The sequence below is a fragment of the Nonomuraea sp. NPDC004186 genome, from assembly GCF_053603495.1.
On the sequence record NZ_JBSGFQ010000001.1, the window covers coordinates 228,484 to 283,483 of the forward strand.

The following is a 55,000-nucleotide window of genomic DNA, read 5'->3' on the forward strand; positions in this document are numbered from 1 at the left end:
AGCAGGCCGTCGCGCAGGACGCAGACGCGGTCGCCGAGGGTCATGGCCTCGACCTGGTCGTGGGTGACGTACACGGTGGTGACGCCGAGGCGCTCGTGCATCTGGTTGAGCGAGGCGCGCATGGAGACGCGGAGCTTGGCGTCCAGGTTGGACAGCGGCTCGTCCATGAGGAAGGCCTGCGGCTCACGCACGATGGCGCGGCCCATGGCGACACGCTGGCGCTGACCACCGGAGAGGGCGGCCGGCTTGCGCTTGAGGTACGTCTCGAGGCCGAGCATCTTGGCGGCCTCGTTGACCCGCTTCTGGATCTCCGGCTTGGGCATCTTGCGGAGCTTGAGGCCGAAGGCGAGGTTCTCCTCGACCGTCATGTGGGGGTAGAGCGCGTAGTTCTGGAAGACCATCGCGATGTCGCGGTCCTTGGGCGGGAGGTGGTTGACCACCTTCTCGCCGATGGCGATCTCGCCGCCGCTGATGTCCTCGAGGCCCGCGATCATCCGGAGCGCGGTCGACTTACCGCAACCGGATGGGCCCACGAGTACCATGAACTCGCCGTCCTTGATCTCAAGGTTGAGCCCGTTCACGGCCTTCACGCCACCGGCGTAGACCTTGTCGACGTTCGTCAGAACGATGGATGCCATGACATTCCTTCGCGCTCCAGGGCGGTGGCCCGGACGTTGTTACCGTGACCCACTCACGTGGATACGTTTTCAAGCATCTCACCCGAAACGGACATCGGTGTCAAGGGTTACCGCGTGACCAGCCCTTGTGGGAACGCGTGTCTTCCCGTTTTCCGGAAACCATGATGGAATCGTTTCCATGGAGAGGCGGGCGACGATCAAGGATGTGGCCGAGGCGGCCGGTGTGGGCGTCGCCACCGTGTCCAGAGTACTGTCGGGCGGCTCGGCCAGTCCGGCGACCAGGGAGCGCGTCCTGGCCGTCGCCGCCCAGCTCGACTACCGCCCGAGCGCCCTGGGCCGCAACCTGCGCCAACGCCGTACGGGCGGCATGGGCCTGCTCGTCCCCGACCTGACCGACACCTTCTACGGCCAGCTTTCCGAGGGCGTGCTCGCCTGCGCCCGCTCGGCCGGCGAGCCCGTCGTGATCGGCTCCACGGGCGGCGACCCCGAGCAGGAGGCCGACCTGATCGGCATGCTCCTGGAGCAGAGCGTGGACCGCCTGATCGCCGTTCCGTCGGGCGACGCGGACGCCTGGTCCCCGGTGCTCCGCGCGGGCATGACGGTGGTCTTCGCCGACCGCCTCCCGCTCCAGTCGTCCCCGGAGGACGTGCGGGCGGCGGCCGTGGCCGACCTCATGGCCCTGGACGGCCTCTCCGCCGCCGCACCGGCCCGCCCGCTGGACATCCCCGCCGTGGTGGCCGACGACCGGGCCGGCATCCGCACGGCCGTGCGCTACCTGCGCGGCCTGGGCCACAAGCGCATCGCCTTCCTCGGCGGCCCCGGCCAGGAGAGCCGGGTGAACGCCTTCAGGGAGGCCGTGGGGGCGCCGGTGGACGAGGAGCTCGTCGTGTTCGGCACCGGCAGCCGCGACTCCGCCTACGCCGCCGCCTCGGGCCTCTTCCAGAGCCGCCCCGACCTGTCGGCCGTGGTCGCCGGGGGCAACGTGCTGGGTGAGGCGGCGGTGCTCGCGGCCAGGGAGCTGGACCTGCGGGTGCCCAGGGACGTGTCGCTGGTGATGTACGACGACGTGCCCTGGGCCGAGCTGTGCTCCCCGCCCCTGACGGTGATCGCCCAGCCGGGCCGCGACATGGGCTACCGGGCGGCGGAGCTGGTGCTCCGGGCGGGCGCCAGGAAGCCGCGCAGCGTGGTCCTGCCGACGGAGCTCATCATCCGGGGCAGCTGCGGCCCCCACCGCTAGCGGGCTCCACCTCCCGTGTAGCGGCGGGGCAGGATCATGATCGGGTTGTCGTCGAGGATCACGTCCGGCGGGCCGAACCGCGCCGCGACCTCCCTGATCTCCGGCTCGTCCAGCATCAGCAGGCGCCCGTTCTCGATGAAGAGCTCCCCGTCCACCAGCACGGTGGGCCGGTCGACCTGGCAGTCGCAGTGCGCGAAACCCGGGCCCGTCGTGACCGGCTCCCCGTCGGTCAGGCCGTCGATGCCGCAGTAGAAGGCCCCGGCGTGCTTCTCCCGCTCGAACTGGTTCCCCCCGGCCACCCGCACCTTCGGGTTGAGCCCGATCAGGCCGTGGCGCATGTAGAAGCCGCCGGGCGCGTAACGCCGCAGCTGCTCGGCCGCGACCCCGCCCTCGATCTTGCGTACGAGGTTGCCCTCCAGGGTGATGCGCAGGGACTCCTCCGGCACGCCGGTGACCGTGCTGTCCTCGATCATGAGGACGCCCTCGGTGTCCGTCGGCCAGAAGTTGGCGCCCCCGTACGGGAAGGGCCGCCAGTCCCCGGGCCGCATCGCGCCGGGGTCCGGGTCGAACGCCGGCCCGGAGAACGTCACGTCCGTCCCCCGCGCGGACGTCACCCGGATCGAGCGGGCGCCCGACATCTGCCCCAGCGTCCGGCGCAGCAGCGCGTAGAAGACCTCGGCGGGCAGCCGCCCGCCGGTGAGCAACGCCCCCGCGGTGGCCGTCATGTGCAGGGACAGGAAGCGGGAGGAGCGTGACTTGATCTGGTCGAAGAAGAGCGGCGCCGTGTGCACCTCGCCCCACCAGGTGCCGCTGATCACCAGGTCGGCCTCGCGGAAGGCGGCCGTCTCGATGTGCAGCGACGCCTCCCTGTCCCACCCGCCGGGGCTGAACGGCGGCACGGACAGGATGCGCACGTCGGCGTCCCGGTAGGCCGCGGCCGCCGCGATGGCCTGGACGACGACGGGGTCGACGGTGTGCTCCATGAGCAGCAGCACGCGCTCCCCCGGCTGGAGCCCGGTGTAGTCCAGCAGGTTCCGGACGCCGGGCATCAGCTCCACGATCGAGTACGGTCCCACGGCCGGCTCGGTGGCATAGCTGAAGGGCGAGCCGGCGTACGGATTGATCGTCATCGCGTGCTCCCTGCGGGACGTCAGGCCAATGCCTGGACCCCTACCCGTCACGGAGTGCAATCACACGATTACGGAACCCAGCGGCGGAATCCTCCCTCGGAGTTGATCACCTGCCCGGTGATCCAGGCGGCCTCGTCCGAGGCGAGCCAGCGCACCACCCGGGCCACCTCCTCCGGCCGCCCCCAGCGCCCGGCCGGGAGCGAGCGGCCGACGTGCCGGGCGAGCTCGGGGTCGGCCCAGCCCGTGTCGACCGGCCCCGGATTGACGGTGTTGACGGTGATGCCCCGGTCCGCGAGCGCGTCGGCCAGGCTGGCCGTCATCTGGTGGATCGCGCCCTTGCTGATCGCGTACGGCAGCTCGTCCGGCATCGGCGCCAGATGCTGGCCCGAGGTGAACATGATCACTCTGCCGCCGGAGCGCCGGTCGTCGTGCTGGGCCGCGAACGCCTGCGTCAGCAGCGCGCTGGCCCGGGCGTTCACCGCCCACGACAGGTCCAGCTCGGCGGCCGTCAGCTCCGCCAGCGACTGCCGGTTGCTGCGGGCGTGGTTGGCCACGAGCACGTCCACGTGCCCGAACCTGCCGACCGCCTGCTCCATCACCCACGCCGGCGCCGCCGGGTCCGCGAAATCGGCCTCCACGTGGTGCAGCCGATCGCCGACGCCGCCCAGCGAGTCCAGCACGCCGTCCATGCCCGCGGGATCGCTGCCCCACGGCTGCTCGGCGTCGTGCGGGGTCCACGACTGCACCAGCACCTTCGCGCCCGTCGCCAGCAGCTCGCGCGCGATGGCGTAGCCGATCCCGATCCGCCTGCTCACGCCGGTCACCACGGCGACCCTCGTCTCGGACATCATCCGATCATCCTCGCCGCCCGCTCGCGAGGCGTCGAAGGATTTTCCGCTCAGAGAAGCTTCTCGATGGCGGACGTGACCGCGGGGTCGTCCGGGGTGGTGCGGGGGCGGAAGCGGGCCACGACGGCGCCCTCCCGGTCCACCAGGAACTTCTCGAAGTTCCACTGCACGTCGCCCGCCTCGCCCTGCTCGTCGGCGGTCCGCGTCAGCTCCTCGTAGAGCGGGTGCCGGTCGGGGCCGTTGACGTCGGCCTTCTCCAGGAGCGGGAAGTCCACGCCGTACGTCGCCGAGCAGAACGCCTGGATCTCCTCGGCCGTACCCGGCTCCTGGCCGGCGAACTGGTTGCAGGGCATGCCGACCACCGTGAAGCCGCGCGGGCCGTACTGCTCCTGAAGCTTGACCAGGGCGCCGTACTGCGGGGTGAGGCCGCATCGCGAGGCCACGTTGACGACGAGGACGGCCTTGCCGGCCGCCAGCTCTCCGAAGGTGGTGGGGGCGTCGTCGAGGGTGTGGAGCTGGATGTCAGTGAGGCTCATGAACCGCACCCTACGCCTCCGGAACGTGATTCGGTCTCGCACCCTCCCCCGTCGCGGGGCTGCTAGGCTCGCGGCGGCGCGAGAGGCGCCTGATCGCTCCGGAGCGAAGGAGGTTGATGAATATGGCTGCCGGCAGTCGTCATCAGCGTGCCCTTCTCCGGCCCGCGCGAGCCTAGAGCGCGGTCCGGTCGTATCAACGACCTGGAGTCACAAGTGTCTTCTTTCTTCTCGGTGGCCGGCACCGACCTGACCACCGACCGTCTCGTCCTGCGTTCCTGGACCTCCGGCGAAGCCGACGCCGTCCTGCACGGCACCCGTTCCGCGCACTGGGCCGACGACTTCCCCGCCGAGGGTGACCACGTCATCGCCGGCCTGTTCGCCGAGCACCCCGCGTGGCTGGACGAGTACGGCCACCGCCAGATCATCGAGCGCGACGGCGGTCTCGTGGTCGGCTCCATCGGCCTGTTCTGGCCGCCCGCCGACGGCACCCTGGAGATCGGGTACGGCATCGTGGCCTCCCGCCGGGGCCGCGGCTACGCTCCCGAGGCGGCGCGCGCGCTGACGGAGTTCGCCCTCACGGCGCCGGGCGTGCACACGGTGTGCGCCGGCGTCGAACTGTCGAACCCGGCCTCGATCAGGGTCCTGGAGAAGGCGGGCTTCCAGCGGTCACACACGGACGCCGAGGCGAACACGGCCCGGTACGTGACCACGTCACCGGCCCAGCGGTAACGGCCCGACGGGGATCGGCGGCACCCCACCGCCGATCCCCCCGCCCACGTGCCGGCGCAACGCCCCAGTCCGTCGGCGCACCTGGTTTTCAGATACGCGAGGCCAGCGCCCCCAGATGCGCGCGTCGCGGTCGGAGCGAGCGGGGGTTTCGGGGGATCGAAAGGAGGCGGAGCCCCCTTGGGAGGCGCTGTCTGGAGCCCCGAGCGCGAAGCGCCCGTCGTGGAAGGCCGTGCTTACCCGCGGCTCCCGCCCGGTCAAACCCCATAGTTGGTCGCGGTTTGCGGCAAGGCCCGTTCAGCCGGACGGCGGGGCGGGCAAGGCCGGGCCTGCGAGAGGGACTTTTATCCGCAACGCTCGCGCAAACACCTCTCCAGCGCGTGTCGAGATGGACGACCCGCGGTGACCGAACGTAATAGGAATCGTGCTAGAGGACACGTCGCGGCGCCCTTCGGGCCGCCCAGCGGGATCGGGCGGTGCCAGATTCCCGGAGGGCCGCGCGGACCCTCCGCGTCCGAGCCACGGACGCGGATCGGCAGGGGCGCCCGATGCAAGTGCGCCTGTCCGCACGCGACCCGACAGCAAGGATCGATTTGGACAGCAAACGCGCGCTCGTCAGTGTCACCGCGCTCACCGCGTTCACCGCGTTCACCGCGATCGGGGCACCCGCGGCCTGGGCCGACCGCCCGCCCGTGGTGCGGATCGGGACCTGGACGACGAAGGCGCAGCCCAAGGTGGCGGTGGCGACGCCCAACAAGAACAAGAGGATCGCGCTGGACCAGGTGGTCCAGCGCTCGTGGAACCTGCAGGAGTTCCGCTGCCTGGACAGTCTCTGGACCAGGGAGAGCAACTGGAACCATCACGCACTCAACCGCTCGTCCGGCGCGTACGGCATCCCGCAGGCACTGCCCGCGGGCAAGATGCGCGGCGCCGGCCGCGACTGGAAGTCCAACCCGGAGACGCAGATCCGGTGGGGACTGTCCTACATCAAGGGGAGGTACGGCAGGCCGTGCGGCGCCTGGGGACATTGGAGATCGCACAACTGGTACTAGCCGAAGGCGGGAGAGGGCACCCGGGGCTCACCGGGTGCCCTCCCTGCGCGCCACGTGCACCTCGATCGCCTGGATGAGCAGCTCCAGCCCGAACTCGAACTCCGCCTCGTGATCGCACTGATCCAGCAGCGGCGCCAGTGAGTGGACCTCGGGGAACAGCGCGGGATCGACTCCCTCGGCCTTGACGAGCCGGTTGTGGACGGGCGCGAACGTCGGCGTCACCCCCACCTCCCGCAGCAGCGAGCCCACGATGTACGCGATGAACATCCGCAGCATCCTGACCGCGTCCGCCCCGTCGAACCCGGCGCCGCGCAGCGTGGCCAGCGCCCGTTCGACCGGCAGCAGCCCGGCCGTGGAATGGAGCTGGCGGCTGACGACCACCATGGTCGAGCGCGGATGGTCGTGGGCGATCTGGCGGAACGCCCGAGCCTGCATGCGCACCCGCTCGGTCCAGTGCGCGCCGGGGTCGTCGGTGAACTCGATCTCGCTCAGCACCGCCTCGGCCACCCCGTTGAGCAGGGCGTCCTTGTTGGGCACGTGGTTGTAGAGGGACATCACACCGACGCCGAGCTCGGCCGCGATGCGCCGCATGGAGACCGCGTCGGCGCCCTCGCGCTCGATGAGGTCGATGGCCGTGGCGACGATGCGGCCTCGCGAGAGGGGCTCCGTAGGCATACCTCATTCTATTGACGTACGTACGGTGTACGTGGAACTCTCGGAAGGCGGACATACGTACGGTGTACGTAACCCCCTTGGGAGGTTCCATGTCGACCCACGACCTCTACACCATCCCCGCCGAGCTCTCCACGTGGAACGTCGAGATGGCCGGGGCGAGCCGATTCACCTGGGAGTACGACGACGGCCGGGATCGCATGCTGGCCCTGTACCAGAAGGGCAAGGACAAGCAGTGGGACTCGACCAAGCGCATCGACTGGGACCTCGAGGTCGATCCGTACGACGTCCTGGGCGTCCCCGACCAGACCATCGCGATCCACGGCACCCCGCTCTGGGAGCGGATGAGCGAGCAGACCCGTAACGAGGTGCGGCGGCACGGCGCGGCGTGGCAGTTCTCCCAGTTCCTGCACGGCGAGCAGGGCGCGATGATCTGCTCGGCCAAGATCGTGGAGTCGGTCCCCGATCTCGACTCGAAGTTCTACGCCGCCACCCAGACGATGGACGAGGCGCGCCACGCCGAGACGTACGCGCGCTTCCTCCAGGAGAAGGTGGGCCTGGCGTACCCGATCAACGAGCACCTCAAGGCCCTGCTCGACAGCACGCTGAGCGACTCCCGCTGGGACATGCCGTATCTCGGCATGCAGGTGCTCATCGAGGGATTGGCGCTGGCGGCGTTCGGGGTGATGCGCGACATCACGACCAAGCCGCTGCCCAAGCAGATCCTCGCGTACGTGATGCAGGACGAGGCCAGGCACGTGGCCTTCGGCCGGATGGCGCTGCGCGACCACTACCGGAACCTGTCGGAGAGCGAGCTGCGCGAGCGCGAGGACTTCGTCATCGAGGGCTGCTACCTCATGCGCGACCGGCTGCGCGGCCGGGAGACCTGGGAGAACCTGGGCCTGTCGAAGGCCGAGGTGGACGAGGCCATGGAGGCCACCGACCACTCCGAATACCTGCGGCTGTTCAGGTCGCTGCTGTTCAGCCGGATCGTGCCGTGCGTCAAGGACATCGGGCTGTGGAGCCCGCGGCTGCGGCAGGCGTACGCGGAGATGGGCGTGCTGGAGATGGCGGGCCAGTCCCTGGATGCCCTGATGCGCCAGGACGAGGACATCGCCGACAGGCTCGACGCGGAGCGGTTCACCCAGGAGGAGGCCGAGCGGCACGCCGAGGTGGCCGAGACCGTCGAGCTCGGCAAGTCCTAGAGCCGCGTCGCGTCGGGGGCGGGCAGGCTCTGCGGCAGGCGCAGGATCATCCGGGCCCCGGGGCCGTCCCCGATCTCCAGGGTCCCGCCGTGGGCTTTGGCGATGTCGCGGGCGATCGGCAGCCCCAGCCCGGTGCCCCCGGTGTCCCGCGACCGGGTGTGATCGAGGCGGGTGAACCGCTCGAACACCTGGTCCCGCATCTCCGCCGGGATCCCTGGCCCGTCGTCCAGCACCTCCACCACGGCCTGGTCCGCCCACCCCCGCACGGAGATCCACACCCGGGATTCGCCGTAGCGGTCGGCGTTGGACATCAGGTTCGTCAGCAGCCGGGCGAGCCGGAGCCGGTTGCCGCGGACGAAGAGTCCGGGCTCCACGTCCATCGTCAACGGCAGCCGGCAGGGGTGTCGCGCGACCTCCTCCTCGACCAGCTTCCCCAGCTCGATCCGCTCCTGCTCGGGCTGCACCCCCGCGTCCAGCCGGGCCATCAGGAGCAGGTCGTGGACGATGTCCGACAGCCGCTCGGCGTCCTTGATCGCCGCCCGCCACTCGCCCTCGTGCGGGTCCGCGAGCCCCGCCTCCAGGCGCACCAGGAGCCCGGTGATCGGCGTCCGCAGCTCGTGGGAGGCGTCGGAGACGAAGCGCCGGTGCCGCGCCACGGCGTCCTCCAACCGCTCCAGGGTCTCGTTGACCGTGGCGGCCAGTTCGGCGACCTCGTCCTGCGTGTCGGGCACGTCGATGCGCCGGCTCAGGTCCTGGGCGCTGATGCGGGCCAGCCCGGCCCTGATCCGCTCCACGGGGGCCAGCACCCGGCCGACCCCGTACCAGGCGCCCCATCCCGTCAGCGCCACCAGCACCGCACCGAAGGCGGTCAGTATCAGGGGCAGGAACGGCGAGCTCAGCAGGAACGGCTCCCGCAGGGCGGCGAAGGCGACGACGGACCCGTACGCGCTGGCGGAGTTGCTCGTCCCCACGACGACCATGCACCTGCCGGGACACACCCGGGTCTGAACCCGCAGGTCGCCCTGCTCGGGCCAGGCCCGGGTGAGCGGCGGCTGGCCGGCGAGTCCGGTGCTGGCGGCCAGCACGTGGCCGTCGGAGTTCACGACCTGGAGGAGGTAGACGCCCTTCAGCGGCGGGATGGGGCCGCTGAACCGGTGCTCGGTGATGCTCGTGGACAGGTGCCGGCTGGCGTCGTCAGCCTGCTGGACGAGGTCCGACCGCGCCCGCACGGGGTAGGTCAGCAAAATCGCCAGGACTCCCAGAAGGACGACGGCCCCGAAGACCACCACCGTCGCGATGGTCATCCGGGCCCTGATCGAGCGGCCCAACACCATGGTCGTACTCTGTCACGGAGCGTACAAATCCCAGGTAAAACGGCATATTTGCTCAGCCGTGGAAACGGCGATGCAGTTCGTGGACCTCCTCGGCCAGCTCCGGCACCGGACCCTCGACCACCACCCCGGGCGCGACCTCGTTGACCGGGAGCGTGCGTACGGGCGGCTGCGGGACGCCGAGCTCCGACAGCCACGCGGCGAGCTGCTCCGACGAGGCCGCGTACACGATGCGGCCCAGCCCGACCCACGCGTGGGCGGCGGCGCACATCGGGCAGTGCTCGCCGGAGGTGTAGACGGTGGCGGCCGCCCGCTCCTCTGGTGTCAGGTGCGCCGCCGACCAGCGGGCCAGCGCGAACTCCGGATGCTGCGTGTTGTCGCCGGAGGCCACCCGGTTGTGGTCCTCGGCCAGCACGGCCCCGTCGCCGGAGACCAGCACCGACCCGAACGGCTGGTCGCCCACCTCCAGCGCCCGCGCGGCCAGCTCGACGCAGCGGCGCAGGTGCGGCATCTCCGATTCAGCGATCATGAGTCCCCCATCCTAGACGGCCGCCGAGCAGGGCCAAGAACATACCCCAACAGATCACAACAAAAGTAACGGTCAGCCGAATGTGCAAGATCTTTCACTGTTTCCGCACGTCACGTACAAGAACCGCACTCTTCGGGCTACTGAAAATCGGTTGAACCCTCGTATTAGCCTAGAAGGGATGCCTCCCGATACGCACATACCTCAACGTCCCCTGCTCTCCTCCAACTCCCTGTGGCGGATGAAGTCCTACCTCCGCCCCTACGTCGTCAGATTGGTGTTCATCTGGCTGGCGGCGATCGTCGGCATCGCGGCCGGCATCGCGCTCCCGCTCATCAGCGAGAAGGTCATCGACGGCCCCGTGGCCCACGGGGACTCCGGCGCGCTGCTCCCCCTCGGGCTGCTCGCGATCGGCGTCGGCGTCGTCGAGGCCCTGCTGATCCTGCTGCGGCGGTGGGCCCAGGTGAAGCCGGTGCTCGGCCTGGAGACCGCGATCCGCGACGACCTCTACGAGCACCTGCAGCGGCTGCCCATGGGCTTCCACGGCGACTGGCAGTCCGGCCAGCTGTTATCCCGGGCCACGACCGACCTGTCGACCATCCGGCGCTTCCTCGGCTTCGGCATGCTCTTCCTGGTCATGAACATCCTGCAGCTGATCACGGTGACCGTGCTGCTGCTGAACAAGTACTGGCCGCTCGGGCTGCTGGTGCTGGCCTCGGCCGTGCCGATCGTGTGGCTGTCGCTGCGGTTCGAGAAGCGCTACATCAAGACCTCCCGCCAGGTGCAGGACGAGCAGGGCGACCTCGCCACGCTCGTCGAGGAGTCCGCCCTCGGCATCCGCACGATCAAGGCCTTCGGCCGCCGCCACTACGTCTTCGACCGCTACGACGAGGGCGCGCTCAAGGTCTACGGCACCTCCATGGACAAGGCCCGGCTGCTGGCCAAGTTCTTCGCCTTCCTCGAGATCATCCCCAACATCACGCTGGCCCTGGTGCTGCTGCTGGGCGCGCTGGCCGTCGGCACGGGCTCGCTGACGCTGGGCGCGCTGGTCGCCTTCACCACGCTGATGCTCCAGCTCGTCTGGCCGATCGCGAGCCTGGGCTACATCCTCGCCATGGCGCAGGAGGCCATGACCTCCGCCGACCGCCTCATGGAGGTCATGGACACGGTGCCCGCCATCGAGGGCGGCACGCGGACCATCGACGGGCCCCGCGGCCACCTGCGCTTCGAGGGCGTCGGGTTCCGCTTCCACGACTCCGAGGAGCCGGTGCTGCGCGACGTCTGGCTGGACGTGCGCCCCGGTGAGACGGTGGCCGTCGTGGGCGCGACCGGCTCCGGCAAGACCACGCTGACCGCCCTGGTGCCGCGGCTGATCGACCCCACCGAGGGCCGCGTCACGATCGACGGCTACGACGTGCGCGACCTGGAGCTGACCAGCCTCCGCTCGGTGGTGGCCACGGCGTTCGAGGAGCCGACGCTGTTCTCGATGAGCGTGCGGGAGAACCTCACGCTCGGCCGGCTCGACGCCACCGACGAGGAGTTGGCCGAGGCCATCCAGACCGCGCAGGCCATGTTCGTGTACGACCTGCCGTGGGGCCTCGACACCCGCATCGGCGAGCAGGGCCTGTCCCTGTCCGGCGGCCAGCGGCAGCGCCTGGCCCTGGCGCGGGCCGTGCTGAGCCATCCGCGGATCCTCGTGCTCGACGACACCCTCTCCGCGCTCGACGTGGAGACCGAGGCGCTCGTGGAGGAGGCGCTGCGGCACGTGCTGCGTGACGCGACCGGCATCGTGGTCGCCCACCGCGCCTCGACCGTGCTGCTGGCCGACAAGGTGGCGCTGCTGCGGGGCGGCACGATCACGCACGTCGGGCAGCACCACGAGCTGCTGGCCCAGGTGCCCGAATACCGCGAGCTGCTGGCCCAGGACGCCGACTTCGACGACGCCGCGGAAGGAGCGCTGCGATGACCACGACCACCACGGCGTCCTGGCGGGGCGTGTCCTCCGAGGACCAGGACGAGCTGCCGGAGAAGGTGTCCGTCCTGCTCCGGGAGCGCTCCCGGCGGCTGCTCGGCGAGCTGCTCAGGCCGTACCGGAAGAAGATCGGGCTGCTCGTCGCGATCGTCGTCGTCTCCAACGCGGCCGGGCTCTCGATCCCCTTCCTGGTCTCCATCGGGATCGACGAGGGCATCCCGCCGATCACGAGCGGGGCCGGCCCCGCGGTCCTGCTGACCGTGGTCGGGGTGATCCTGGCCGCGGCGATCACGCAGGCGCTCACGCGCCGGGCGTTCCTGACGCTGTCCGGCCAGATCGGCCAGGGCACCCTCCTCGAATTGCGCAGGAGGGTGTTCGACCACTTCCAGCGCCTGTCGCTGAGCTTCCACGAGCAGTACACCTCCGGGCGGGTCATCTCGCGGCTGACCTCGGACGTCGAGGCCATCGCGGAGCTGCTCCAGTCGGGGTTCGACGCGCTGGTCAAGGCCGTGCTGACCATGGCGGGGACGGCCGTGCTGCTGCTGGTGCTGGATTTGCACCTGGGCCTGCTGGCGCTCGTCCCGCTGCCGTTCCTGCTGCTGTTCACCCGGTGGTTCCGGACGCAATCGGCGATCGTCTACCGCCGTACGCGGGAGACGGTGGCGCTGGTGATCGTGCACTTCGTGGAGTCGATGACCGGCATCCGCGCGGTGCAGGCCTTCCGCAGGGAGCCGCGCAACCAGGAGATCTTCGAGCAGCTCAACGACGACTACCGGGGCGCGAACGCGCGCAGCATGCAGCTCGGCGCGACGTTCATGACCGGGATCAAGCTGATCGGCAACCTGACGATCGGCGGGGTGCTGCTGTACGGCGGCTGGCTGGCGGTGCAGGGCGAGGTCAAGGTCGGCGTGCTGGCCGCCTTCCTGCTCTACCTGCGCCAGTTCTACGAGCCGATGCAGGAGGTCAGCCAGTTCTACAACACCCTGCAGTCGGCCGGGGCGGCGCTGGAGAAGCTGTCGGGCGTGCTGGAGGAGGAGCCCTCCGTGCCCGAGCCGCGCGAGCCGGCCAGGCTGCCGGACGGCAGGGCGCGCGGCAAGGTGCGCTTCGAGGGCGTCAGGTTCGCCTACGTCGAGGAGATGCCGATCCTGCCCCGGCTCGACCTGACGGTCCCGGCCGGGCAGACGGTGGCGCTGGTCGGGGCGACGGGCGCGGGCAAGACGACGCTGGCCAAGCTGATCTCCCGCTTCTACGACCCCACCGACGGCCGCGTGCTGCTCGACGGCGTCGATCTGCGCACGCTCGACGAGCCGGCGCTGCGCGCGGCCGTGGTCATGGTGACGCAGGAGAACTTCCTGTTCAGCGGTACGGTCGCCGACAACATCAGGTTCGGCCGGCCCGACGCCACCGACCGGGAGGTGCGCGAGGCGGCCAAGGCCATCGGGGCGCACGAGTTCGTCTCGAGCCTGCCCGACGGCTACGACACCGAGGTGGGCAAGCGCGGCGGCCGGATGTCCGCCGGGCAGCGCCAGCTCGTCGCGTTCGCCAGGGCGTTCCTCGCCGATCCCGCCGTGCTGATCCTCGACGAGGCCACCTCCAGCCTCGACGTGCCGAGCGAGCGGCTGGTGCAGCGCGCGCTGCGCACGATCCTGGCCGACCGGACGGCACTGATCATCGCGCACCGGCTCTCGACGGTGGAGATCGCCGACCGGGTGCTGGTGATGGACCGGGGCGAGATCGTCGAGGACGGTCCGCCGGACCGGCTCATCGCGGCCTCGGGCCGGTACGCCGGGCTGCACCAGGCGTGGCTGGAGAGCCTCAGCTAGCTCCCTAGTGGTGCGCCATGGCCACGGCGTTCGCGTACAGCTCGTACCCGACGAACAGCGCCAGGGGCACCCCGAGAGCGATCAGCAACCTGCCGGGCAGGTGGGTCCGCGGCGCGGACACCCTGCCCGGCTCCGGCGTCGCCGCGGCGAGGACCGGCTCGGGCTCCGGATCGGGGGCGGGCACGAGTTCGGGATGCCGCGCCAGATACCCCCTGGGGAACGAGGTCACGTGGTACGCGCCGCAGAGCGGGCAGCAGGTGCCCGACCAGGGCGGCGGCACGGTCACTCCCGCGCTGAGCCAGAGGTCCACCTCGTTGCCGTGCACGTCTGTGAGATGTCTGACGACGAAGTTCTCTTCCCAGACATGTAAGCAACGAAGGCATTCGAAAGGCCACGTCTCGCGGGTGTCGAATCCTTCGGTCACTGGGACCACCCCCCGGCTTCTGATCGCCGTCGATCCCGAGTGTCCGCTTGACTTCGCGCGCCCGCAAGACGGGCCTTATGACACTTTCCGCTATGGAATGCTCACCAAGTGTCAGGTTAGTCGTTCGTAGATGGACTTCCGAACCGGGCTGAGCAGCGGAGTCGCGTCCGGCGTGGGGGGCTCCGCGGGCGGGATCAGCTCCGGATGCCGGGACAGGTAACCGTCCGGGAAGGTCGTGGCCTGCTGACAGCCGCACCTCGGGCACATGACGCCCCCTGGTGACGGCGGCAGCACGGGGAGCCCGCCGTGCAACCAGATCTCCCGCTCGTTTCCGTGACGGTCGTCGATGTGCCTGACGAGGTACTCCTCTTCCCATACGTGCCAGCAACCGCGGCACTCGAAAGGCACGATCCTGTGTTCTTCTTCCAACGAGGTCACCCCCTCACCTCCGAGTGTGTGCCTCCTTCTCCGGATCTGGCAACCGCGCTTACCGAATCGCCAGAACAAAGACGATGGCGCCGGCCACCACGCACATGGTGCCGAGCCAGGCGAACAGCACGTCGAGCCCCGGGTTCAGCGGCTTGCCGCCGTGCAGCGCCTCCTGCACGCGGCGGAACCGCGCGCCGGTCCTGATCAGCAGCACGGCGCCGCAGAGCGCGGCCAGCGCGAACACCACCATCGAGGCCACGGGCAGGCCGTGCCTGAGGGACAGCCCGGCCGCGCCGAGCCCGCCGGTGGCCAGCGCCACGGCCGTGCGCACCCAGGCCAGCCGGGTGCGCTCGCTCTGCAGCCCCTCGTCCCAGATCTCCTTCTCCGGGGTCACCTGATCCGGCCTCGGGCTCAGGCGGCCAGGATGATCAGCACGAGGGCGATCACGGCCACGGCCGCCACGCCGTACCCGAAGACCGCCGCGAGCGCGGGGGGCGGCAGCGGCGCCTGCTGCCGCAGGGCGCGCTGGATGTTGCGCCAGCGCGGATACGCCATGCCCGCCGCGAGCGCGGAGAGCGTCACCAGCACCACGGCCAGCGCGGTACGGATCCACGGCACGAACACGTGCTCGGGCACCGCCGCCATCGCCACCCCACCCGCACTGAGCGCCAGCGCCGTGCTCAGCCAGGTGAGGAAGGTTCGTTCATTGGCCAAGGTGAAACGCGGGTCGGGTTCCATGGGAAAAACGGTAATTCGTCCCCATTTCCCCTAGAGAAGTTGGGATTCAGCCAGTACAGGCCTTGGCCACCTTCTCGGCATAGGCCGCGCTCTCGGTGAGAACCTTCTGGGTGGCGTCCACGGCGTCGTTGACGTTGGTGACGTTGATACCGCTCAGCGTCTTGGCCAGGTCGTCGGAGGCTTCCTTGATCGTGGTGTTGGCGGCCTTGTCGGCCACGTCGTTGAGCTTGGTGGCGGCGTCGTCGAGGGCCTTGTCCATGGCCTTGGGATCGTCGGCGAGCGTCTTGAGCTGGGCACCCAGGTCGGCGACGATCTTCGGGGCTTCGAGGCACGCTTGGGCCTTGTCGATGGTGCTGTTGACCTCACCGCATCCGGCGGCGAAGACACAGACGGCGAAGGCGGCCAGGGGCACGAATCGGCTCTTGAGGAGTCGCATACCTCGACCCTACCCAACGCATTCCAAAGGTTCCCTTGACATCTCCGCCGACGGGCGCCCAAGATTCCAAGCATGTCTTTGGAATCCTCGCGGCGACGGCTCAGCGACCCGGCCGCGATGCGGGCGTTCGCGCACCCGGTGCGGCTGGCGCTGCACGAGCTGCTGCTGAGGGCGGGCGCGATGACCGCCGCCGACGCCGCGCGGGAGGTGGGCATCAGCCAGGCGCTGGCCTCGTACCATCTGCGGCAGCTGGCCAAGTACGGCTTCGTGGAGCAGGCGGCGGCGCGCGACGAGCGCGAGCGGCCGTGGAAGGCGACCGAGACCCTCCAGGAGTGGGACGACGACGCGGCCGGGCCGGAGCAGGCGGCCGCCCGGAGCCTGCTGGAGCAGGTGATCGCCGAGCGCGCGCTGTCACGCCTGGCCGAGTGGCAGCAGCATCGCGGGGACGAGCCCGAACCGTGGCGGGGGGTGGGCGGTCTGGGCAACCTGTACCTCTACGCCACGGCGGAGGAGGTGACGGCGCTGGGCGTGGCGGTGGCGAAGCTGCTCGGGCCGCTGATGGCCCGCGTCGACGACCCCTCGGCCCGTCCCGCCGGCGCCCGGCCCGTGCTGGTGACGCAACTGGTCGTCCCCCTGCCACCCACGGGCTCCGGTGACTGAGCCCCGCCCCGCCGGCGGGGTCCGCGCATCGGACGGCACCCGCGACGAGGGGGGCGGGGTTCGCGCGCTGTTGGCCGGTAACCGGGACTACCGGCGCCTGCTCCTCGCCGGGCTGATCTCGCAGACCGGCGACTGGGTGATCAGCACCGGGCTGGCGTTCCACGTCTACCGCCTCACGGGCTCCACCCTGTCCACCGCGATCATGCTGCTGGTCTCGCGGTTGCCCGACGTCGTGCTCGGGTCACTGGCCGGGGTGCTGGCCGACCGGTGGGATCGCCGCCGGGTGCTGGTCGTCACCGACGTGCTGCTCGCGCTCGGCCTGCTGCCGCTGCTGGCCGTACGCGGGCCGGGCCAGGTGTGGATCGTGTACGCCGTCGCGCTGTGGACCGGCGTCCTGAGCACCGTGCTCGCTCCCGCGCAGAAGGCCCTCGTGCCGCGGATCGTGGCGGAGTCGCAGCTCGTACGGGCCAACGCCCTGCACGGCCAGACCGGCCAGGCCGCCCGCCTGCTGGGCGCGATGCTGGGCGGGCTCGCCGTCAGCGCCGGAGGGCTCGCCGCGGTCGTGCTGATCGACGTGGCCAGTTTCCTGGTCTCCGCGGCCCTGCAGGCCACCCTCCGGCCGCCCGGACGCCCGGCGAGGACGGCGACGATGGGCGGGCAGTGGGTCGCCGGGCTCCGCCTGGCCATGGGGGACGCGGGCGTCCGCCTGCTGGTGGCGTACATGATGATCACGGGGCTGGGCGAGGGGATCTTCGCCACGCTCGCCGCGCCCTTCGTGAGCGACGTGCTCGGCGGCGCGGGCGACGCCTACGGGCTGTTCCTGTCGGTGCAGGCGGTCGGCGGGATCCTGGGCGGGCTCGTCGTGGCGCTCCGTCCGGGGCGCGCCGACCCGCGGGTGCTGCTGGGCGGGGCGACGGTCGTCTTCGGGCTGGTGGACCTGGCCCTGTTCACCTACCCGCTGGCCGTGCCCGCGCTGTGGCCGGCGCTGGCGCTGATCGGGCTGGCCGGGGTGCCCGCGGCGGCCGCGACGGCGGGGTTCGCCACGCTGGCCCAGAACGTCGCCGGCGACGACCGGCGGGGAAGCGTGTTCGGCGTCCTGGGCAGCGCCCACGCGGCCACCGCGCTGGGCGGCATGGGGCTGGCGGGGGTGCTCGGCGGGGTGGCAGGGGTCGTGCCCGCGTTGTGCGTGCACGCGGCCGGGCTGATCGTCGCCGGAATCATGGTTCTGACCTGCGCTCATTTGTGAACCGATATCGAGTTCTTCGCGATATCGCTATTAGACACGTGGTGATCGCATCTGCTTTGCTCCTTGCCCATTGACGGACGACCGCAAGGACAAAGCATGCGAAACCGCCGCTTCACGGCAGCAGCCACCCTGACCATCTCCTTCCTGACGGGCGGGGCCCTCCCGGCGGGCGCGGCCTCGGCCACGAGCTCCGTGCAGGCGCTCTCGGGCGAGGCCCAGGCCCGCAAGGAGCTGCGCGCGCTGGAGGCGTCGTTCAAGGGGCGCATCGGCGCGTACGCCATCGACACCGCCACCGGCAGGACGATCGGCTACCGGTCGAACGAGCGGTTCCCGCTGCTGTCCACGTTCAAGGCGATGGCCTGCGCGGCCGTGCTGCACAAGGCGCGCACCTCCGACCCCGGGCTGATGGAGAAGGTCGTGCGCTGGACGGCCGACGACCTCAAGCCGAACTCCCCCACCACCGAGAAGCACGTGGAGGACGGCCTGACCGTCAACCAGCTGTGCGAGGCGACCATCACCCTGAGCGACAACACCGCGGGCAACATGGTGCTCAAGCAGATCGGCGGGCCGGCCGGCCTGACGCGGTACTTCCGCACGCTGAAGGACCCGATCTCCCGCCTGGACCGCTGGGAGACCGAGCTGAACGACTGGACGCCCAAGGAGAAGCGCGACACCACGACGCCCGCGTCCATCGCCCGCGACCTGCGCGCGGTCACGGCCGGGAACGCGCTCACCGCCAAGGACCGGGAGCAGCTCAACGCCTGGATGATCGCGACCGAGACCGGTGACGCCCGCATCCGCGCCGGGCTGCCGAAGACCTGGACGATCGGCGACAAGACCGGCACCAACTCGGCTTTCGGCGGAGGGAACGACATCGCGGTCATCTGGCCCAAGAAGGGCGCGTCTCCCATCATCATGGCCATTTACACGAATCGCGCGGCGGGCGAGACCGGCGACGACACGGCCATCGCCCGCACGGCCACCATCCTGGCCCGCGGCCTCGGCAAGCTCTGACGACCAGCGATTTCGATACCCCATTCGCACCCGCGCTTAACCTGAAAATAATTCTCGCCGATTCAGGAGGATAATTCCGAACTTAAGGTGCTACTTGCCCTCCGACCAGGGGAATCTTCATTCGATTCCGCTTACGATCGCCAATTGAAGGGGTATCCTCGTGGCAAAGAAAGCGGGACCGGAGATCACTACCATCCCCGGTCCCTTACCTCTAAGGTAAGGGAGATCAACATGACCTTCAAGGGGCTCTGCACCGAGTTGGACAACGAGTTCATCCGGCTCCGGGCGGACCAGGCGGAGCTCGGGCAGCAGCTCACCGAGCGGATCAACGGCGTGGCCAACCACGTCAAGATCCTCGACGCGAAGGTGACCGGACTGGACGCCAAGGTCACCGTCATCGACGAGAGGGTCACCGCCCTCGACACCAAGGTCACCGTCATCGACGAGAGGGTCACCGCCCTCGACACCAAGGTCACCGTCCTCGACGAGAGGGTCACGGCCCTCGACGCCAAGATCGACACGAAGTTCGAGGAGATCGACGCCCGGTTCGAGTCCATCGACGCCCGGTTCGAGACCATGGACGGCAAGATCAACAATCTGCAGGGCAACCAGAACGAGATGATGAACATCCTCATCGACATCCAGCGCAAGGTCAGCGCCAACTAGCGCCCGACCCGCCGTGAAAGGGCGGACTCGTGAAACACACGGGTCCGCCCTTCGCGTTCGCTAGAGCTTGTTGTAGCAAGGACCGTCGAAGGTGTACCCCTGCGCCGTCGGCCCCGTGAAGAAGTCCTTGACGATCGTCACGCCCGTCGGCGCCTGCTCGTCGACCTTGTTGATCAGCGTCTGCCTGAACACCGCGGCACTCGACGCGTCCGCGTAGTTGCCCGCCTCCGGCGGGAGCATGCCCTCGTAGTCCACCGTCCTCAGCGTCTTGACGGCCGCCAGCAGCCCCTTGCGGCTCACGTCCCCGCCGGCCACCATCGCGTCCAGGGCCGCCTTCATCGGGTACGCCCAGGCCCAGCCCGAGGTGTACCCGTCGTTGGGCGTCACGCCGGGCAGGGCGTCGCGCATCGCCTTGTGCCCCGGGGTGTCGGCGCCCCATGGCTTGCCCGGGGCCGACTGCTCGTACAGGGCCTTGAGGGCGGGGGCGGCGGGGGACTTCAGCAGGGCCGGGTTCCAGGTGGGGCCGGTGCCGATGAAGCGGCCCTTGTAGCCGGCCGCGGCCGCCTGGCCGATGATCGTGGCGGCGTCTGCCGGGCCGGTGGTGAGGATGACCAGGTCGGGCTTGTTCTTGGTGATCTCGGTGATGGCCCGGCCCTGCTCGGTGGCGCCCGAGGGGGTCTCGACGTTGGTGAACTTCAGGCCGTTGCGCTCGGCGGCGATCTTGGCGCCGGCGGCGGCGTCCGCGCCGTAGTCGCCGGCCAGGTGGACGGCCATGACCGACTTCGGCTTGTACGTGTCCATCGCGTAGTCCACGGAGTTCATGGCCTCGACGCAGTAGTTGGAGCCGCTCTCGATCATGACGTCCTCGAACTCCCAGGCCGAGGTCCACGAGGCGGGGGCGGCGACGACGCTGTTGGTTTTGAGGTCGCCGAGGATGGCGGCGGTCGTGGGCGAGCCGAGCGTCTGGGCCAGCGCGAGCACGTGGTCCTTGATCTCGTTGTAGACCTGGCGGTGCACCTCCGGGTTGTACTTGTTGTCCCGTACGTACTTGGTGACGTCGACCTCGTACTTGCCGCCGATGCCGCCGGCCTTGTTGACGCGGGCCCAGAACGCCTTCTGGGCGTCGGTGATCGGCACGGCCAGCGCGGCGAAGGGGCCGGAGGTCAGGTCGGAGATCGTACCGAGGTAGATGCAGCCCTTCTTGGCGTCCACCGCGGTGGGACAGGGTGCGGTGGTGACACCTGGAGCCTGGGCGCCGCCCTTGCTGCCCTCGTCGTCCCCCCGGAAGACGCCGCACGCGGACAGAAGGGCCACTATCGCGATAAATCCCGCTGCATAGCGACTCTTCATGAAAAATCACCTTCTAGTAGGAGAAAGGCCATGACTTCCAGTAGTTGCGGACCCGAATCCACAGGCCGAACAGGCCCCGTGGCTCGAAGATCAGGAACACCACGATGAGCAGCCCGTACAGCACGGTCTCGACCTGGAACACGTTCGGCGTCAGCGTGGTGTCCGCGCTCACGAACGGCACCAGCGCCGGCAGCGCCCTGGTCAGCGGCTGCAGCAGCGAGATGAACAGCGCCCCCGCGATCGACCCCGACACGGTGGCCACGCCGCCGATCAGCACCATCGCGATGAACTGCACCGACAGCAGCAGGCTGAACGACCCGGGCTCGACGTAGCCGGAGATCGTGTAGAGCAGGCCCCCGGCGCAGCCCGCGTAGAACGACGAGATGCCGAAGGCCAGGACCTTGTAGCGGGTGAGCGGCACCCCGATGACCTCGGCCGCGATGTCCCGGTCGCGGATGGCGGCGAAGGCGCGGCCGACGCGCGAGCGGGCCAGGTTGCGGGCCGCCAGGGCGAAGACGACGAGCACCGCCAGCATGAGCACGTACAGCGACTGCTCCCTGGTGCCGAGCGGCCCGTCCTGGTCGAGGCGCACGCCGAAGAGCTGCGGGACCGCCGCCTCGCGCCCGACCCCGGGCCCGCCGGTGAGGTCCTGCCACTCCTTGAAGACGTGCTCGCCGAGGAACACCAGCCCGAGCGTGACGACGGCCAGGTAGAGGCCGCGCAGGCGGGTGGCCAGGGGCGCGACCAGCACCCCGGCCACGGCGGCGACGAGTCCTGCCGCGGGCAGCCAGATCCAGATCTCCGCGAGGCCGAAGCCGATGCGCTCGCCGTCCACGGGCCCGGACACGGCGGCGGCGGTGTAGGCGCCGATGGCGACGAAGAACGCGTGGCCGAGCGAGACCTGCCCCGCGTAGCCGGTGACGATGTTGAGGCCGATGGCGCCGATGGCCAGCGCGTACGCGCCCGCCAGCACCTCCAGCGACCGGTCCTGCAGCAGCACCGCCAGCCCGAACGCCAGCAGCACCAGCAGCCCCGTCCACACCCGCTTCGCCGGGGTGTCGAGCAGCGCCATGTCCTGGGCGTAGGAGGTGTAGAGCAGCGGCCGCCCGCGCACCCGGCGAGACCGTCCGGTCGGTATGTCAGGAACGGCGGAGCGCGCCGCGGATCGCGTGCCGGTCATACCCGCTCGACCTCCCGGGTCCCGAACAGGCCATAGGGCCTGACCAGCAGGACGATCAACATCACCACGTACGGCGACACGACCGCGAAGTTCTGCCCCAGCCAGGGCGCGAACTCCCCCTGGTACGACTGGAACAGCGACTCCACGACCCCGACCACCAGCCCGCCCACGACCGCGCCGCCGAGCGAGTCGAGCCCGCCCACGATGATCGCCGGCAGCGCCTTCAACGCGACCACCCAGGTGAGCTGCTCGATCCCCTGCCCGGTCCCGACGAACATCCCGGCCACGGCCGCCAGGAACCCGGCCAGCGCCCACGACAGCGCGAACACGGCCCCCACCGAGACCCCCTGCGCCAGGGCGGTCTCCTGGTCGAACGCCGCCGCCCGCATCGCCAGCCCGTACCTCGTGTAACGGAAGAACGCGAACAGCAGCGCCACCAGCACCGCCGTGACCAGCAGCATGGCCAGCCAGCGCCGCTGCACGACCAGCGACCCGAGCGACACCTGCGTGAACCCCCACGGGTCCCCGACCTGCCGCACGTCCCGGCCGATGAAGCCGTTCACCACCACCCGTACCACCACGTCGATGCCGAGCGTGATGATCGCCACGACGAACACCGGCCGCCCCACCATGGGCCTGATCGCGACCCGCTCGATCCCGAGCGCCACCAGGGCGATGAGCAGTGCCGACAGCAGGACGGCGGCGTAGAAGCCGGTCACCTCGGCCAGATAGCTCACCGCGACGGCCCCGGCCAGCATCAGCGCGGGCTGCGCGAAGCTGATCACCCGCGTGGCCTTGTAGATGATCACGAACCCGAGCGCGAGCAGCGCGTACACCGAGCCGTTCCCCAGGCCCCTGATCACGGTCTCGAGCAGCCCCTTCACCGGGCGTACATCCCTTCCACCAGGTCCTCGAAGAGCTTGGCGACGGAGGCGCGCTTGACCTTCTGCGTGGCGGTCAGCTCGCCGTCCTCGTGGTCGAGCTCCTTGGGCAGGAACGTGAACCGCCGCACCTGCTCGACCCGGGCGAAGCGGGTGTTCACCTCGTCCACGATCCCCCGGACCAGCTCCCGCGTCTCCGGCTTCTCCGACAGATCCCGATAGGTCGTGTACGGCAGCCCGCGCCGCCGCGCCCACTCCCCCACCGTGTCCGGCTCGATCCCGATGAGCGCCACCAGGTACGGCCGCCGGTCCCCGATCACGATGGCTTCCTTCAGGTACGGCGACGCCTTCAGCGCGTTCTCGATCTCGCTGGGCGCGACGTTCTTGCCGCCGGCCGTGATGATGATGTCCTTCATCCTGTCGGTGAGCCGCACGTGCGTGCCCTCGACGAACTCGCCCACGTCCCCGGTGTGCAGCCAGCCGTCCTCGTCCAGCACGTCGGCCGTGGCCCGCGGGTTGCGCCAGTAGCCGGCGAAGTTCCCCGGATGCCGGGTCATGATCTCGCCGGTGGCCTCGTCGATCCTCAGCTCGACGCCGGGGTGCGGCTCGCCGACCGTGCCCAGGCGCACCCTGCCGGGCCGGTTGGCGGTGGCGATGGCGGTGTTCTCGCTCATCCCGTACACCTCGTGCATGGGGATGCCGATCCCCATGTAGAACTTGAGCACGCCGGGCGCGATCGGCGCGGCCCCCGATGCCGCGTACCTGACCCGCCGCATCCCGAGCCGCTCGCGCAGCGAGCGGTAGCAGAACACCCAGCCCACCCCGTACGCCAGCCGCGTCCCGAACGTGTGCCGGCCGCCCGTGCGCACCAGCGCGTCGCCGATCCGGTCGGCCACCCGCAGCCAGAACCGGGTCACCGCCCGCTTGACCGGCGAGGCCGACTCCAGCCGGATGTCGACCTGGGCCAGGACCTTCTCCCAGATCCGCGGCACCCCGAACAGGATCGTCGGCTGCACCTCGCGCAGGTTGGCCTGCACGGTGTCGACGGACTCGGCGAAGTTCACCTGCACGCCGGCGGCCGAGTTGAACCACACGGTGAACGCCCGCTCGGCCACGTGGCACAGCGGCAGGTAGGACAGCGCCAGGTCGCGTTCGGAGGGCGGCGGGGAGGTGAAGCCGCCGCCCAGGACGAGCGTGCTGATCGCGAACTCCACGTTCCCGACCGTGAGCATGACGCCCTTGGGCGGGCCCGTGGTGCCCGAGGTGTAGATGAGCGCCATCACGTCGCCGGGCTCGGCCTCGGCCATGCGGCGCTCCACGGCGTCAGGGTGCCCGGCGCGGTGCTCGGCCCCGAGGGCGAGCAGTTCGGGCCAGGACATCAGGACGTCGTCGTCGTAGCGGCCGCGGATGCCGCGCGGCTCCAGGTAGACGATGCGCCGCAGCTCGGGGCACTCGTCGAGGACCTTGAGCGCCTTGTCCACCTGCTCCTGGTCCTCGGCGATGAGGATCTTCGCACCGGAGTCCGCGAGGAGGTAGGCGACCTCGGCGGGCGGGTTCGTGGGGTAGAGGCCGACGGTGACGCCCCGGACGGCGACCGTGCCGAGATCGCCGTAGAGCCATTCGGGGCGGTTCTCGGAGTGGACGGCGACGCGGTCCCCGGGCTCGACGCCGAGGGCGAGCAGGGCGTGGGCGACGAGCTCCACCTGGGTCCAGTACGCGGCCCAGGTGACCTCCCGCCAGATGCCCAGGTCCTTGTGCCGCATGGCGACCGCGCCGGGGGTGCCGCGGGCACGGTCCCGCACCCTGGTGACGATGCTCATGCCGCTCCTCCCAGGTACGCCTCGATGACCTTGGGGTCCCGCTGGACCTCGGCCGGGGTGCCGAGCGCGACCGGGCGGCCGAAGTCGAGCACGAGCACCCGGTCGGCCAGGTCCATCACCAGACCCATGTCGTGGTCCACGAGGACGACCGGAATGCCCAGCTCATCCCGGATGTCCAGCACGAACCTGGCCATGTCCTCGGTCTCCTCCAGGTTCATGCCGGCCACCGGCTCGTCCAGCAGGAGCAGCCGGGGCTCCATGGCCAGCGCCCGGCCCAGCTCGACCCGCTTCTGGATCCCGTACGGCAGCAGCCGCACGGGATGGCGCCGCCAGGCCTCGAGTTCGAGGAAGTCGATGATGTCCTCGACCTGGGCGCGGGCGGCCAGCTCCGCGCGCCTGGCCCGCCCGTACCAGAGCAGCGCGGCCAGGGCGCCGTAGCGGAAGTGGTGGTGGCGGCCGAGCATGAGGTTGTCCAGGACGGTCAGGTTGTGGAACAGCTCGACGTTCTGGAACGTCCTGGCCAGGCCCATGGCGGCGATCTCGTGCGGCCGTTTCGGCAGCAGGTCCTCGCCCAGGAACGTGACCCGGCCGCGCTGGGGCCGGTAGACCCCCGAGAGCACGTTGAAGATCGAGGTCTTGCCCGCGCCGTTCGGCCCGATGATCGCCAGCAGCTCGGCCTGCCGGACCTCGAACGAGACACCGTCGACGGCCTTGACGCCGGCGAAGCTCAGGTGCACGTCCTCGAACGTCAGGAGAGCCATCGTTTCCTCCGCTTGTAGTGCTTGACCTCGCGGAAGGACCTGACGGCCCCCAGGTAGAACTCCTTGATGTCCTCGTCGGCGAGCAGTTCGCCGGACGGCTTGTCCATCACGACCTTGCCGGTCTCCATGACGTAGCCGTGGGAGGCGATGGACAGGGCCATCGTGGCGTTCTGCTCGACCAGCAGGACCGTGGTGCCCTGGCGGTTGATCTCGACGATGAGGTCGCGCACCTGGGCGACCAGCGACGGCGCCAGGCCCAGGCTGGGCTCGTCCAGCAGCAGGTACTTCGGCCCGGCCATGAGGGCGCGGCCGACGGCCAGCATCTGCTGCTCGCCGCCCGACAGGTAGCCGGACACGCTCCTGCGCCGCTCCCGCAGCAGCGGGAACAGGCCGTAGACGCGGTCCAGGTGGGACTCGGCCGCCGTGTGGCCGCCGACCTTGAGGTTCTCCTCGACGGTCAGCTCGGCGAGGATGCGGCGGCCCTCCATCACCTGGCTGACCCCGCGCCGGACGATCTGGGCGGGTCTGAGATGGTGGATGGGCTCGCCCTCCAGCGTCACGCTGCCCTTGGTGATCTCGCCGTCGTGCACGTCGAGCAGCCCGGACACGGCACGGAGCAAGGTCGTCTTGCCCGCGCCGTTCGCGCCGAGCAGCGCCACGATCGCCCCAGGCGGCACGCTGAGGCTGACGCCGCGCAGCACGAGCATCACGTCGTCGTAGACGACTTCGAGGTTGCGGACCTCCAGCACACCCGACTCCTCGGGATGGTGTGGCGTATGTCACTCCCTGATGAGCACAATGTCCACGCTTGCCCGGCGGCCGACAAGAGGGGTGGGCGAAATTTGATCGTGCTGCTGGTCCTAGGATTTCTTCTATGGCAATTTGCGAGCATCTTTCCCAGGCGGACGATCCGGCCCCGAAGACGCCGGAGGGCTGCGAGGAGTGCCTCGCCGTCGGGGGCCGCTGGGTGCACCTGCGGCGCTGTCTGGAGTGCGGTCACATCGGGTGCTGCGACTCCTCACCGGCCAAGCACGCCACCCAGCACTACCACGAGACGGCCCACCCGGTGATCCAGTCCTACGAACGCGGCGAGGACTGGCGCTGGTGCTTCGTCGACAGCGCGATGGGCTGAGCGGCGCGGCTCTTCCCGGCTAGCGCTCCAGGATCGCCTCCTCGAAGTCGAGCTGCGCCATCACGTCGCGCATCACCTCGTCGTCGAGGCGGCGTTCGTCGCGCAGCCGGACGAAGACCTGCCGCTCGGCCTGGAGCATGTCACGGCGCAGGCGGCGGTAGAGGGCGCTGGGGGTCTCAGCGCCACCCTGCCCCGTGCCGCCGCCCAGCCGCTCCCAGGCGCTCAGCGAGCGGCGCCAGGACTTCTCTCTGAGCTGGTCGATGACCTGCTTCTGGATCTCGTCGGGCTCGCCCTGCTCGGCGATGAGCCGCGTGAGCTCCTCGAGGCCGGCCTCCAGCGCGGCCTGCTGGGCCGCCGCCTCGGCCAGGCGGTCTTCGTACTGCTCCTGCTCGCTCGACACGCGCAGCCGCCTGATCAGCGCGGGGAACGTGGTGCCCTGGATGAGCAGCGTGCCGATCACGGTCGTGAACGTCAGGAACAGCAGCATCGCGCGGTCCCGCGCGGGGATGTCCGGCGGGAGGGCGAAGGCCGCCGCCAGCGACACCACGCCGCGCATGCCGGCCCAGCCGAGGATCACCGTCTGCGGGCCGGTGGGCACGTTGCTCCTGCGCAGGAGCTTCATCAGGCGCGTCACCACGAACAGCCACACGAACCTGCTGACGATCGTCACCGCCAGCACGGCGGCGGCGTAGCCCGCGACCGCCCACGGGTCGTAGCCGGAGATGCCCTGGATGACGGTCGTGAGCTGCAGCCCGATCAGGGCGAACACCACCGCCTCCAGGAAGAAGTCGGTGACCTTCCACACGGCGTCGGACACCAGGCGGGTGCCGAACCCCTGCAGGTGCATGCGGTTGCCCAGATAGAGGCCGACGATCACGACCGCGATCACGCCCGAGGCATGCACGCTCTCCGCCGCGAGGTAGGTGGCGAACGGGATCAGCAGCATCAGCGTGTTCTCGACCAGGGAGTCTCGCGTGTGCCTGAACAACCAGGCCATCGCGAACGCCACCACCAGCCCGATCGCCACGCCGCCCGCCGCGGCGAGCGCGAAGTCGCCGAGGCCGTGCCACATGTCGAAGGTGCCGCCCAGCGCGGCCCCGACGGCGACCCGGTAGAGCGTGAGCGCCGTGGCGTCGTTGAACAGGCTCTCGCCGACCAGGATCGTCAGTGCCCTGCGCGGCAGGCCCAGCCGGCGGCCGACCGCGACGGCGGCCACGGCGTCGGGCGGCGCGATGATCGCGCCCAGCGCGAACGCCAGCGCGAGCGGGAGCTGCGGCAGCAGCAGGTGGACGACCAGCCCGACGGCGGCGGTGGTGAACAGCACGAGCCCGATCGACAGCAGGGCCACGGCCCGCTTGACGTCACGCAGGCGCAGGTAGGAGCTGTCGAACGCGGCGGAGTAGAGGAGCGGCGGCAGGAACACGTACAGCACGAGCTCGGGCTGCAGCGGCACCGCCGGCACCAGCGGCGACACCAGCAGGCCGGCGGCCACCAGCAGGAGGGGGGCGGGCCAGCCCTTGCGCCGGGCGACGGCCGCGACGCCGATGGCGCCGCCCGCCACCAGCAGCAGTTGCAGGCCCATGGTCGGGTTCACGGGAGGAGCGTACCTGGCCCCCGGACCCGGCGTGTCACCACTCCCTGCGGTCGCTCCGCTCGTGGTAGTCCGGCTGCTCGCCGGGCCGCAGGCGTTCGCCGGTGGAGAACATGGGGTCCACGACGTACGGGCGGGACAGCGCGTCGGGCTGCTGGTGCTCCTGGCGGCCCATGGACATCAGCGGGTCCACCGGGTTCGGCGCGGGACTCTGCTGGTAGGCGGCGTAGTCGTCGCGGACGGGCTGCGGGGCGGGACGGCGCCGGCCCGCGCCCGGGATGCCGTGCATGGGGGTCCCCAGGCCCGCGGCGGCCGGGGCCTGAGGCGGTGGCGGCGGTTGCTGCTGCTGGTAGGCGTAAGGATCGGCCGGGTAGGGGTCGTTCTGGTACGGGTCGTTCTGATAAAGGTCGGGCCGGTGCTGGGGCTGCTGAGGAGGGGCCGGCTGGTGCTGGGGCGGCTGGTGGGGCGCGGCCGCCTGGGAGGGGAAGCCGAGCGGGTCGGTGCTCAGCGGCGCCGGGCGGCGCTGGTCGCCGGGCATCTGGTAGACGGGCTCGTTGTCGATGTACTGGGGACCCATGAAGGGGTCGGCCTGGGCGGCGGGGCCGCCGTACTGCTGCGGCTCGGCGGCGTACTGCGGGCCGCTGTAGGCGTCACCGTTGTACTGCGGACCGCTGAGCGGGTCGCCGCTGTACTGCGGGCCGCTGAGGGGATCGCCGGTGTACTGGGGCCCGCTGAAGGGGTCGCCGGCGTACTGCGGGCCGCTGAGCGGGTCGCCGGTGTAGCGCTGTTGCGGGGCCGTCGTCTCCACGTACTGGGGGCCGGTGAAGGGGGCCCGCTCGCCGTAGGCGTCCCTCGGAGCCTCGCCGTAGGCGTCCCTGGGCGCCTCCCCGTACGCGGGGGGCATGGTGTCCCTGGGGGCCGTGGTCTCGCCGTACGAGGCGACCAGCTTGTCCTGGCGGGCCGGAGGGGCGCCCCTGGCCACGAGGACGTCGTTGGGCGACAGGGCGGCCGTGGGCCGCTCTTCGGGTTGGTGCTGCGGCGGCTGCTGGACGGGTGGGGTCGGCCGCTGGTACTGACCGGTGCCGGGCATGACCTCGGTGCCCGGGTCGTGCGCGGGCACGGCGGGCTGCTCGCCCGTGGCCTCGGCGAAACCCTCGTCGAGAGTGTCGAGCAGGCGCCCGACGTCCTCCATCGGCATGCGGAAGCTCGCGGTGCACATCTCGCCGCGCCAGAGGCTCAGGACCAGCGTGCCCTCATGCCACGTGACGCGGAGACACCGCTCCTGACCTCGCGCATCGAAGAACACTTCGCCGAACGACGGCAACGGGACAACTTCCGACATGGCAGACATACTGCTTTAACCAGCCTTTTCCCGTCCACTCAACCCCGGAAAACCCTCTTGAACCGGCCTTCCCATCTACACCGGGAACCCCTTTGATCACTCTGTGTGAAGGCCTTCTCTGACCCGCCGGAGTCCCGACCGCCCAGTGTGCCACGGGCGTCGCCGCGAGGGTCCGGGAACGCCGGGATGCATCTGGCCGATCACACCGCGTTCGGCACGGCGACCCTGGAATGCGGGTAGCGTTTACTGCCGTGCCGGACTCCCATCTCCCGTCTGCGGACGAACTTCTCATGGTCGCGGTAAACGCTCTCGGAGGGAGCGAACGGCAGGGCCAGTTGACCATGGTCCAGGCCGTGCAACAGGCCATCGACGGTGAGGAACACCTGGCGGTCCAGGCCGGCACGGGCACCGGGAAGTCGCTGGCCTACCTGGTGCCGTCGATCCGCCACGCGATGGACAGCGACTCGCCCGTCGTGGTCTCCACGGCCACGATCGCGCTACAGCGCCAGCTCGTCGACCGCGACCTGCCCCGGCTGGCCGAGACGCTGGGCAAGGAGCTGCCGCACGAGCCGACGTTCGCGATCCTGAAGGGCCGCCGCAACTACCTGTGCCGCTACAAGGCGACGGCGGGCTGGCCCGAGGAGGACGAGCAGGACCAGCTCTTCGACCCTCGCGAGGTGAGCGCGACCGGCCGCATGGTGCAGCGCATCCAGGAGTGGGCCGACGAGACCGAGACCGGCGACCGCGACGAGCTCGTGCCCGGGGTGAGCGAGCAGGCGTGGCGGCAGTTCTCCGTGAGCGCGCAGGAGTGCCTCGGTGCCAGCCGTTGCCCGAGCGGGGCCGAGTGCTTCGCCGAGATGGCCAGGGCGCGGGCGGGCGAGGTGGACGTCGTGGTGACCAACCACGCGCTGCTGGCCATCGACGCCATGGGCGACCTGCCGGTGCTGCCCGAGCACGAGGTCGTGGTCGTGGACGAGGCCCACGAGCTGGTCGACCGGGTGACCTCGGTGGTGACCGGCGAGCTGTCGGAGCTGACCGTGGCGCTGGCGGTGCGCCGGGTGGGCAGGCTGATCGAGCAGGCGATCGCCGACCAGCTCATGGAGGCGGGCGAGGACCTCAAGGCGCTGCTGGCCGCCGCGCCGCCCGGGCGCATCGACGAACTGCCGCAGGTGCTCGGCCTGACGCTGGCGCTGGTGCGCGACTCGGCCGCGCGATGCGTCACGGCCATGGGGCCGCGCGGCGCCGACAAGGACGACCCCGACAAGGCGGGGCAGCGCAAGGCCGCGTTCTCGGTGCTGGACGAGGTGCACGACACGGCGGTGCGCATGCTGGAGGCGTACGGTCACGCCTCGGAGTCCGACCGCGCCGAGGTGGTCTGGCTCGACGGGGGCACCGACCGGCGCCCGCCCACGCTGCGGGTCGCGCCGCTGACGGTGAGCGGCATGCTGCGCGACAAGCTGTTCGGCGAGCGCACGGTGATCCTCACCTCCGCCACCCTGGCCCTGGGCGGCACGTTCGACGCGCTGGCCGCGCAGTGGGGGCTCGGCGACGGCAAGGGCTGGCAGGGCATCGACGTCGGCTCGCCGTTCGACCACCCCCGCGCGGGCATCCTGTACGTCGCCAAACACCTCCCCCAGCCCGGCCGCGACGGGCTGCCGCAGCAGTACCTGGACGAGATCGTCGAGCTGATCGAGGCGGCCGGGGGGCGCACGCTGGGCCTGTTCTCCTCGATGCGCGCCGCCAAGGCCGCCACGGAGGCGCTGCGCGAGCGGCTGGACGTGCCGCTGCTGTGCCAGGGGGACGACTCGACGATGCTGCTGGTCAAGCAGTTCGCCGAGGACGAGCCCACCTGCCTGTTCGGCACGCTGTCGCTGTGGCAGGGCGTGGACGTGCCGGGGCCCTCGCTGCGGCTGGTCATCATCGACCGGGTGCCGTTCCCGCGCCCGGACGACCCGCTGACGTCGGCCCGGCAGCGCCACGTGGCGGCCAGGGGCGGCAACGGCTTCATGGCGGTCGCGGCCAACCACGCCGCCCTCCTCCTCGCCCAGGGCGCCGGCCGCCTCCTGCGCGCCCAGGACGACAAGGGCGTCATCGCCGTCCTGGACCCCCGGCTCGCCACGGCCCGCTACAGCGGCTTCCTCCTGGGCTCCCTCCCCCCGTTCTGGCGCACCACCGACCCGGCCATCCCCCGCGCGGCCCTCAAGCGCCTCGCGTCCGAATCCCCCACCTGAACGCGGGCGCCGGCGCCGGCGCGGCGAGCAGCCGTGCGGTGGGGATCGGCGCAACGTGGGCGACGGGAAAGGGGGAAGCACGGAGCCGGTCCGGCTTTTCACCACCCAGCCGGTCAAGCGTGCGCACCGTAACGGCGCTCAGCCGGTGAAGGGTCAGCGGCCGTTCCCTGGAAGGCCACCAGCCGAAGTACGGCGGGTGGCCTGGCCGTGCGCAGCCGTAAAAGAACTAAAAAGCAGTAAGGTCAGGACGCTTGGGAGAAACCCCGTCGCCGGAGGAGACGCCGCGGAGGCGGCGGGACATCCAGGGGACGAGGTGCTCGCGGATCCATTGGGCGTCCTCGCGCCGCCGCGCCCGGGGATCGACCGTGCGGGACGGCCAGTCCTTGCGCCAGTCCTCGAACGGCACCCCCAGCACGTCCAGCACCCGCGCCGCCACCAGCCGGTGACCGTCCTCGTTCATGTGCAGCCGGTCCGCGCTCCACGCCCGCCAGTCGCGCAGCCCCTGCATCGACCACTGGTCCACCAGCCGGCACCCGTAGAGGTCGGCGATGGAGCGCACGTGCAGGTAGAAGACCGCGAAGCGGCCGCGCAGCCGCCGCATCAGCGGCGTGTCGCGCGGGTCCACCCCCGTGAACAGCAGCACGTCCGAGCCCCCGGCCCGCAGGTCGCGCACGGCGCGGGCGAGCTTCTTGGCCATCACGTCGGGGTCGCTGCCCGGCCTGAGCAGGTCGTTGCCCCCGGCGCAGAGGCTGACCAGGTCGGGGGCCATCTCGACGGCCACCGGCACCTGCTCGGCGACGATCTGGTCGAGCAGCTTCCCGCGCACGGCCAGGTTGGCGTAGCGGAAGCCGGGTTCGTCGGCGGCGAGCCGTTCGGCCACCCGGTCGGCCCAGCCACGGTAGTGACCGTTATGACCGGGGTCGTTCAGTCCTTCCGTGAAGCTGTCGCCGAGGGCGACGAAGGACTTGTAGTGCCTCATGAGGTGGTGTTCATCTCCGCGATAGCGTGCAGCGCAAGGACGTATGACTGTAGTCCGAAGCCCGCGATGGTGCCCGTCGCCACCCCGGCCACGACGGAGTTGTGGCGAAACTCTTCCCTGGCGGCCGGGTTGGAGATGTGAACCTCGACAAGCGGTGCCGTACGCATGGCGATCGCGTCGCGCAGGGCGTAGGAGTAGTGGGTGAAGGCGGCCGGGTTGAGCACGACCGGGATGCGGCCGTCGGCGGCCTCGTGGATCCAGCCGATCAGCTCGGCCTCGTCGTTGGTCTGGCGCACCTCGACGTGCTCGCCGAGCTTCCTGCCGGTGTCGCGGCAGAGCGTGGCGAGGTCCTCGAACGTCTCGGCGCCGTAGATGTCGGGCTCGCGGGTGCCGAGCCTGCCCAGGTTGGGCCCGTTGAGCACGAGGATCATGCGGAGATCTCCTTGTAGGCGGCTTCGAGCAGCTCTTCCGAGGGGCCTTCGAGCCGGCCCGGCTCGGCCAGGCCGTCGAGCACGACGAACCGCTGCTTGGCGCCGCGGTTCTTCTTGTCCAGCCGCATGTGGTCGCGCAGGGACTTCCAGGCGTCGGCGCGGTAGGCGGTGGGCAGGCCGACGCTCGTGAGGATGGATCTGGTGCGTTCGACCAGGTCGGCGCGGCCGGCGAGCTTCGACAGCTCGGCGGCGTAGACCATGCCGATGGCGACGGCCTCGCCGTGGCGGATGGCGTAGTGCTCCTCGCGTTCGATGGCGTGGGCGAGGGTGTGGCCGTAGTTGAGGATTTCGCGCAGGCCCGCCTCGCGCAGGTCGGCCCCCACGACGTGGGCCTTGACCTGGATCTTGCGCTCGATCAGCTCGCGGGTGTGGGGGCCGTCGGGTCGCGTGGCGGCCTCCGGGTCGGCCTCGACGAGCCTGAGGATCTCCGGGTCGGCGATGAACCCGCCCTTGATGATCTCGGCCAGGCCGGCCACGTAGTCGCGCCTCGGCATGCTCGCCAGCGTGGACAGCTCGCACAGCACCCCGGCGGGCGGCAGGAACGTGCCCACGAGGTTCTTGCCCTCGGGCGTGTCGATGCCGTTCTTGCCGCCGACGGCCGCGTCGACCATGGCGAGCAGCGTCGTGGGCACGAGCACGACCTGTACGCCGCGCAGCCACGTGCCCGCCACGAACCCCGCCAGGTCGGTCGTGGCGCCCCCGCCCACGCCCACCACGGCGTCGGAGCGGGTCACGCCGCTGCGGCCGAGCGCCGACCAGAGCCCGGCGGCCACCTCGACGGTCTTGGCCGCCTCGCCGTCGGGCACGGGCAGCTCGACGACCTCGTAGCCGGCCTCGCGCAGCACCTCGCCGACCGGGCCGGAGATCTCCGGCAGGGTCTCCGGGTGGATGACGGCGACCGTGCGCACGCCGGGCTTGAGCAGCGTGGTCAGCTCGGCCAGCACCCCGGTGCCGACCACCACGTCGTACGGGCTGTCACCGCGTACGTGGATCCTCGTGGCACTCATGCGGGCAGCCCCTTGATGATCTCGTCGGCGAGCTCCTCCGGCTCCCGCTTGTCCGTGACCACGGTCGCCACCGCCAGGCGCTCGTAGACCGGCCGCCGCTCCTCCATCAGCTTCTTCAGCTGGCTGCGCGGGTTGAGCACGAGCAGCGGCCGGGCCGAGGCGAGCCCCACCCGCTGGACCGCGTCCGCCAGCCCCACCTGCAGGTAGACGACGTGGTGGCCCGCGAGCAGCGCCTGCGTCTCCTCGTTGAGCACGGCGCCGCCGCCGAGCGACAGGATCCCGTCGTGCTCGGCCAGAGCGCGGCGCACGGCCTCGTGCTCCAGCTCGCGGAAGCGGGCCTCGCCGTCCTCGACGAAGATGTCGGAGACGGGCTTGCCGGCGACGGCCTCCACGTCGGCGTCGGTGTCGCGGAACCCGACGCCGAGCCGCTCGGCGAGCAACTGCCCGAGCGTCGTCTTACCGGACCCGGGGGGACCGATCAATACAACCCTGCTCATTTGATCACCATCGAAGACAGGTAGCCGGACAGGTTGCGGGCGACCTCCTCGACGGAGTCGCCACCGAACTTCTCGAGGGCCGCGTCGGCCAGCACCAGCGCGACCATGGCCTCGGCCACGATGCCGGCGGCCGGCACGGCGCACACGTCGGAGCGCTCGTGGTGGGCCTTGGCCGCCTCGCCGGTCTTGACGTCGATCGTGGCCAGCGCCCTGGGGACAGTGGAGATCGGCTTCATGGCGGCGCTGACGCGCAGGATCTCGCCGTTCGTCATGCCGCCCTCGACGCCGCCCGCGCGGTTGGTGATGCGGCGCACGCCGTCTTCCGCGGTGTATTCGATCTCGTCGTGGGCCTGGGAGCCGGGCCTGCGCGCGGTCTCGAAGCCGTCGCCGACCGCCACACCCTTGATCGCCTGGATGCCCATGAGCGCGCCGGCGAGCCTGGAGTCGAGCCTGCGGTCCCAGTGGGTGTAGCTGCCCAGGCCGGGCGGCAGGCCGTACGCGAGGACCTCGACGACGCCGCCGAGCGTGTCGCCGTCCTTGTGGGCCTTGTCGATCACGGCGATCATGGCCGCGCTGCCCTCGGCGTCGGAGCAGCGCACCGGGTCCTCGTCGATCCTGGCCAGCTCGCCGGGGCCGGGCAGCGTTTCCGCCGGGCTCTTCGCGCCGCCGATCTCGGTGACGTGGCTGACGATGTCGACGCCCAGCGCCTGCTTGAGGAAGCGCCTGGCGACCTCGCCGAGCGCGACGCGGGCGGCCGTCTCGCGGGCGCTGGCCCGGTCGAGCACCTGCCTGGCGTCGTCGAACCCGTACTTCTGCATGCCCGCCAGGTCGGCGTGGCCGGGGCGCGGCCGGGACCGGGGCGCGTTGCGCGCGAGGCCCGCCAGCTCGGCCGGGTCGACCGGGTCGGCCGCCATGACCTTTTCCCACTTGGGCCACTCGGTGTTTCCGATCCGGATCGCGACCGGGCTGCCCATCGTGCGGCCGTGGCGGACGCCGCCCACGATCGTCACCTGGTCCTGCTCGAACTTCATCCGGGCACCCCGGCCATAACCGAGCCTGCGGCGGCGCAGGGCCTCGTCGATGGCGGCCGTGGTCACCTCCACCCCGGCCGGCAGGCCTTCGAGGATGGCGACGAGTTCGGGGCCGTGGGACTCTCCGGCGGTCAACCAGCGCAACATGCGTACAAGTCTTCCATGTGCTGCCTAGTGAGATGTCCCGCGTTCACCAGCCGAGACAGAGTGTCGTGAACGCGCCCAGCAGCATGAACGGCCCGAACGGGAACTGGGTGTGCCTCGTCCCGCGCCTGGACAGCAGGAGCGCCAGGCCGTAGAGGGCGCCGAGGAGCTGGCCGCCGAAGGCCGCGACGATCCATGCCTGCCAGCTCAGCGCCGCGGCGGCCATCCCGATGAGCCCGGCCAGCTTGACGTCCCCCAGGCCCATCGCCTCCGGCCTGATGAACCAGAGCAGCCCGTAGACGACCGTCAGCGCCACCCCGCCGGCCAGCGCCCTGGGCAGCTCTCCCGTCGGCGCCAGGGCCAGGGCCATGATCGGGTACGCCGGGAGCGTGATCGCGTCGGGCAGCAGGCTGGTACGCCAGTCGACGACCGCCAGCGCGGTGCCGATGAGGGCGAAAGGTACGTACGGCAGCCCGAACCGCCAGGCGACCAGCGCGGCCACGGCGGCGGTCACCAGCTCGATCCCCAGGCCGGGTCGCTGGATCACCGCGCCCAGGTCGTAGTGGACCGGGCCCTCGTCGTAGGAGTCGGCCAGCCCGCGGATGTGGCGTCCGCAGATCAGCCCGGCGAGCGCCATGAGTGCGACCACGAGCCGACCCTAATGCGCCACCCCGTCCACGCGGGGCCGTATCAATCCACCTGCCGGCTTTGCCGCGCGCCCATCAACCCTCCCCGGGCGGGCGGCACGCGCCCGGCACAGCTCCGCCGATCGGCACCCGGCCCCGCGGGGCGTACGTCATCAGCCCTTTCTGGAGAACCACCGGCGGCGCCGGACAGGCTCCACCTTGGCGACGGTCACACCGTCGAGCCGATCGACGGTCCCCGACTCGACAGCCGCCAGCGCCTCCAGCACCGCTCCCTCGATCACGAACTGCACCGGCCCCGCCACATCCACCACGACCGCCGCCGCCTTCTCCTGCACCGCCGCCCGGCACACCTGCAAGGCCGTGGCCTGGATCGGCCGGGCGTCGGGCCGCCACCGGGCCAGCGCCTGGCTGCCGGTGAACGCGAGCACCGCCTCCCTGCCGTCCGCCCCGACGAGCTTGGGCAGCGCCATCTCGCTCTCCTTCTCCTGCCGCAGCCCGTGCGCGCCGACCTCGCTCTCGGTCAGCAACGCCACGACGGGCACCAGCAGCCTGGCCCCGCTGAGGGCGTTCAGCACGTCGGCGGCGTCGGCGGTGCCGGCCTGAAAGGAGGCAAGGGCGGCGGCCACGGCGGGCGCGGCGCCACCGTCGTCGTCGGGATCGAGAGGTCGCGGGATGCTCGGCACAGCCCCCGAGACTACCCGCGCCCGCCCCTGCCCCTGCCCCCGAGCCTGGCCCGCAGCGCCCGTACTCCGGTCCCCCGCACGGCGCCCACGCCCGGCCGCCGGCGGCCGCCCCGGCTGTCCCACCGCCGCAGGGTCATCGCCAGCCACGGCATCCCGCTGAGCACCTGTACGGCGAACCGTATCCTCGGCCACCTGCCCGGGAGTGCCTGCAGTTCACCCAGCCACTCCTCCAACCAGCGGGCCCGCCGTTCGCGTGGAAGCAGGATCGCGCCCGCGGCGATGACGGCGAAGGATGCCCGGATGCCTTCCCGGCCGGGGAGGTTGGCGATGGCGAGCCGTTCGAGCTCTTGTTCGAGGCGGCCCAGACCGAGCCGACCGGCGACCGGCGCGAAAATGTCCAGCGTCTGCTGTGCTGTCCGCCGGCGCCTCGCCTCGGGCAGCCGGCGCAGCGTCCGCAGGTTGTGCAGCCGATCTGCCAGCTTGAGCATCAGCACGCGCTCGCCCGTCTCACTCGCCCAGATCACGGGCACTTGCCGGGGATCCCGCAACGCGGCCATGTCGCGTACCAGGCGCACGATCGGCTCGCCGAATTCGCGCACCAGCTCCTGCTCTGGGCAGTCGGTGTCCTCCAGCACGTCGTGCAGGAGGGCCGCGCACAGCACCTCGTGGTCCATGCCCAGCTCGGCCAGTATCGTGGCGACGGCGACCGGGTGGCTGATGTAGGGCTCGCCACTGCGCCGGCGCTGACCGCGATGCCATTGGGCGGCCGTCAGGTGGGCCTGTTCGACCATCCGCAGCCGCTCGCCGTTCAGCGTGTCACCGACGGCCTCCAGCAGTGGCCGAAGCGAGCCGTTCATAGCCCGCCCCCGGCCGGGCCCGGGCGGTTCAGCCAGCCGGGCGCCTGCTGCCTTCGCGACCGGTACGCCCGCGCGACGGCGTCACGCGCCTGTTCCGCGCCGTCCGCGGTGATCCGGTAGTAGCGGCGGCGCGGACGTCCCTCCGCGACGTGCGTCTCCGGGTCCTCCCACCGGCTCTCCACCCAGCCGATCTGCTCCAGTCTGGCCAGGATCGGGTAGACCGTGCCGCTCGGCAGCTCCGCCAGCTCGCACACCTCGAGCCCGTAGCGATCGTGCGCGGGATCACCTAGCAGGGCTCGGAGGACAGCCTGGGTCGGCATGGTCATCCGCAGGCTTCTCTTCATATCTCGTACTCTACATAGCTAGAACAAGGCCCACCCTCCCCCACCGGCGACATGCTCGTACCCACCGACGATGTCGGTTCCGGCTGGTAGACAGGTGCGATGCGGATCGGACGCCTTCCCCTGGACGAGCAGCTCGCCGCCCTACGGAGGGTGCTCGGCGCCAACCCCACCCTGACCACCGTGCTCGACGGCGCTCGCGCGCTCGACCTGCCCGGATGGTGGGTCGCGGCGGGCGCGGTCGTCCAGACGATCTGGAACCACGTCACCGGCCGTGACCCCGAGCACGGGATCAAGGACTACGACCTGGTCTACTACGATCCGTCCGACCTGTCCTGGGAAGCCGAGGACAGGGCGATCAGGGCGGGGGCCGAGCTGTTCGGGGACGTGCCGGTGGAGATCCGCAACGAGGCCCGGGTGCATCTGTGGTACGAGGAGCGGTTCGGCGTGCCGTGCCCGCCCTATGAGAGCGCCGAGGACGCGATCGACTCCTTTCCCTCCACCACCAGCTCCCTCGGCGTGCGGCTCACGCCGTCGGGCCGGTGGCAGGTCTACGCGCCCTATGGCGTGGCCGACGCGTTCGGCCTGGTGCTGCGGCCCAATCCCAGGCAGGCGCCCAGGCACGTGTACGAGGCCAAGGTGGCCCGGTGGACCGAGGAATGGCCCGAGCTCACCGCCCTCCCCTGGCCCTGAGCCCGGGCTCCCCGGCCCTGCCCTGATCCCCAGGGCCCTGATCCCCAGGGCCCCGATCCCCAGGCCCTATGGCCGCCTATCCCAGGTCGGAGATGGCCGCGACCGGGCCGCCGCCCGAGGGACCCTGGTGGACGGCCGCCACCGAGACGAACACCGCCGGGTCGCCCGTGACCGAGGCCGCCACCCCGCCCACCGTCGCCTTGATCTGCCGGTGCCAGTGCACGTCCGAGTCGTCCAGCATGATGTTGCGCCGTCCGCGAACCCGTCCCGACGGGTCGGCCTCGCACTTCATGAACACGTTCACCAGCCGCCCCCCGAGGTCCGACGGGTGGGGGCGCTCCGGCAGCGGCAGCCCCGAGTCCCTGATGGCCTCCCAGATGCCGTCGGCGTCCAGGGCGTCCTTCATGACGCTGTGGCCGACGCGGTAGCGGCCGCCGATCCCGCGTACGTTCCCCACCAGCACGATCTGCGCCCGGTCCAGCTCCACCCCGGACGAGCACGAGGCCACGGACGAGTACAGCGACAGGTCCTTGTGGATCTGGTCGGCGCTCGGCATGTCGATCTCGCCGAGGGCGACGGCGATGCCGAGGGCGGTGGTCGAGTTGGACAGGTCCATGGAGGGGCCGGTCTCCTCGATCGCGGTGTCCTGGCCGCGGCTCTTGGCGTCGGTGATGGTGGCCAGGGTGAGCAGCGGCGTCTTGGTCTGTACGTAGTGGACGTCGCGCGGGTCGTCGATCCCGGCGATCTTCATGGCCTCGCGTACGCCCGCCGCGACCTTCTCCACCATGGCGGGCCTGCCGATGTCCTCGGGCAGGATCACCTCGCTCAGCGCCACGCCCACCGACAGCCGCGGCTCGTCGGACGGGAGCGCGTCGGCCGTGGTGGCGAAGATGGTGGCGTGCGGGCTGAGCACGCCGTCCGTGCCGCCCGACCACACCAGCGGCACTCTCTCCGGTGCCGGATGCCCGTGCTCCGCCAGCACCTCGCGGAAGGCCCGGTCGGCGAGGATGCGCGTGTAGTCGTTCACGCCGCCGTTGCCCTCGGTCTTGCCGACGACGGCGAGCACCCGGCGCGCCTCGATCACCCCGTCGGCGATGAGCCGGGCGAGACCGGAGGCGTCGGTGACGCTCTCGATCGGCACCTTGCGTACTTCAATCGGGTCCGGCATATGACGCCCCTTCTCCGTTACCGGTCCTCCCCGCCCTCGCGACGCTATCCGAGCCGGTCAGCGGGGTTCATGGTCAATGTCTGCCCATGAAGCCCGCCGACGATGTCAAGGTGCGCTCAGCGCCACGGGCCGGGGAGCACGCCGGACGCCGGGCGATATGGTCGCCGGTGTGATTCGCGAAGCACACGTCAACGGGATCAAGCTCGTGTACCGGGAGGAAGGCGACCCCACCGCTCCCCCGCTCCTGCTCATCCACGGCCGGACCGCCAACCACAACGACTGGAACGGCATCACCCAGCATTTCGCGGCGCGCTACCACGTCATCGCCCCCGACCTGCGCGGGCACGGGGTCAGCGGCTACCAGGGCCCGTACGAGGTGCCGGAGATGGCAGAGGACGTCGTCGCGCTGCTCGACCACCTGGGCATCGGGCGCGCCACGCTGGTCGGGCACTCGCTCGGAGGCGTGGTGGCGTACCACGCGGCCATGAACCACCCGGACCGGGTCGAGCGGCTCGTGCTCGAGGACGCGCCGCCGCCGCTCCCCTTCAAGAACCGCCCGCCGATCGTCGAGGACGATTCGACCGGGTTCGACTGGCGCATGATGCACGACACGGAACGGCAGCTGGCCGGCCCCGATCCCGCCTGGCTGGAAGGGCTCGGCAAGATCACGGCGCCGACGCTGGTGTTGAGCGGCGGGGAGCAGAGCCCCGCCAACACCGGGGAGGTGGCGGCGCGGATCCCGGGGGCGCGGCTGGTCACGATCGACGTCGGGCATCTGATCCACACCACGGCCCGCAGCCGGTTCCTGCAGGCGGTGGACACCTTTCTGGACGGCTGACGGGCCGCATCTCATCACGCCGTAACCCTGGTGTCACGTATGCACGGCAGGGTAGGGGCGTGGTTGACATGCACGTACATCAGCGTCTGGGCAGACTGAGGCTGATGGCCCCCACGATCGGCCAGTGCGCGATCGGAGCCGCGATCGCCTGGCTCGTGGCCAAGAACCTGCTGGGCCACAGCCGCCCGTTCTTCGCGCCCATCGCCGTCGTGGTCTGCATCGGCGTGGCACTGGGCCAGCGGCTGCGGCGGGTGGTGGAGCTGGTCGTCGGGGTCACCCTCGGCGTCGGCGTCGGCGACCTGCTGGTGTCGCGGATCGGTTCGGGCGCCTGGCAGATCGCGCTGGTGGTCGCGCTGGCCATGGCCGTGGCGGTGCTGCTCGACAGCGGTTCGCTGATCGTCCTCCAGGCGGGCTCGTCGGCCGTGCTCGTCGCCACGCTCCTGCCGCCGAGCGGCAGCGGCGGGTTCGACAGGATGGTCGACGCCCTGGCCGGCGGGCTCATGGGGCTCGCGGCCGTCGCCCTGCTGCCCACCAGCCCGGCGGCGCTGGCGAGAAGGCACGCGAAGGGGACGTTCGGCGCGCTGGCCGACGCGTTGCGGCAGATCGCCGAGGCCATCGAGAACCGCGACGCGCGCGTGGCCTCCGACGCGCTGGAGGAGGCGCGCGGCAGCCACAAGAACGTGGAGGAGTTCAGGCAGGCGCTGGAGACGAGCAAGGAGATCGCCACCATCTCGCCGCTCCACCGCCACCGCCGCCCCTTCCTGGACGGGTACGAGCAGGCGGCCGTGCCACTCGATCACGCGCTCAGAAACGCCAGAGTGCTGGCCAGGCGGGCCATCGTGGCACTCGACGGCCCCGGCGCCCTCCCGCCCCGGCTGCCGGACGAGCTGCGCGAACTGGCCGACGCCACGCTCATGCTGCGGGACGACCTCGCCGCCGGACGCTCGCCGGAAAGAGCGCGCCGGGCGATCCTGTCGGTGGCCTCGCGGCAGGGCGCGGAGCGGTGGGGCTTCTCGGCGGACGTGATGACCGCCCAGCTCAGGTCCATCATCGTGGACCTCCTCCAGGCGACCGGCATCGATCGGGACGAGGCGGTCGCGACCCTGCCACCGCTGGACGTCCACCCCGACGAGCCATCAACCGACTCGCCCGACCCCGGCGCGGAGAGCGATCCCCCAAGCTCCGAAAAATCCACACAACGCCCGACGAAAAGGACGTAGCTGGGGCAAACGTGACCTCAATGTCATATAGATCCGCCTTAAGGTAGAGGGGTGCGAACCAGGCTCAGCGATCATGTGAAGGAACGGCTGGGCACGTTCGGCCTCATGGCCCCCTCCATCGCGCAGTGCGCGGTGGGCGCCGCACTGGCCTGGATCATCGCCATGGAGCTGCTCGGCCACCCCCGCCCGTTCTTCGCGCCGATCTCGGTGCTGATCTGCGTGGGCGTCGGGCTGGGGCAGCGGCTGCGCAGGGTGGCCGAGCTGGTGATCGGCGTCAGCCTCGGGGTGGGCATCGGCGACCTGCTGGTGTCCTGGATCGGCTCGGGCGCCTGGCAGCTCGCGCTCGTGGTGGCGCTGGCGATGGCCGTCGCGGTGCTGCTGAACAGCGGGGCGCTGTTCGTCGCGCAGGCCGGGTCGTCGGCCGTGCTGGTGGCCACCCTGGTGCCCGGCGACGGTGCCGGCGGGCTGGACCGGATGGCCGACGCGCTCACCGGGGGCATCGTCGGGGTCATGGCGGTCGCGCTGCTGCCCGCCAGCCCGTTCACGATCGCGGCCAAGCACCTGTCCGGGGTGCTCGACGCGCTGTCCACGGTGCTGGAACGAGCGGCGGAGGCGATCGAGAAGCGGGACGTGGAGCTGGCGGCGGAGGCGCTGGAGGAGGCGCGGAACACGCAGGAGGCGGTGGAGGAGTTCGAGCACGCGCTGGAGACCGCCAAGGAGATCACGATGCTCTCGCCGCTGCACTGGCACCGGAAGGCCAGGCTGGCGCGCTACGAGACCGCCGCCGTGCCGGTGGATCTGGCGCTGCGGAACGCCCGGGTGCTGAGCAGGCGTACCCTCGCCTCGCTCGGGGAGGCCAGCCCGCCGCCCACCGCCCTGGCGGAGGCCCTGCGCGAGGTCTCGGAGGCGGCGCTGCTGCTGCAGCTGGAGCTCGGCGCCGGCCGGGAGCCAACGCTGGCGCGCCAGGCGCTGCTGGCGGTGGCGGCGCGGGAGCGGCCCGACGGGCTCGGCTTCTCGGCGCACGTGATCATCGCGCAGCTGCGTTCGGTGGTCGTGGACCTGCTGCAGGCGACCGGGATGGAGCACGAGGCGGCCACGGACACGCTCACCCCGCTGGACGAGCCCCGCGACGAGACCAGCCGCCGCTGACCGTCGTACCCGAGCAGGAACGGCTCGATCAGCGGGGGACGAGGTGGAAGAACGAGCCGTCCATGGGGCCGAGGTCGTGGTGGGAGATCTCGTCCAGCCGGGCCGCCGCCTCGTCCGGGAGGTCGAGGTCGAAGGCCGCCAGGTTCTCCCGCAGCTGCTCCACCGATCGCGGGCCGATCAGCACCGAGGTCACCCCGGGCCGCCGCGCCACCCAGGCCAGGGCCACCGCTGCCGGTGCGGCGCCGAGTTCGGCCGCGACCTTGACGAGTTCGTCGGCGATGTCCAGATTGCGGTCGTTGAGCAGCGATCGGGCCCAACGGTTCGCGCCGGGGAGGGAGTGGCCGAGCAGCCTGCCCATGCGGCTGTCGGGGTCGGGGACCTCGCCGTGCCGGTAGCGGCCGGTCAGCACGCCGCCGCCGAGAGTCCCGTACACGACGGCGCCGATCCCGTGCCGCTCGCACGCCGGCAGGATCTCCGCCTCGATCACCCGCTGGATGAGCGAGTACTGCGGCTGCAGGCTCACGAACGGCGTGCCGCCCACGCGGGCGGCGGCCCACTGCGACTCGACGAGCTGGGTCGCGGTGAAGTTGGAGCAGCCGAGGTAGCGGACCTTGCCCGCCCTGACGAACCCGTCCAGCGTGGCCATCGTCTCCTCGATCGGCGTCGCCGGGTCCCACTGGTGGCACTGGTAGAGGTCCACATAGTCGGTGCCGAGCCGGCGCAGGCTGGCGTCGAGGGCTCTGGTGAGGTGGCGGCGCGACAGGCCGCGCCCCTCCGTACCCACCGGCATGGCGCCCTTGGTGGCCAGCACGACCCACTCGCGCCTGCCCTTCAGCGCACGGCCGACGATCTCCTCGGTCTCGCCCCGGTGGTACAGGTCGGCGGTGTCGATGAAGTTGCCGCCCGCGTCGAGGAACGCGTCGATGATCCGGCCCGCCTCGGCCTCGTCACTGGCGGCCAGGCCGTACTCGGTGCCGAAGTTCATGGTGCCCAGGCAGGCCCTGGAGACGCGCAGGCCGGAACGGCCGAGATTCAGGTAGTCCAAGGGATTCCCCCTAGAATCGGAATGGTTGTTCCGGATGTTGACCATACGGAACAACGGTTCCGGTTGTCAACGAGGAAGGGGCTCTCTGTGATGCGTGCGGACGCGCGACGCAACCGCGCCCGGGTACTGGAGGCCGCCGAAGTGGTGCTGGCCAGGGACGGGCTGTCCGCGTCGATGCGCGAGATCGCCTCGCTGGCCGGGGTGGGGGTGGGGACGATCTACCGCCAGTTCCCCACCAAGGAGGACCTCTACCAGGCGATCGTCGTCGACCGGATGGCGCGGCTGGCCGCGCTGGCCGACGAGCTGGCCACGGCCCCGGACGCCGGGGAGGCGTTCTTCGAGTACTTCACGATGATCGTGGAGGATTCGACCGTCAAGAAGGTGCTCGTGGACGCCCTGGCGGCGGCGGGGATCGACGCCAAGGCCGGGATGCCGGACATCCGGGGGGCCATCGAGACGCTGCTGGTGCGGGCGCAGGGCGCCGGGGCGGTTCGGGGGGATGTGGGGATGGCGGAGTTGCTGGCGCTGTTGAGCGCCACGTGTCTGGCGGCGCAGCACAACGGGTGGGACGAGGGCCTGCGGACGAGGACCCTCGCCATCGTCTTCGACGGCCTCCGCCCCTCGCCACCGACCCGATGACTCCCTTTAGGTGGAGAGCCGTTTGAGGCGGGTCACGGCCTCGTCGATGACCTCGTCCTTCTTGCAGAACGCGAACCGGACGAAGTGCCGCCCCCGGTCGGCGTGGTCGTAGAAGACCTGGGTCGGGATGGCCACCACGCCGGCCAGGTCCGGGAGGCGGCGGGTGAGTTCGAGGCCGTCGGTGAAGCCCAGGGGGCGGATGTCGGTCTGGACGAAGTACGTGCCGGAGGGCCGCAGGACGGAGAACCCGGCGGCCGCGAGGCCCTCCATGAGGCGGTCGCGCTTGTCCTGGAGGCCGGCGCGCAGCGCGGACACCCACTCGAGCTCGTGCCGCAGCCCGTACGCCACCGCCATCTGCCACGGCGCGCTCGACGTGAACGTGAGGAACTGCTTGACCGTCTGCACCGCCGTGACCAGGGCGGGAGGGGCGCAGATCCAGCCGGTCTTCCAGCCGGTGACCGAGAACGTCTTGCCCGCGGACGAGATCATCACCGTGCGCTCGCGCATGCCGGGCAGCGTGGCCAGCGGGATGTGCTCGACCCCGTCGAACGTCAGGTGCTCGTACACCTCGTCGGTCACCGCGATCAGCCCGCGCTCCTGGCAGAGCTCGGCGATGACCTCGAGCTCGGCGCGGGTGAAGACGGTGCCGGTGGGGTTGTGCGGGGAGTTGACGAGGATGACGCGGGTGCGCGGGGTGACGGCGGCGCGCAGCTCGTCGGGGTCGAACGTGAAGCGCCCGTCCACCGGGCGCATCGTGACGGCGACCAGGCGGGCCTGGGCGAGCGCGATCGAGGCCGCGTACGAGTCGTAGTACGGCTCGAAGGCGATCACCTCGTCCCCCGGCTCGCAGAGGGCGAGCACGGCCGACGCGATGGCCTCGGTGGCCCCCACCGTGACCAGGATCTCGCCCGCCGGATCGTAGGAGAGGTCGTAGTGGGCGGAGCGGTGTTCCGAGATCGCCCGGCGCAGCTCCAGGACCCCCGGACCCGGCGGGTACTGGTTGGCGCCCGAGGTGATCGCCTGGACCGCGCGGTCGAGCATGGCCGCGGGCCCGTCGGTGTCGGGGAAGCCCTGGCCGAGGTTGATGGATCCGGTCTCTGCGGCGAGCGCGCTCATCTCCGCGAAAATCGTCGTGCCGAAGGCGCGCATCCTGGCAACAAGTGGTTCGGTCACGGCACTTAGGCTATGCCCGGCGGGAAAGCCGCCCATCATTCCGCCCCCTGATGTCGCGAAGGGCATGGGCGGTTCGCCGCGCCTTGTCGGTAGTCTCGTCCCGTGATCATTCGGGTCGTGCTAGCCCTCGCTTTAATGACGCCCCCTGTCATGACCCCGTCGGACACCGGCCCGAGCGCCTGCCCGGTCGCCATGCCACCCCGTACGACGTGCGGTTTTCTCGAGGTCCCCGAGCGCAGGGACGCGCCGGAGCGGAAGATCAAGGTGGGGTACGCGGTCCACGCCTCCACCGCCAAGGACCGCAGGCCCGACCCCGTGGTGTACATGAGCGGGGGCCCGGGGTCGGCGTCCATGCAGCTGACGGGGTTCCTGAGCCAGATGTTCCCCGATCGCGACGTGGTGACGATCGAGCAGCGCGGCAGCAAGTACTCCGAGCCGGTCCTGGGGTGCCCCGAGACGGCCGAGGCGTTGCTCGGGCAGCTCAGGCGGCCCCCCGCCGACGTCGGCGCGGCGGCCGTCCGCTGCCGCAAGAGGCTCCAGGAGCAGGGCGTCGACCTGCGTGGATACAACACGAAGGAGATCGCGGCCGACGTGGTCGCGTTACGGGAGAAGCTCGGGTACGACTCCTGGAACCTGTTCGGCGTCAGCTACTCCACCAGGGTCATGATGGACGTGGCCGCCGCGGACCCGAAGGGCGTGCGGTCGGTGGTGCTGGACTCGTACCTGCCGGAGAGCGTCAACTGGTACGACGACGCCGACCGCAACCTGGCCGACACGGCGGCGCGGCTGAACATGAAGGACGCGTTCGAGGCCATGACGGCCCGGCTGAACGCCACGCCCGCGCAGGTGACGACGACCGACCCGCTGCTCGGCAAGGCTTTCGAGGCGCGGATCAGCGGTGACGACGTGGCCACGATCATGGCGGAGGCGCTGCACGAGGCGGACTTCGCGGCGGTCGCGCCCGCCATGGTCGGCGCGCTCGCGAAGGGCCACGACGAGCTGCTGCGGGCGCTGGCCGACGCGGTGGGCGAGGGGCTGGTGTCGCACGAGTTCGGGCTGTATCACGCGGTGCAGTGCCAGGACGAGGTCCCGTTCAACACATACACCACCAAATCCCGACTTTTCACCGTAAATGGGGACAAGACGGTGTGTGATGCGTGGCAGCTCCCCAAGTCCAAGGCCGTCAACGCCACCACCAAGGCCCCCGTGTACGTGGTGGGCGGCCAGTACGACCCCACCACCCCCACCAGGACAACCAAGCCCGCGGCCGAGGCCCTCCCCGGCGCCCGCTTCGAGGAGTTCCCCCGCGCCTCCCACGCCGTCTTCCTGACCAGCCCCTGCGCCCGCCGCAAGATCGTGGAATTCCTCGACGCACCGGCCGGCGGCGCGGCCTCGCCGTGCGTCGACGACGCCGCCGGGCAGCCCGGCGACCTGCACGTGACCGCCGCCCCGTACCAGATCTCGAAGTCGCCCTGGCTGGCCGCGCCCTTCGCGCTGTTCGCCCTCGTCTGCCTGATCCAGCTGGTCGCGGGCGCGCTGAGGGGCCGGGCGCTGGCGGCGTTCGGCGGGCTGGCCGGCGTGGCCTTCGCCGGGCTGGTCGGCCAGTCCGTGTACGCCCTGGTCACCCGGAACGAGACCGCGCTCGCCGTCGGCGTGCCCGGCACGGCCGTCGCCTACACCTGGATCGCCGCCGCCTCGGCCGCGCTGACCGCCGCCGCGCTGCTGCGCGACCGGCGCTGGCCGCAGATCGCGGCGACCGCCGTCGGCGCCGGATTCCTCGTATGGTGGTTGGCCTGGTTCCTGTGACGCGCATCCGTGAGCTCGACGCCCTCCGCGGTTTCGCGGTGGGCGGCATCATGCTGGTCAACACCTGGCAGCACACCGCCAAGGACCCGCGCAACGGCGTCGACTGGGCCATCGAGGCGCTGTTCCAGAGCCGGTTCTACCCGATCTTCTCGCTGCTGTTCGGCATCAGCTTCATGCTGTTCCTGCGCGGCAACAGCCGCTGGGCGCTGCTGAGCCGGCTGTTCTGGCTGTTCTGCCTCGGGCTGGTCCAGCACACGTTCTACGACGGCGAGGTGCTGACCTACTACGCCGTCTACGGCGCGGCGGTGCTGCTGCCGGCCTCGTTCCTGGCCGGCGGCCTGCCGGTGCTGCTGCTCGGGGTGGGGGTGCTGGCGTGGGGGCTCCAGGTGGACGGCGGGGTGTTGCTGATCCCCGGCCTGTTCCTGATCGGCATGGGGCTGTGGCGGCTGAGCCCGTCCAGGTCGCTGCTGCTGCCGTCGTTCGCGGTCACCGCGCTGGCCGGCGCGCTGCTGACGGCCGCCTGGGCGAGCCAGGGCGGGTGGATCCTCTACAGCACGGCCGCGCTGGCGGGCGCGGCGGCGTACTCGCTGGGGCTGCTGCTGGCGCTGCGGCCGTGGTTGTCGGCGGTGCTGGAGCCGCTGGGCAGGATGGCACTGACGAACTACGTCACGGGCACCGTCGTGATCGTCCTGGCCACCCCGCTGCTGAACACCGACCCGACGCGCTGGTCGGTGGTGGCGCTGGCGGCGGTGACCGTGGCGGCGCAGATGCTGTTCAGCAGGTGGTGGCAGGCCAGGTTCAGGTACGGGCCCCTTGAGTGGATCTGGCGGTGCCTGACCTGGTTTCGAGTGGTGCCCAACCGGTTAGAGTCGGGCCGTGACCGAAATCGCCCTCTGCCAGATCCCGGTGTCTCCTGACCCGGCCACGAACCTGAAACGTGCCCAGGAGGCGCTCGCCAGGGCCGAGGGGGCCGACTTGGCGATCTTCCCCGAGGCCACGCTCACCCGCTACGGGCGGCGCATCACGGACCTGGCCGAGCCGCTGGACGGGCCGTTCGTGTCGGGCCTGGCGGAGGCGGCCAGGGAGCACGGGCTGGCGGTGATCGCCGGGGTCTTCGAGCCGGGCGACGACCGCGTGCACAACACGGCCGTGGCCATCGACGCGCAGGGCGCGGTGCGGGCGGCGTACCGGAAGATCCACCTGTTCGACTCGTTCGGCGCGAAGGAGTCCGACCTGGTCGCGCCCGGCGCGGAGCCGACCGTGGTGGAGCTCGCGGGGCTCAAGGTCGGCCTCGTCACCTGCTACGACGTGCGTTTCCCCGAGCTGGCCAGGGCGCTCGTGGACAAGGGCGCCGAGCTGTTCGCGGTGATCGCCGCGTGGGGCTCCGGGCCGCTCAAGGAGGACCACTGGGTCACCCTGGTCAGGGCCCGTGCGCTGGAGAACACGATGTGGACGGCCGCCGTCGGCCAGGCGCCCAACCCGGCCGAGTCGTCCGACGGCTACGGGGTGGGCCGCAGCATGTTGGTCGATCCCCTGGGCGTGATCCGCGCCGATCTGGGCACGGCGCCCGGCGTGCAGACCGTGCGGGTGGATCACGAATGGACAACAGCCGCCAGGGCGACCCTGCCGTGCCTCCAACACCGGGTTCTCTGAGGTTCAACCGATCGTAAAGTAGTACCGTGAGCGGAACGCAGATGCAGAAGGTTGTCCCGCCGCGTCTGCTCGTGCCATACCTGTCGGGCAAACGCACGGTGATCTCGGGTTACGTCTACCGCGTGCAGGACTGCGTCAGGCTGACCACGCCTGAGTCGCTCTACCACGGGCTCGACCTGTCCTTCGACGGGTCGGAGCTGTTCGGCGAGGTGCCCGAGCTCTACGTGATGCGCTGGTACGCGCGCGACGTCGACACGTACGCGGTGCCGTACGGGCCCCACATGGGTGGCGACTGGAGCGACGCGCCGCCGTTCGCCGGCAACGGTTTCACAACATCGTCGGATCACGTGGTGCCGCAGTTCCACACCGTTCCGATGCCGATCCCGGCCGGGACGGAGATCGTCCACGTCACCGCCGACGGCGAGCGGCCCTTCGCCGAGTACGACGGCCTGACTTGGCGGCCCGCCGCATGAGTGACGACGAGATCATGCCGGTCGCGTCCGGCTTCGTGGCGCGCTTCGACGGCCGCACGCTGCCCGCCGCTCTGGGCCCCGACAACGACCAGGTGGTGCTGTTCAGCGAGGTCGAGCTGGACGGGTTCGATCCCGCGTCGGGCTACTGGCGCAGGGTGGTGGCCAGGTCGCAGGTGGAGTGGCTCGTGCTGATCCGCACGGTGGGGGCGTTCGGCGGCGAGCCGTGCATCGTGATCGACGAGGACGACGACGGGCTGCACATCGCCTACACGGGGCACAGCGGGATGAAGGCGGAGGCGCTGGGCTACTGGCTGGTCGACCACGGCGCCTACGAGGTCGTGGTGCCCCGCGAGGAGGTCTTCTCGATCCGCGTCGAACGGATTCCGGTCCCCTAGTCAACCTGCCGCCGTTCCGGGTGTCTCTATGACGTGACCGAAACAGCGACCACGACGCAGCCGTCGTTCGCCGAGCTGTTCGCGGCCCAGTACCACTCCCTGGTACGCCTGGCCGGGCTGCTCGGCGCGGACGACCCTGAGGACATCGCCCAGGAGGCGTTCGCCCGGCTGCACACAAGGCGGTTGCGCGACGACGGGGCCGCCCTGGCCTACCTGCGCTCCACCGTCTGCAACCTGACGCGCAACCGCCTGCGCCACCTCAGCCTCGTACGACTGCGCCGCCCCGACCCTCCCGAACCGGCGCGCAGCAGCGAGCACGCCGTGCTCGTCTCCGAGGAGCACCGCGAGCTGCTGTCCGCCGTGGACCGGCTGCCGCGCCGCCAGCGCGAGGCGCTCGTCCTGCGCTACTGGCTGGACCTGTCGGAACGCGAGATCGCCGACGCCATGGGCGTCTCGCCCGGATCGGTGAAGACGCACGCGAGCCGGGGCCTGGCGGCCCTGGGCAAGGCGCTGAAGGAGGAGGACGCGTGAACAACCTGGAAGAGCGCCTTCGAGCCGCGTTCGACGCCCGCGCCCGGGCCTACGAGCCCGACCCGCACGCCTGGGCGCGCATCATGGAGCGCCGGCCGCGGCGCCGACCGGCCCGGTGGCTGCTGGCCGCGCTCCCGGTGGCGCTGCTGACCGTGTTCGTTCCTGTGCTGCTCAACGGGGGCCTGGGCAGGAACACCGCGATCGACCCGACCGGGATCTACCAGCAGCTCATGAAGGAGCGCACGCCCCTCGGCAAGGAGGCGTCCGTCGACAACCCCTCCGAGGGCAAGCCGCTGCGGATCTGGTTCGCCAGAGGGAAGCTGGGCTATCCCGAGGTCTGCTACATCGTCGAGCGGGCCGCCGGCGAGCCGTACGGGGCCTGCGCCGACGCCGTCACGTGGGAGGACGTGGACGCCTGGTTTGTGGGCAGCACGCTGCGGGACGGTGCGGGGACCGCGATGGACTGGGGGCTGGCGCTCCAGGACGTGGGCGCGGTGACCGGGGTCACGAAGGGCGGGCAGGAGTTCCAGGGCACGGTGCGGAGCCTGGACGGCGCGCCGTACCGGCTGTGGACGGTGACGTATCCGTCCCAGGATCCCATGTCCAAGATCCGGATCTCGAACGTCGACGGCAAGAGCCTCGGGTGGTGGTCCCGCGACGGCCTGTTCGCGCCGGATGGCCAGCCCATGAGCGCGCCCATGGAGCTGTCCCAGGGCATCTCCGTCCAGCCGTACCGGACGAAGGAGGGGACGCGGCTGACCTGGTCGCGGCACGGCGCCGAACTCGCCTCTCAACTGCCCTCCGCGACGGACCCGGTGGTGACCGTCAGCCCCCGGCGAAACATGATCATCGGCTTCGCCCGCAAGGACGTCGCCAGAATCGAGGTCTCGTTCGGCGGCGGGAGCACGGCGAGCGTCGTGACCAGGCCCGATCCCTGGAACCTGGGCGTCACGCTGTTCGCCGCCATGAGCCCGTCCGACGACCGGGCCGAAAGTCGCCGCGTCACCGCCTACGACGCGTCGGGCAAGCAGGTCTGGAGCCAGGACGAGCCGGGCGAGGCAGCGCCGTTCGAGGACGACAAGGTCGCAGGCGAGGTGATGACCCTCCCGGGCACCGAAAGCTCCGGCCGCCCGGTACGCGTCTGGTTCACCCAGAGGTCCGACGACGGGGACGGGTTCTGCTACACCGGCGGGCCCGCGCCGGGCGACCGGGGCGTGTCCGGCTGCTTCATCAGCTTCGCGCAGAACTCCTACCCCTTCCAGCAGGCGACCACCTACCTGCCGGACCCCGGCGCCGACATCTACTTCGGCCCGGCCCTCGCGGGCTGGGAGTCGGTCGAAGCGGTGCTCCTCGACGGGCAGCGGGTCCGCGCCTCGTTCCTGCGCGGCGCGGGCGCCCCATACCCGGTCTGGCACGTCAGCGTCCCGCGCGGCGCCGAGGTCGGGGGCTTCATCGTCAAGGCGAAGGGCAAGCCGGACAAGCAGGTTCCGAATTCCAACAAGGCTTGCACGAGGCAGGCCGCGAGGTCCGAGGCCACCCCTCAGCCCCTGCCGGCGGGCATCACGGCTCTCCTCGTGCCGGGCTGCGCGGCCTTCTGGGAGAACGGGGAGATGGTGCCGGCGCTGCCCGGGCCGCTGCCCGGCGCGCGGCTGAGCGATCTGCTCGACGCCGAGCGGCCGGTCCAATGGGCCAGCCACAAAACGGCCTGGTACGGCTACGCACCCGCGGGCACGGCCAAGGTGGAGTTCCGCATGAAGGGCGGCGCCACCGCGACGGCCGAGGCCGTCCCGGATTCGTGGGGGCAGAACGTGGCGCTGTTCGCGGCCCCGGCCCCCAAGGGAGGTGTCGAAGAAACCGTCGCCCTCACGGGCTATGACGCCGGCGGCAAGGAGTTGTGGCGATACGAGCTGCCCAATCGGCGCGCCCCGAAGTTCTAGCCGAGGTTGCGGAAGCGGGCTCGGCGGGCCGCGAAACGGTCCGCCGGGCTCAGCTCCAGCAGCCGGGCGATCTCGTACTCCAGCGCCCGCCCCACCCGCTCGCAGAACTGCCGCGGCTCGTACGCGGCGTCCGGCACCTCCGGGACGACCCGGTCCACGATGCCGTCGCGGCGCAGGTCGGTGGCGCGGATGTGCTGGGCCTGGGCGATCTCGGGTGCGAAGTCCACCGAGCGGTAGAGGATGGCCGAGGCGCCCTCCGGCGGCAGCGGCGACAGCCAGGCGTGCTGGGCGCAGAGCACCCGGTCGGCGGGCAGCAGCGCCAGCGCCGCCCCGCCCGCCCCCTCGCCGAGCAGCAGGCACACGGTCGGCGCGTCGAGCATGACCAGCTCGGCCAGGCAGCGGGCGATCTCGGCGGCCAGCCCGCCCTCCTCGGCCGCCTTCGACAGGTCGGCGCCCGCCGTGTCGACGACGGTGATCAGCGGCAGGCCCAGCTCGGCCGCCAGCCGCATGCCCCGCCGGGCCACCCTGAGCCCGGCCGGGCCGAGGGGCGAGTTGGTCCGCTGGACCCGCCGGTCCTGGCCGAGCACCACCGCCGGCGCCGTGCCGAACCTGGCCAGCGCGAGCAGCAGCCCCGGCTCGTTCTCACCCTCCCCGCTGCCGCTGAGCGGGGTCACGTCGGTGGCGGCGAGCTTGAGCAGCGTACGCACGCCGGGCCGGTCGTCGCGGCGCGAGCGGGTGATCGCCTCCCACGCCTCCACGGGCCGCAGGTCCTCCTCCGGAGGGGTGCCCGCCTCCACCCGCGACCTGTCGTCGGCGAGCACGCCGAGCGCCCTGATCGCGATCTCCCGCGCCTCCTCGGCCGGGACCACCGCGTCGATCAGGCCCTTGCGGTGGAGGTTCTCGGCAACCTGCACGCCTTCGGGGAACGGGTAGCCGTGCAGCGACTCGAACACCCGCGGCCCCATGAACCCGATCAGCGCACCCGGCTCGGCCGCCGTGACGTGCCCGAGCGACCCCCACGACGCGAACACCCCGCCCGTCGTCGGGTGCCGCAGGTAGACCAGGTAGGGCAGGCCCTCGCTCCGGTGCAGCTGGATCGCGGTGGTGATCTTCACCATCTGGACGAACGCGAGCGCGCCCTCCTGCATCCGCGTGCCGCCCGACGCGGGCGCGGCCAGCACCGGCAGCCGCTCGCGGGTGGCCCGCTCGACGGCGGCCGTGAACCGCTCGGCCGCCGCCACCCCGATCGAGCCCGCCATGAACGAGAACTCGCACGCCACCACGGCCACCCTGCGGCCGCCGAGCAGCCCTTCGCCGGTGATGACGGACTCGTCGTAGCCGGACTTGGCGCGGGCCGCGGCCAGCTCGTCGGCGTAGGGGGAGCCGGGCGGCGCGGGGTCGGCGGGCGGCGCGTCCCACGACTTCCACGACCCCCGGTCGAGGATCGTTTCGATCAGTGTGCGCGCGTCCGGACGGCTCACTATCGCTCCCTAAATGTCGGCCAGCCTTGCAATGTTGACGCACGAAGAGATCGTCCGGTGCCGCGAAATGCGGATCATCGTTCACGCTCTTCGAGCCAGGCGAGCACGGCGTCGCCGTCCTGGCCGAGGGCGGGTGGCGCGGTGTGCTCGAACCCCTCGAGACCGTCGAAGCGCAGCGGCGGCCCGGGCAGCTCGATCGTGCCCAGCACCGGGTGCTCCACCTCGACGACCAGGCCCTGCGAGCGGGTCTGGTCCCAGGCGTAGACCTCGTCGAGCGTCCTGATCGCGCCAGCGGGCACGCCCTCCTCGCCCAGCCTGGCCAGCCAGTGGGCACGGTCGTGGGCCGCCAGGGCCTTCTCCATGTCCGCGATCAGCTCGTCCCGGTGCGCGAACCTGTCCCGGTTGGTGGCGTATTTCGCGGCGTCGGGGTCGATGCCGAGGAGCGTGGCGACCTTCTTCCACTGGCCGTCGTTGGCCGCGGCGATCTGCAGCATGCCGTCGGCGCAGCGGAAGGCGCCGTAGGGG

At 71.1% G+C, this 55,000-nt stretch carries 57 protein-coding genes (2 of these 57 running past the window's edge); 24 read left to right on the forward strand and 33 right to left on the reverse strand.

Annotated elements, in window-relative coordinates; all coding sequences use genetic code 11:
- Positions 1 to 638: the 5' portion of an ABC transporter ATP-binding protein gene (locus tag ACWEPL_RS00960; RefSeq protein ID WP_350722427.1), read on the reverse strand. The gene continues 577 nt to the left of window position 1, outside the view; only the first 638 of its 1,215 coding nucleotides appear in the window; its start codon is at positions 636 to 638; its stop codon lies beyond the left edge, outside the window.
- 178 nt (positions 639 to 816) lie between these two features.
- On the opposite strand from ACWEPL_RS00960, the gene ACWEPL_RS00965 reads away from it, so the two are divergent.
- Positions 817 to 1,875: a LacI family DNA-binding transcriptional regulator gene (locus ACWEPL_RS00965; RefSeq protein ID WP_363965579.1), complete on the forward strand. Its 1,059-nt coding sequence runs from the start codon at positions 817 to 819 to the stop codon at positions 1,873 to 1,875.
- Here ACWEPL_RS00965 and ACWEPL_RS00970 read toward each other — a convergent pair.
- From ACWEPL_RS00970 to ACWEPL_RS00980, 3 genes are all read right to left on the reverse strand, one after another.
- On the reverse strand, positions 1,872 to 3,005 hold the full coding sequence (locus ACWEPL_RS00970) for a hypothetical protein (RefSeq protein WP_452434551.1): 1,134 nt from the start codon (positions 3,003 to 3,005) through the stop codon (positions 1,872 to 1,874). The two genes, ACWEPL_RS00965 and ACWEPL_RS00970, sit on opposite strands and share 4 nt — an antisense overlap.
- 68 nt (positions 3,006 to 3,073) lie before the next feature.
- Positions 3,074 to 3,856, reverse strand: coding sequence for an SDR family oxidoreductase (locus ACWEPL_RS00975; protein ID WP_452434553.1), 783 nt, complete (start codon positions 3,854 to 3,856; stop codon positions 3,074 to 3,076).
- A 47-nt stretch (positions 3,857 to 3,903) separates the two neighbouring features.
- Entirely contained in the window at positions 3,904 to 4,389 is a 486-nt protein-coding gene (locus ACWEPL_RS00980) for a glutathione peroxidase (protein ID WP_363965584.1), read from the reverse strand.
- A gap of 213 nt (positions 4,390 to 4,602) precedes the next feature.
- On the opposite strand from ACWEPL_RS00980, the gene ACWEPL_RS00985 reads away from it, so the two are divergent.
- On the forward strand, positions 4,603 to 5,118 hold the full coding sequence (locus tag ACWEPL_RS00985; protein WP_350722436.1) for a GNAT family N-acetyltransferase: 516 nt from the start codon (positions 4,603 to 4,605) through the stop codon (positions 5,116 to 5,118).
- A gap of 590 nt (positions 5,119 to 5,708) precedes the next feature.
- Positions 5,709 to 6,167, forward strand: a complete 459-nt coding sequence (locus tag ACWEPL_RS00990; RefSeq protein WP_452434555.1) for an aggregation-promoting factor C-terminal-like domain-containing protein — start codon at positions 5,709 to 5,711, stop codon at positions 6,165 to 6,167.
- Positions 6,168 to 6,194: 27 nt separating this feature from the next.
- On the opposite strand, the gene ACWEPL_RS00995 is transcribed toward ACWEPL_RS00990, so the two are convergent.
- Complete coding sequence (locus ACWEPL_RS00995; RefSeq protein WP_350722440.1) at positions 6,195 to 6,842, reverse strand: TetR/AcrR family transcriptional regulator; 648 nt, start codon at positions 6,840 to 6,842, stop codon at positions 6,195 to 6,197.
- A gap of 89 nt (positions 6,843 to 6,931) precedes the next feature.
- Between ACWEPL_RS00995 and ACWEPL_RS01000 the strand changes: the two genes are divergently transcribed.
- Positions 6,932 to 8,044: a ferritin-like domain-containing protein gene (locus ACWEPL_RS01000; RefSeq protein WP_363965588.1), complete on the forward strand. Its 1,113-nt coding sequence runs from the start codon at positions 6,932 to 6,934 to the stop codon at positions 8,042 to 8,044.
- Here the strand turns inward: ACWEPL_RS01000 and ACWEPL_RS01005 are convergent.
- A complete protein-coding gene (locus tag ACWEPL_RS01005) occupies positions 8,041 to 9,378 on the reverse strand; it encodes a sensor histidine kinase (protein ID WP_452434557.1) in 1,338 nt (445 codons plus the stop codon). The genes ACWEPL_RS01000 and ACWEPL_RS01005 overlap by 4 nt on opposite strands.
- A 52-nt stretch (positions 9,379 to 9,430) precedes the next feature.
- Positions 9,431 to 9,904: a nucleoside deaminase gene (locus ACWEPL_RS01010; protein ID WP_363965592.1), complete on the reverse strand. Its 474-nt coding sequence runs from the start codon at positions 9,902 to 9,904 to the stop codon at positions 9,431 to 9,433.
- A gap of 178 nt (positions 9,905 to 10,082) precedes the next feature.
- On the opposite strand from ACWEPL_RS01010, the gene ACWEPL_RS01015 reads away from it, so the two are divergent.
- Positions 10,083 to 11,867 carry an ABC transporter ATP-binding protein gene (locus ACWEPL_RS01015; protein WP_363965594.1) on the forward strand — a complete coding sequence of 595 codons (1,785 nt, stop codon included), beginning with the start codon at positions 10,083 to 10,085 and terminating at the stop codon, positions 11,865 to 11,867.
- Positions 11,864 to 13,696: an ABC transporter ATP-binding protein gene (locus tag ACWEPL_RS01020; RefSeq protein WP_452434560.1), complete on the forward strand. Its 1,833-nt coding sequence runs from the start codon at positions 11,864 to 11,866 to the stop codon at positions 13,694 to 13,696. The genes ACWEPL_RS01015 and ACWEPL_RS01020 overlap by 4 nt, the downstream gene beginning before the upstream one ends.
- Positions 13,697 to 13,700: 4 nt before the next feature.
- Here the strand turns inward: ACWEPL_RS01020 and ACWEPL_RS01025 are convergent, their stop codons facing one another.
- From ACWEPL_RS01025 to ACWEPL_RS01040, 4 genes are all read right to left on the reverse strand, one after another.
- On the reverse strand, positions 13,701 to 14,021 hold the full coding sequence (locus ACWEPL_RS01025) for a hypothetical protein (protein ID WP_452434562.1): 321 nt from the start codon (positions 14,019 to 14,021) through the stop codon (positions 13,701 to 13,703).
- A 586-nt stretch (positions 14,022 to 14,607) separates the two neighbouring features.
- A complete protein-coding gene (locus tag ACWEPL_RS01030) occupies positions 14,608 to 14,943 on the reverse strand; it encodes a YidH family protein (protein ID WP_350722453.1) in 336 nt (111 codons plus the stop codon).
- Between the two features lie 17 nt (positions 14,944 to 14,960).
- Entirely contained in the window at positions 14,961 to 15,287 is a 327-nt protein-coding gene (locus ACWEPL_RS01035; RefSeq protein WP_185077672.1) for a YidH family protein, read from the reverse strand.
- 46 nt (positions 15,288 to 15,333) lie between these two features.
- On the reverse strand, positions 15,334 to 15,723 hold the full coding sequence (locus ACWEPL_RS01040) for a hypothetical protein (protein WP_350722455.1): 390 nt from the start codon (positions 15,721 to 15,723) through the stop codon (positions 15,334 to 15,336).
- Between the two features lie 72 nt (positions 15,724 to 15,795).
- Here ACWEPL_RS01040 and ACWEPL_RS01045 point away from each other — a divergent pair, with 72 nt between their 5' ends.
- The 4 genes from ACWEPL_RS01045 (at position 15,796) to ACWEPL_RS01060 (ending at position 19,309) form a co-directional block, all read left to right on the forward strand.
- The gene (locus ACWEPL_RS01045; protein WP_452434565.1) at positions 15,796 to 16,383 is read left to right on the forward strand and encodes a winged helix-turn-helix domain-containing protein; all 588 of its coding nucleotides are present in this window, start codon (positions 15,796 to 15,798) and stop codon (positions 16,381 to 16,383) included.
- A complete protein-coding gene (locus ACWEPL_RS01050; RefSeq protein ID WP_452434567.1) occupies positions 16,376 to 17,629 on the forward strand; it encodes an MFS transporter in 1,254 nt (417 codons plus the stop codon). The genes ACWEPL_RS01045 and ACWEPL_RS01050 overlap by 8 nt, the downstream gene beginning before the upstream one ends.
- Positions 17,630 to 17,725: 96 nt before the next feature.
- Positions 17,726 to 18,643: a class A beta-lactamase gene (gene bla, locus ACWEPL_RS01055; protein WP_452434569.1), complete on the forward strand. Its 918-nt coding sequence runs from the start codon at positions 17,726 to 17,728 to the stop codon at positions 18,641 to 18,643.
- Between the two features lie 231 nt (positions 18,644 to 18,874).
- Positions 18,875 to 19,309 (forward strand): hypothetical protein, encoded by a 435-nt coding sequence (locus ACWEPL_RS01060; RefSeq protein ID WP_452434570.1) that lies wholly within the window; start codon positions 18,875 to 18,877, stop codon positions 19,307 to 19,309.
- Between the two features lie 60 nt (positions 19,310 to 19,369).
- On the opposite strand, the gene ACWEPL_RS01065 is transcribed toward ACWEPL_RS01060, so the two are convergent.
- The 6 genes from ACWEPL_RS01065 to ACWEPL_RS01090 all read right to left on the reverse strand — a co-directional run bounded on the left by ACWEPL_RS01065 (position 19,370) and on the right by ACWEPL_RS01090 (position 26,050).
- A complete protein-coding gene (locus ACWEPL_RS01065) occupies positions 19,370 to 20,659 on the reverse strand; it encodes an ABC transporter substrate-binding protein (RefSeq protein ID WP_363965604.1) in 1,290 nt (429 codons plus the stop codon).
- A 13-nt stretch (positions 20,660 to 20,672) separates the two neighbouring features.
- A complete protein-coding gene (locus tag ACWEPL_RS01070) occupies positions 20,673 to 21,773 on the reverse strand; it encodes a branched-chain amino acid ABC transporter permease (protein ID WP_452434573.1) in 1,101 nt (366 codons plus the stop codon).
- 62 nt (positions 21,774 to 21,835) lie between these two features.
- Positions 21,836 to 22,723: a branched-chain amino acid ABC transporter permease gene (locus tag ACWEPL_RS01075; protein WP_350722469.1), complete on the reverse strand. Its 888-nt coding sequence runs from the start codon at positions 22,721 to 22,723 to the stop codon at positions 21,836 to 21,838.
- Positions 22,720 to 24,540, reverse strand: a complete 1,821-nt coding sequence (locus ACWEPL_RS01080) for an AMP-dependent synthetase/ligase (protein ID WP_452434575.1) — start codon at positions 24,538 to 24,540, stop codon at positions 22,720 to 22,722. The genes ACWEPL_RS01075 and ACWEPL_RS01080 overlap by 4 nt, the downstream gene beginning before the upstream one ends.
- Complete coding sequence (locus tag ACWEPL_RS01085; RefSeq protein WP_452434576.1) at positions 24,537 to 25,301, reverse strand: ABC transporter ATP-binding protein; 765 nt, start codon at positions 25,299 to 25,301, stop codon at positions 24,537 to 24,539. Before ACWEPL_RS01085 ends, ACWEPL_RS01080 begins: the two co-directional genes overlap by 4 nt.
- The gene (locus tag ACWEPL_RS01090) at positions 25,289 to 26,050 is read right to left on the reverse strand and encodes an ABC transporter ATP-binding protein (RefSeq protein ID WP_355194710.1); all 762 of its coding nucleotides are present in this window, start codon (positions 26,048 to 26,050) and stop codon (positions 25,289 to 25,291) included. The genes ACWEPL_RS01085 and ACWEPL_RS01090 overlap by 13 nt, the downstream gene beginning before the upstream one ends.
- 125 nt (positions 26,051 to 26,175) lie before the next feature.
- On the opposite strand from ACWEPL_RS01090, the gene ACWEPL_RS01095 reads away from it, so the two are divergent.
- A complete protein-coding gene (locus ACWEPL_RS01095; RefSeq protein ID WP_363965612.1) occupies positions 26,176 to 26,433 on the forward strand; it encodes a UBP-type zinc finger domain-containing protein in 258 nt (85 codons plus the stop codon).
- Between the two features lie 19 nt (positions 26,434 to 26,452).
- Here the strand turns inward: ACWEPL_RS01095 and ACWEPL_RS01100 are convergent, their stop codons facing one another.
- Together ACWEPL_RS01100 and ACWEPL_RS01105 are read right to left on the reverse strand one after the other, a co-directional pair.
- Positions 26,453 to 28,027 carry a Na+/H+ antiporter gene (locus ACWEPL_RS01100; protein WP_363965614.1) on the reverse strand — a complete coding sequence of 525 codons (1,575 nt, stop codon included), beginning with the start codon at positions 28,025 to 28,027 and terminating at the stop codon, positions 26,453 to 26,455.
- Between the two features lie 34 nt (positions 28,028 to 28,061).
- The gene (locus ACWEPL_RS01105) at positions 28,062 to 29,366 is read right to left on the reverse strand and encodes a hypothetical protein (RefSeq protein ID WP_452434578.1); all 1,305 of its coding nucleotides are present in this window, start codon (positions 29,364 to 29,366) and stop codon (positions 28,062 to 28,064) included.
- Between the two features lie 230 nt (positions 29,367 to 29,596).
- Between ACWEPL_RS01105 and ACWEPL_RS01110 the strand changes: the two genes are divergently transcribed.
- Positions 29,597 to 31,597 carry an ATP-dependent DNA helicase gene (locus tag ACWEPL_RS01110; RefSeq protein WP_363965617.1) on the forward strand — a complete coding sequence of 667 codons (2,001 nt, stop codon included), beginning with the start codon at positions 29,597 to 29,599 and terminating at the stop codon, positions 31,595 to 31,597.
- A gap of 226 nt (positions 31,598 to 31,823) precedes the next feature.
- On the opposite strand, the gene ACWEPL_RS01115 is transcribed toward ACWEPL_RS01110, so the two are convergent.
- From ACWEPL_RS01115 to ACWEPL_RS01155, 9 genes are all read right to left on the reverse strand, one after another.
- Entirely contained in the window at positions 31,824 to 32,576 is a 753-nt protein-coding gene (locus tag ACWEPL_RS01115) for an SGNH/GDSL hydrolase family protein (protein ID WP_363965619.1), read from the reverse strand.
- Positions 32,573 to 33,007, reverse strand: a complete 435-nt coding sequence (aroQ, locus tag ACWEPL_RS01120) for a type II 3-dehydroquinate dehydratase (protein ID WP_185077687.1) — start codon at positions 33,005 to 33,007, stop codon at positions 32,573 to 32,575. Before aroQ ends, ACWEPL_RS01115 begins: the two co-directional genes overlap by 4 nt.
- Positions 33,004 to 34,074 carry a 3-dehydroquinate synthase gene (aroB, locus tag ACWEPL_RS01125; RefSeq protein ID WP_452434579.1) on the reverse strand — a complete coding sequence of 357 codons (1,071 nt, stop codon included), beginning with the start codon at positions 34,072 to 34,074 and terminating at the stop codon, positions 33,004 to 33,006. The genes aroQ and aroB overlap by 4 nt, the downstream gene beginning before the upstream one ends.
- Positions 34,071 to 34,571: a shikimate kinase gene (locus ACWEPL_RS01130; RefSeq protein ID WP_350722490.1), complete on the reverse strand. Its 501-nt coding sequence runs from the start codon at positions 34,569 to 34,571 to the stop codon at positions 34,071 to 34,073. Before ACWEPL_RS01130 ends, aroB begins: the two co-directional genes overlap by 4 nt.
- Positions 34,568 to 35,749 (reverse strand): chorismate synthase, encoded by a 1,182-nt coding sequence (gene aroC, locus ACWEPL_RS01135; protein WP_452434581.1) that lies wholly within the window; start codon positions 35,747 to 35,749, stop codon positions 34,568 to 34,570. Before aroC ends, ACWEPL_RS01130 begins: the two co-directional genes overlap by 4 nt.
- Before the next feature lie 43 nt (positions 35,750 to 35,792).
- Positions 35,793 to 36,395, reverse strand: coding sequence for a prepilin peptidase (locus tag ACWEPL_RS01140; protein WP_452434583.1), 603 nt, complete (start codon positions 36,393 to 36,395; stop codon positions 35,793 to 35,795).
- 150 nt (positions 36,396 to 36,545) lie between these two features.
- Positions 36,546 to 37,076, reverse strand: a complete 531-nt coding sequence (locus ACWEPL_RS01145; protein ID WP_363965626.1) for an SseB family protein — start codon at positions 37,074 to 37,076, stop codon at positions 36,546 to 36,548.
- A gap of 11 nt (positions 37,077 to 37,087) precedes the next feature.
- Positions 37,088 to 37,933 (reverse strand): HD domain-containing protein, encoded by an 846-nt coding sequence (locus ACWEPL_RS01150; protein ID WP_452434584.1) that lies wholly within the window; start codon positions 37,931 to 37,933, stop codon positions 37,088 to 37,090.
- The gene (locus ACWEPL_RS01155; RefSeq protein WP_452434586.1) at positions 37,930 to 38,277 is read right to left on the reverse strand and encodes a PadR family transcriptional regulator; all 348 of its coding nucleotides are present in this window, start codon (positions 38,275 to 38,277) and stop codon (positions 37,930 to 37,932) included. The genes ACWEPL_RS01150 and ACWEPL_RS01155 overlap by 4 nt, the downstream gene beginning before the upstream one ends.
- A 99-nt stretch (positions 38,278 to 38,376) precedes the next feature.
- On the opposite strand from ACWEPL_RS01155, the gene ACWEPL_RS01160 reads away from it, so the two are divergent.
- Positions 38,377 to 38,967 carry a nucleotidyltransferase family protein gene (locus tag ACWEPL_RS01160; RefSeq protein ID WP_452434587.1) on the forward strand — a complete coding sequence of 197 codons (591 nt, stop codon included), beginning with the start codon at positions 38,377 to 38,379 and terminating at the stop codon, positions 38,965 to 38,967.
- Positions 38,968 to 39,043: 76 nt separating this feature from the next.
- Here ACWEPL_RS01160 and ACWEPL_RS01165 read toward each other — a convergent pair whose 3' ends face one another.
- Positions 39,044 to 40,135 carry a barbiturase gene (locus ACWEPL_RS01165; RefSeq protein WP_363965633.1) on the reverse strand — a complete coding sequence of 364 codons (1,092 nt, stop codon included), beginning with the start codon at positions 40,133 to 40,135 and terminating at the stop codon, positions 39,044 to 39,046.
- Positions 40,136 to 40,304: 169 nt separating this feature from the next.
- Between ACWEPL_RS01165 and ACWEPL_RS01170 the strand changes: the two genes are divergently transcribed.
- From ACWEPL_RS01170 to ACWEPL_RS01180, 3 genes are all read left to right on the forward strand, one after another.
- Positions 40,305 to 40,973: an alpha/beta fold hydrolase gene (locus ACWEPL_RS01170; protein WP_452434588.1), complete on the forward strand. Its 669-nt coding sequence runs from the start codon at positions 40,305 to 40,307 to the stop codon at positions 40,971 to 40,973.
- Positions 40,974 to 41,077: 104 nt separating this feature from the next.
- A complete protein-coding gene (locus tag ACWEPL_RS01175; RefSeq protein WP_452434589.1) occupies positions 41,078 to 42,193 on the forward strand; it encodes an FUSC family protein in 1,116 nt (371 codons plus the stop codon).
- Positions 42,194 to 42,244: 51 nt separating this feature from the next.
- Positions 42,245 to 43,342 carry an FUSC family protein gene (locus ACWEPL_RS01180; protein ID WP_350722511.1) on the forward strand — a complete coding sequence of 366 codons (1,098 nt, stop codon included), beginning with the start codon at positions 42,245 to 42,247 and terminating at the stop codon, positions 43,340 to 43,342.
- Between the two features lie 28 nt (positions 43,343 to 43,370).
- On the opposite strand, the gene ACWEPL_RS01185 is transcribed toward ACWEPL_RS01180, so the two are convergent.
- On the reverse strand, positions 43,371 to 44,387 hold the full coding sequence (locus ACWEPL_RS01185) for an aldo/keto reductase (RefSeq protein ID WP_452434590.1): 1,017 nt from the start codon (positions 44,385 to 44,387) through the stop codon (positions 43,371 to 43,373).
- Positions 44,388 to 44,477: 90 nt separating this feature from the next.
- On the opposite strand from ACWEPL_RS01185, the gene ACWEPL_RS01190 reads away from it, so the two are divergent.
- Entirely contained in the window at positions 44,478 to 45,026 is a 549-nt protein-coding gene (locus ACWEPL_RS01190) for a TetR/AcrR family transcriptional regulator (protein ID WP_355195186.1), read from the forward strand.
- 6 nt (positions 45,027 to 45,032) lie between these two features.
- On the opposite strand, the gene ACWEPL_RS01195 is transcribed toward ACWEPL_RS01190, so the two are convergent.
- Entirely contained in the window at positions 45,033 to 46,199 is a 1,167-nt protein-coding gene (locus tag ACWEPL_RS01195) for a pyridoxal phosphate-dependent aminotransferase (RefSeq protein ID WP_350722521.1), read from the reverse strand.
- A 150-nt stretch (positions 46,200 to 46,349) separates the two neighbouring features.
- Here ACWEPL_RS01195 and ACWEPL_RS01200 point away from each other — a divergent pair, with 150 nt between their 5' ends.
- From ACWEPL_RS01200 to ACWEPL_RS01230, 7 genes are read left to right on the forward strand one after another with little or no spacing between them, the layout of a single operon-like run.
- Complete coding sequence (locus ACWEPL_RS01200) at positions 46,350 to 48,005, forward strand: alpha/beta fold hydrolase (protein ID WP_452434592.1); 1,656 nt, start codon at positions 46,350 to 46,352, stop codon at positions 48,003 to 48,005.
- The gene (locus ACWEPL_RS01205; protein ID WP_452434593.1) at positions 48,002 to 48,922 is read left to right on the forward strand and encodes a DUF418 domain-containing protein; all 921 of its coding nucleotides are present in this window, start codon (positions 48,002 to 48,004) and stop codon (positions 48,920 to 48,922) included. Before ACWEPL_RS01200 ends, ACWEPL_RS01205 begins: the two co-directional genes overlap by 4 nt.
- A complete protein-coding gene (locus tag ACWEPL_RS01210; protein ID WP_452434595.1) occupies positions 48,882 to 49,658 on the forward strand; it encodes a carbon-nitrogen hydrolase family protein in 777 nt (258 codons plus the stop codon). The genes ACWEPL_RS01205 and ACWEPL_RS01210 overlap by 41 nt, the downstream gene beginning before the upstream one ends.
- A 26-nt stretch (positions 49,659 to 49,684) precedes the next feature.
- On the forward strand, positions 49,685 to 50,131 hold the full coding sequence (locus ACWEPL_RS01215; RefSeq protein ID WP_355194675.1) for a hypothetical protein: 447 nt from the start codon (positions 49,685 to 49,687) through the stop codon (positions 50,129 to 50,131).
- Positions 50,128 to 50,526 (forward strand): hypothetical protein, encoded by a 399-nt coding sequence (locus ACWEPL_RS01220; RefSeq protein ID WP_350722531.1) that lies wholly within the window; start codon positions 50,128 to 50,130, stop codon positions 50,524 to 50,526. The genes ACWEPL_RS01215 and ACWEPL_RS01220 overlap by 4 nt, the downstream gene beginning before the upstream one ends.
- 33 nt (positions 50,527 to 50,559) lie before the next feature.
- Positions 50,560 to 51,057, forward strand: coding sequence for a SigE family RNA polymerase sigma factor (locus ACWEPL_RS01225; RefSeq protein WP_452434598.1), 498 nt, complete (start codon positions 50,560 to 50,562; stop codon positions 51,055 to 51,057).
- Entirely contained in the window at positions 51,054 to 52,994 is a 1,941-nt protein-coding gene (locus ACWEPL_RS01230) for a hypothetical protein (RefSeq protein WP_452434599.1), read from the forward strand. Before ACWEPL_RS01225 ends, ACWEPL_RS01230 begins: the two co-directional genes overlap by 4 nt.
- Here ACWEPL_RS01230 and ACWEPL_RS01235 read toward each other — a convergent pair.
- Both ACWEPL_RS01235 and ACWEPL_RS01240 read right to left on the reverse strand, forming a co-directional pair.
- Positions 52,991 to 54,475 carry a carboxyl transferase domain-containing protein gene (locus tag ACWEPL_RS01235; RefSeq protein WP_363965654.1) on the reverse strand — a complete coding sequence of 495 codons (1,485 nt, stop codon included), beginning with the start codon at positions 54,473 to 54,475 and terminating at the stop codon, positions 52,991 to 52,993. The two genes, ACWEPL_RS01230 and ACWEPL_RS01235, sit on opposite strands and share 4 nt — an antisense overlap.
- 74 nt (positions 54,476 to 54,549) lie before the next feature.
- Positions 54,550 to 55,000: the end of a CaiB/BaiF CoA transferase family protein gene (locus tag ACWEPL_RS01240; RefSeq protein ID WP_452434601.1), read on the reverse strand. The gene runs 707 nt beyond the window's last position; 451 of the gene's 1,158 nt are visible here — the last part of the coding sequence; its start codon lies beyond the right edge, outside the window — the gene reads right to left on this strand; its stop codon occupies positions 54,550 to 54,552.

What these genes read in the sequence shown, in the direction of transcription:
- ACWEPL_RS00965 (WP_363965579.1), top strand. Translation starts at nt 817, where the DNA reads ATGGAGAGGCGGGCGACGATCAAGGATGTGGCCGAGGCGGCCGGTGTG.
- ACWEPL_RS00970 (WP_452434551.1), bottom strand. Translation starts at nt 3,005, where the DNA reads ATGACGATCAATCCGTACGCCGGCTCGCCCTTCAGCTATGCCACCGAG.
- ACWEPL_RS00975 (WP_452434553.1), bottom strand. Translation starts at nt 3,856, where the DNA reads ATGATGTCCGAGACGAGGGTCGCCGTGGTGACCGGCGTGAGCAGGCGG.
- ACWEPL_RS00980 (WP_363965584.1), bottom strand. Translation starts at nt 4,389, where the DNA reads ATGAGCCTCACTGACATCCAGCTCCACACCCTCGACGACGCCCCCACC.
- ACWEPL_RS00995 (WP_350722440.1), bottom strand. Translation starts at nt 6,842, where the DNA reads ATGCCTACGGAGCCCCTCTCGCGAGGCCGCATCGTCGCCACGGCCATC.
- ACWEPL_RS01000 (WP_363965588.1), top strand. Translation starts at nt 6,932, where the DNA reads ATGTCGACCCACGACCTCTACACCATCCCCGCCGAGCTCTCCACGTGG.
- ACWEPL_RS01005 (WP_452434557.1), bottom strand. Translation starts at nt 9,378, where the DNA reads ATGGTGTTGGGCCGCTCGATCAGGGCCCGGATGACCATCGCGACGGTG.
- ACWEPL_RS01010 (WP_363965592.1), bottom strand. Translation starts at nt 9,904, where the DNA reads ATGATCGCTGAATCGGAGATGCCGCACCTGCGCCGCTGCGTCGAGCTG.
- ACWEPL_RS01015 (WP_363965594.1), top strand. Translation starts at nt 10,083, where the DNA reads ATGCCTCCCGATACGCACATACCTCAACGTCCCCTGCTCTCCTCCAAC.
- ACWEPL_RS01020 (WP_452434560.1), top strand. Translation starts at nt 11,864, where the DNA reads ATGACCACGACCACCACGGCGTCCTGGCGGGGCGTGTCCTCCGAGGAC.
- ACWEPL_RS01035 (WP_185077672.1), bottom strand. Translation starts at nt 15,287, where the DNA reads ATGGAACCCGACCCGCGTTTCACCTTGGCCAATGAACGAACCTTCCTC.
- ACWEPL_RS01040 (WP_350722455.1), bottom strand. Translation starts at nt 15,723, where the DNA reads ATGCGACTCCTCAAGAGCCGATTCGTGCCCCTGGCCGCCTTCGCCGTC.
- ACWEPL_RS01045 (WP_452434565.1), top strand. Translation starts at nt 15,796, where the DNA reads ATGTCTTTGGAATCCTCGCGGCGACGGCTCAGCGACCCGGCCGCGATG.
- bla (WP_452434569.1), top strand. Translation starts at nt 17,726, where the DNA reads ATGCGAAACCGCCGCTTCACGGCAGCAGCCACCCTGACCATCTCCTTC.
- ACWEPL_RS01060 (WP_452434570.1), top strand. Translation starts at nt 18,875, where the DNA reads ATGACCTTCAAGGGGCTCTGCACCGAGTTGGACAACGAGTTCATCCGG.
- ACWEPL_RS01065 (WP_363965604.1), bottom strand. Translation starts at nt 20,659, where the DNA reads ATGAAGAGTCGCTATGCAGCGGGATTTATCGCGATAGTGGCCCTTCTG.
- ACWEPL_RS01080 (WP_452434575.1), bottom strand. Translation starts at nt 24,540, where the DNA reads ATGAGCATCGTCACCAGGGTGCGGGACCGTGCCCGCGGCACCCCCGGC.
- ACWEPL_RS01085 (WP_452434576.1), bottom strand. Translation starts at nt 25,301, where the DNA reads ATGGCTCTCCTGACGTTCGAGGACGTGCACCTGAGCTTCGCCGGCGTC.
- ACWEPL_RS01095 (WP_363965612.1), top strand. Translation starts at nt 26,176, where the DNA reads ATGGCAATTTGCGAGCATCTTTCCCAGGCGGACGATCCGGCCCCGAAG.
- ACWEPL_RS01105 (WP_452434578.1), bottom strand. Translation starts at nt 29,366, where the DNA reads ATGTCGGAAGTTGTCCCGTTGCCGTCGTTCGGCGAAGTGTTCTTCGAT.
- ACWEPL_RS01110 (WP_363965617.1), top strand. Translation starts at nt 29,597, where the DNA reads ATGCGGGTAGCGTTTACTGCCGTGCCGGACTCCCATCTCCCGTCTGCG.
- ACWEPL_RS01115 (WP_363965619.1), bottom strand. Translation starts at nt 32,576, where the DNA reads ATGAGGCACTACAAGTCCTTCGTCGCCCTCGGCGACAGCTTCACGGAA.
- aroQ (WP_185077687.1), bottom strand. Translation starts at nt 33,007, where the DNA reads ATGATCCTCGTGCTCAACGGGCCCAACCTGGGCAGGCTCGGCACCCGC.
- aroB (WP_452434579.1), bottom strand. Translation starts at nt 34,074, where the DNA reads ATGAGTGCCACGAGGATCCACGTACGCGGTGACAGCCCGTACGACGTG.
- ACWEPL_RS01130 (WP_350722490.1), bottom strand. Translation starts at nt 34,571, where the DNA reads ATGAGCAGGGTTGTATTGATCGGTCCCCCCGGGTCCGGTAAGACGACG.
- aroC (WP_452434581.1), bottom strand. Translation starts at nt 35,749, where the DNA reads ATGTTGCGCTGGTTGACCGCCGGAGAGTCCCACGGCCCCGAACTCGTC.
- ACWEPL_RS01150 (WP_452434584.1), bottom strand. Translation starts at nt 37,933, where the DNA reads ATGAACGGCTCGCTTCGGCCACTGCTGGAGGCCGTCGGTGACACGCTG.
- ACWEPL_RS01155 (WP_452434586.1), bottom strand. Translation starts at nt 38,277, where the DNA reads ATGAAGAGAAGCCTGCGGATGACCATGCCGACCCAGGCTGTCCTCCGA.
- ACWEPL_RS01160 (WP_452434587.1), top strand. Translation starts at nt 38,377, where the DNA reads ATGCGGATCGGACGCCTTCCCCTGGACGAGCAGCTCGCCGCCCTACGG.
- ACWEPL_RS01165 (WP_363965633.1), bottom strand. Translation starts at nt 40,135, where the DNA reads ATGCCGGACCCGATTGAAGTACGCAAGGTGCCGATCGAGAGCGTCACC.
- ACWEPL_RS01175 (WP_452434589.1), top strand. Translation starts at nt 41,078, where the DNA reads ATGGCCCCCACGATCGGCCAGTGCGCGATCGGAGCCGCGATCGCCTGG.
- ACWEPL_RS01190 (WP_355195186.1), top strand. Translation starts at nt 44,478, where the DNA reads ATGCGTGCGGACGCGCGACGCAACCGCGCCCGGGTACTGGAGGCCGCC.
- ACWEPL_RS01200 (WP_452434592.1), top strand. Translation starts at nt 46,350, where the DNA reads ATGACCCCGTCGGACACCGGCCCGAGCGCCTGCCCGGTCGCCATGCCA.
- ACWEPL_RS01220 (WP_350722531.1), top strand. Translation starts at nt 50,128, where the DNA reads ATGAGTGACGACGAGATCATGCCGGTCGCGTCCGGCTTCGTGGCGCGC.